Here is a 54,502-nt window from a genome sequence, read left to right as displayed (position 1 = left end):
CCCCATGGCCAAGGAGCTTGGCCGCCTCTTCGACCGCAAGGCCGCAGACGCGAAGCGACCGCGGGTAGGCCATCAGCGCGACGACGCGCGGCCGCTGCTCCGCGACGCAAAGGCGCGCCAACCGCCGCGCGGCTTCGATCTCCTCGCGGCGAAGGCGCAAGGCGAGCTCGGGCATCGCCTCCATGGCGTGGCGAAGGTCCAGCAGGCGCCCGTCGGGAACGGTGGAGGGAAGCGGCGCCCGCGCGAGCGCGCGCCGCGCCCGCCAGCGCAGGAGGAAGCCCGCGTCGTCGGCCGGGAGGAGCGGCACGAGCGGAACGTCCTTCTCGCGCGCGCGTTTGGCGCACGCGCGGTAGGCAAGGAGCGGATCCTCGCCCGGCGCACCCCGTTGCACCGCCTCGCAGGCGGCCTGCAGGAGCCACGGGACGGCGGGCCTGCGCGCGGCAAGCGCGCCGCAGGTCGCAAGGTCGAGATCCACGGCAAGCGCGCCGGGATCGAGGCGCGCGATCTCCGCCCCCACCCGGTCGGCCTCGCCGGCAAGGCCGGGCGCAAGGTCGAGCACGGTGGCGCGGCCGGGGCCGAGCTCGACGACGTGCGACTTCGCGCGCATGCAAGACGCATGCGCGGGACCCGGCAAGAAGCGTGCGGAACGGATCAGCGCGCGACGCGGCCCACCGCGCGGGGCGAGACGGCGATCGGCGGGGCGGCAAACGGCGCGCCGAGGATGGACTCGGAGAGGGCCTCGCAGAGGTCCTCGACGGCCTTCGCCTCCTCGCGCGTGACGTGCGCGGGCACGGCGCGGGCGCGAAGGCCCGTTTTTCGGCAGAGCACGACGCGGACGATGCCTCGCGGCGGCCCGTGCCCTTTGGCAAAAAGGAGTCGTGGCCGGCTCCCTGCGAGCTCGACCACGACGCCCAGGCGGGAGGCTTCCGGGTATTCGGTGTGGAAGCGGGCGAGGAGGCGTTCGGCGCGGCGGTGTGCAACCGCGATCCCGGAGGTTCCCCAGCGCATGCCTTGCCATCGCGCCCGTGAGCCATAGGCTCGGGTACGGGTGCGGCAACCCGACGGCGTGTCCGTTGCTCGCGTCGTGACAGCCGGTTCAGGCGCGGGTCGAACGGGTGCAGTGGAAGCGAGGGTCTAGCACTCCGAATACCCGCACGAGTGGCACTTCACGCAGCCTTCCTCGTAGGCGAGGATGGCCTCGCACTCGGGGCACTCGGGGTTCATGCCCAACCGCACGAGCTCGCGAAGGTCGTCGCCTTCCTTCTCGCGCTCGTCGTCGGCCACGACCTTGACGGCGCCCTTGGCGGGCGCGACGTCGGGGGCAAGCGGCGCGTAGTTGTCCACGCGCACCTGCACGCTCTTGTGGAGCTCCCCCGAGGCCCACTTCTTCAGGCCAAAGGCGATGGCGTCGGGCACGGAGTTGATCTTCGTGCCGCGGTGCCAGGCGATCTTCGGCGAGCGGATGCCCTCGAGCTGGTCGATGACCTCCTGCACCGGGACGCCGCTTCGCAGGAGAAGCGAGGCCAGGCGCGCGACGGCCTCCGTGAACGACGCCGTGTAGCCGCCGCCGTGGCCGATCTGCGCGAAGACCTCGAAGGGACGCCCCTCCACCTCGTTGATCGTGAGGTAGAGGGGGCCGTATCCGGTCTCGATGCGCTGGGTCGTGCCCGTGATGATGTCCGGGCGGGGCTTGGGCTTGAGGATCCCGTGCCCCACGGGCTCGACGGGGACGATCGTCTTGGGCTTGGCGGCGGGCGGCTCGGGGCTCACGAGCTTGCCGGCGGCCGGCTGCGCGGTGGAGTCGTCGCGGACGACCTCAACTTTCGTGGTCGTCGCGGCCTTCGCGGAAACGCCCACGTTCATGACCTGGTCGTCGCGCGAGCCGTCGCGGTACACCGTGATGCCCCGGCAGCCAAGCTCGTAGGCGAGCACGTACGCCTTCTTCACGTCCTCGACCGTCGCCTCGGGGGGCATGTTGATCGTCTTCGAGACCTGGGCCTCGACGTGCTCCTGGAAGGCGGCCTGCATGCGCACGTGCATCTCCGAGGTGACGTCGAAGGAAACGGCGAAGACCTTCTGCCACTTCTCCGGGATCTCCTTGATGCCGCGGGCCGAGCCTCGGTTGTCGAGGATTTTCTGCAGGAGGTCCTCGCGCCAGAAGCCCTCGCGCTTGGCCACCTCGATGAAGTAGTCGAGGACGTAGGGAAGGTGCGTTCCGTCCATGACGTTCTTGTACCAGATGAGCGAGAACTCCGGTTCGCACCCGCCCGAGGTGTCCGCGATCATCGAGAGCGTGCCCGTGGGCGCGATCGTCGTGACGTACGAGTTGCGGCGGCGGACACCCTGCTTCTCGTGCTTGCCGCCGTACCAGTTGCCGTAGACGCCGCGCGCCTTGGCGAGCTCGACCGACTCGTCGACGGACGTGTCGTTGATGAACTTCATCACCTTCTGCGCCATCGCGAGCCCCTCCTTGCCGTCGTAGGGGATCTCGAGCTTGAAGAGCATCCGCGCGAAGCCCATGATGCCAAGGCCGATGCGCCGGTTGCCGTGGCTCATCTTGTGGATCTCGGGGATCGGGAACGCGTTCATGTCGATGACGTCGTCGAGGAAGCGCGTGGCCAGGCGGACGCTTCGCTCGAGCTTGTCCCAGTCGATCTCGTAGGCGCCCCGCCCGACGGGCTTCACGTGCTTGTCGAGGTCGATCGATCCGAGGTTGCACGAGTCCATGGGCTGGAGGTCCTGCTCGCCGCACGGGTTCGTGGCCTCGATGGGCGCGACGTGCGTGGTGGGGCACTTCTCGTTGCTGCGGTCGACGAAGAAGAGGCCGGGCTCGCCGGCGACCCAGGCGTTGCCCGCGATCTTGTCGAGGACCTCGCGGGCGTCGAGCTGACGGACGACCTCGCCGGTCCTCGGGCTCACGACGTCGTACTTGTCGCCGCGCGCGACGGCCTCCATGAAGGCGTCCGTGAGGGCGACGCTGATGTTGAAGTTCTTGATCTGGTTCGACAGGAGCGAGCGGTGCAGCAGCTTGAGCTTCGCTTCCCGCTCGGCGGCCGGGACGCCGAAGCTCTCAAGCTCGGCGCGACGCTCGTCGTGGATCTTCTGGCTCTCGGGTTCGAGCTTCGCCTTGCAGTCGATGAACTCGAGGATGTCCGGGTGGTCCACGCGCAGGATGCCCATGTTGGCGCCGCGACGCTTGCCGCCCTGCTTCACCTGCTGGGTCGCCGCGTCGAAGATCTTCATGAACGACACGGGGCCCGAGGCCACGCCCATGGTGCTCTTGACGAAGTCCTCCTTCGGGCGCAGGCGCGAGAAGGAGAAGCCCGTGCCGCCTCCGCTCTTGTGGATGATGGCCTGCCACTTGAGCGCGTCGAAGATGCCGGGGATGCTGTCGGCGACGGGAAGCACGAAGCAGGCGGAGAGCTGCTGGAGCTCGTTGCCCGCGTTCATGAGCGTCGGGCTGTTGGGCAGGAAGTCGAGGTCGGCCATGAGGGCGTAGAACTTCTTGGCCCACTCGAGCGTGGCCTCGTCGTCGGCGCCGTAGTTGCGCTCGGCCTGCGCGATGTTCCACGCGACGCGCCAGAACAGCTCCTTGGGCGTCTCGACGGGCTTGCCGGACTCGTCCTTGTTGAGGTAGCGGCGCTCGAGCACCTTGCGGGCGTTGTCGCTGATCTTGGGCTCCGGCAGCTCGGCAAGGACGTTTGCGGCCTTCGTTTCCATCCGATTCACGATGCTCCCCTCCACGGTTGTCGTCGTCACGTTCCTGCGCGCGGGTTCGCCGGAACTTCCGGACGCCCCGCGCGCTCGCCGGTCTTTCGGGCCAGAAGCTCGGCCGCCTCCTTGCGGAAGGCGTCGGCGTCGCCAAACTCCCTGTAGACGCTTGCAAAGCGCAGGTAGGCGACCTCGTCGAGCTTCTTTAAGCCCTCGAGGACGAGCTCGCCGATCCGGCTTGTTGCAAGCGGGCCTCCGTCGCCGGCCTCGCGCGCGGTCTCCTCGATACCCTCGATGAGGGCCTCGAGCGCCGCGCGCGGGATCGGCCGTTTCTGGCAGGCCTTGAGGAGGCCGGCCTCGAGCTTGTCGCGGTCGAAGTCCTCCACGCGCCCGTCGCGCTTTGTCACGAGGACCGAGGGGGCTTCCGCCCGCTCGTACGTCGTGAAGCGCTTGCCGCAGGCGATGCACTGGCGCCTCCGGCGGATGGCGTCCATCGTGCCCGTCTCGCGGGAGTCGATGACGCGCGTGTCCTGGCAGTCGCAATAGAGGCACTTCATGTTGACAGGTTCCAATTGCCAAGAAGGCTTAAGACGTTGTGCTATGGATTGCGTGGTCCAAGCAAGCGCACCCCAAGCCCTAGCGCACAAGGGCTTGAGCATATTTAGGGAGCGCGAAGCGTGCCAAGCCAGCAAGCGGGCGCTTGATGGAGCCGCCCGCACGCCGCCTGCCCGCGGACGCGCCTGGCGGCACAAAACGCTTGCCAAATCGTTTCGCGTGCGTCCGGTGCAACCGGCCCGCCGCGCGTCGGAGACGCGAGCCCCCGCCGGACAGCGTCCGGACAACTGACCGCGCCGCCTCGAAAAACCCGGTCATTTGCCCACGAATTCGATCGACAATTCTAACTCCCGCGAGGACGGTCGCGCATCGGGGCTCCCGATGACCGTCGCCACGACCACGCTGGACGCCTGCATGTTTTGCGGAGGACACATCGCCGATCCGGGCCTGGGCTTCCTCGTCCACCTCGACGGCAAACCCTCCTGCCGCGCGCAGCACGAGGAGTGGAAGGAGCGGTTGCAGGAAGATTGGGGCGGGGGAGACTAACCGCGGGGCGGATCTTCGGCCTGCGGCTGCTCCTCGTAGAAGTGAAAGATCACGTTGCCCGCCAGCGGCACGCTCCAAGGCGAGGATGGCCAAGCGAGCGCGTTCACCCGCACGCTTGCCGTCCCCGTCGGAAGCATGACGAACGTCCCCGCCGCAAATTCGACGCGGGCGAGCTCGTGGCCCTCCGCGTCGTGCGCCGATGCCAGGCCTCGGCGCACCGGCGCTCCTCGGAGGTCCTCGAACAGGATGCGCGCAAGATCGACCCCCGGCGGGACGCGCGCGCAGGCGACGGGCGGCTCGAGACACCCGCGAAACGGCGAGGCGGGGCCGGCAACGTAGCCGTCCGCCGCCGAGCCGCGGAAGTGCGGTGCGGCCGATCCGTTGCCTGCCGAAAACACGCAGGCCGCGACGAGGATCGCAAGTGCCAGAGATCGACGCAAGCTTCGCACGCGCCTAGAGGCAGACGACGGAGCCCTCGCCGCACCACGTGTGAAGCTTGTGCCAGAGGCTGAGCGGGTAGACCACCCTCGCCTGGACCGCGTCGTGCGCAGAGAGCCCGTCGCTCGACACGGCGACCACGTCGACGCGCGTGTAGGCCATCCGATAGCCGGGAAGCATCACGAGGTAGCAGTAGTCGTCGGGATCGGCGCCCAGCGGCGATACGCGGCGGTCCCCGCACCGTTCCCGCGTGATGTCGTGCTCCTGATATCCGGGGCCGCCCGCGTCCACGCGCAGGTCCAAGCGCGCGATCGTGCCCGAGTCGTGGCCCGCGCGCACCACGACCCACATCGCGCCGGCGACCTGCTCGTTTGCGGTCGGCTGCAGGATTTTCACGAACGGGGGCACGGGTGCGCCCGTACCCTCGGCCGGAGCGAGCGTTCCCAGGAACAAGCCCACGAACATCAGCGTCACGAGATTCCGTTGCATGCTTCCCCGGTTCGGGCAAGCCAACCCGACGGGATGGAGGTTTTCCGAACGCCGTTGGACCCGGTCGAGCTCAGGCAAATCCGCTTGCGACCGTCACGGTCATGCGAAGGCCCCTGTACGCGACGACCAGGACCTGCCGGGCGTCCACGGGTACCGTGCACACCTCGTCGGGGGCGTTGGTGGCGCATCCGCCCAGGTACGGACCGGACTGCCCGTTGGGCTGGCGCTCGCCGAAGAAATGGATGTCGAGGTCGTGGGAGACTCCGCCGTTGTCCGTGACCGTCGTCACCCGCGAGCCCCACAGCGTGGACGCAAGGTCGCAGTAGAAGCCGTCGATGCCCTCCGGAATGGCGTTTCGGATCGTCGGTGACCAGGGGCCTTGTCGCTGCTCCGTCACGCTTGTGACGGCCGTCGCCGGATGCCCCACGACGATCGTGCGCGTGCAAACGAACACGGGCTCGGACGGACTCGCAAGCGCCGCTCCCGCAAGCGGCCCGAGGAGGCAAAACAGGGCGGCGGCTTGAAGCAAGGCCGGGCGTGCAAGCGTGGTTCGCATGGGGATCGGCGGCGCGAACGCGCGAGTGCGGCATTACGGTTGTCCGAATCTCATGCGACGGCAAGCGTGAGCACGAGGCGGCCGCTTGCGCCATGGGGGCCGGCGACCTGCACGAAATAGGTTGTCCCCGCCTCCACGGGGAAGTCGAGCCTCGACTGCGCGATCTTCGGGGCAAGGTCGTTGTTGCAGGCGACAAGCGAAAGGGCCGCGAGGTCGTCGCCGCGGTAGGCCGCAAGCATCGTGTCGTACGAGGATCCAAGCGTGGTTGCCGCGGCGCGCCCGCTGCGAGCGGGTTCCCATCGGTACCAGAGGCTCGCTCCGATCGAGCTCGCGCAGCCGGCGGGCTCGCCGGGTTCGTTCGTCGCGCCTCCCGTGTCGCGCACGTCGACGTACGGCGTTGACGTCACCGCCTCCGCCTGGGCAAAGCAGTCGCCCCGAACGCCCGGGCAGCCTCCGAAACGGATCGCAAGATCGCCCTGGCGGCCCAGGGACCCGCCCGCTTGGACGAAGTACGCGTTGCCCGCTTGCACGTCGAGCCGCACGCGAGACTGCAAGACGCCGGGGGCGGCATCGTCGTTGCAGGCCAAGGGCTCAAGCGCGCCCCATCGCCCGGCGTACACGGCAAGGACCGTATCGAATCCCGACTCGCGCGTGTCGATCTCCACGAAGCCGTCGGATTCGGCGGTCCACCGGTACCAGACGGTCGCGCCCATGCCGCCGCAGGGTCGCGGCTCCTCGGGTTCAAGCGTCGCCCCGCGCGTGTCCCGCCGGTGGGTCGCGGGCACGCCGCGAAGCTCGGTCGCGGCCGCAAAGCAGTCCGCCGGGACGCTCGCCTCCGGGCAAGGCGCCGGCGGCGCGATCGGTCGAACCCGGAAGGCAAGATCGCCAAAGTCCTCGCCCACCCCCGACGCCTGGACGTAGTATCGTTCGCCCGCGCGCGCCGGGAACCACGCGCGGGAGGAAAGCGCGCCGGGAGCGTCGTCGTTGCAGGCCAGAAGCGCAAGATCCGACAAGGCGCTGCCGCGATACACGGCGAGGACCGTGTCGAAGTCGGAGCCGGTCGTGTCCGCCACGAGGTCGACGTCCTCGTCGACCGCAAGCGCGTACCAGACGGTCGAGCCAACGGGCCCGCCGCCCTTTGCGCACGCGCGCGGCTCCCCCGGCTCTGCGCCGGCGCCCGCCGTGCCGCGCCGATCGGAGAACGGCACGCCGTCCACCAGGCGGGCGTCGGCGAAGCAATCGTTGGGTGCCCAGCCGCACGCCGCTTCGGGCGGCCGGGGGCACGGCTGCGCTCCGGAAAGGAGGCAGCCCACGTCGAGCTCGCCGTGCCCGAATCCGTCGTCGCGTCCCGGCGCTCCAAGGTCGTGCGCGGTGGCGGCAAGGCGCGCGCGAAGCTGCGGTCCCGTGAGGTGCGGAAGGTGCCCCCACGCAAGCGCAAGGGCGCCGGCCACGTGGGGCGCGCTCATGCTCGTTCCGCTCATGCGCCCGTAGGCGAGATCGCTCACATGCAGCGTGCTCAGGACGGAGAAGCCCGGCGCGGACACCTCGACCTGCGGGCCGCGGGCGGAGAACGGGCAGAGGCCTCGCGCGCGCGTGGTGCATCCGACCGCGATCGCATCGGGGTGGCGCGCGGGGTGCAGCACGCAGTCTTGGCAGCCGTCGTTGCCCGCCCCGGCCACCACGATGCGGCCCTTCGTCTGCACGGCGTACTCGATCGCGTCCGAGATCGCGCGGTCGTCGCACGACTGGCAGCCAAAGCTCAGGTTGATCACGGTCCGCTCGACGGGCGCGTTGGCGCACCATGCGATGCCGCTTGCGGCGGCCGTGGTGAGGATGTACCGGTCACTGCCGGCCTTGACCGCGTAGAGGCCGACGTTGCCCATGCCCGCGATCCCAAGCCCGTTGCCCACGGTCGCCGCGGCGATGCCGGCGACGTGCGTTCCATGGCCCATGCCATCGGAGACGTCCGTGTTGTAGCCCACGTAGTTGTATCCGCCCAGGAAGCGGCCCGCGAACTCCTCGTGCGTGGCGCGAAGGCCCGTGTCCACGACGCACACGGCCGACGAGCCGTCGCCGGGGAACAGGGCCCAGGCCGCCGGCGCGCCCACGTTCATGGGAGCGTACTGCGCGCCGAACCGGGGATCGTCCGGCCACGCGTCCAGCAGCGGGATCCGGCGCTCGGGCTCCACGTACCGGACGCGCGGGTCGGCTTGCGCCTGCGCGCGGAACGCGCGGGGGTCCAGGGGCGACACGACGAGGAAATGGAGGCGCTCGTCGACGGTCTCCACGGATAGCCCCAGGTAGCGGTCGCCCACCCCCAAGCCGTGCGGACCGGAAAGACCGACGACAAGACGGCCCGTCTCCGAGACGGCCCCGTGCGCAGGAGGCTCGGCGCCCGCCGACGCTGCGGCGGGCACCGGCGGAACCAAGCCTGTCGAGAGCAGGAGCACGATCGTGATCGCGCGCTTGGCGTGCATGCGCTCCTAGAGCCGTGCCGGGGGATGATCCCTCTCCGAAACGCGCTGGACCGGCCCGTTTTGGGCCGCGGCCGCCGTGGCGTCGTAGCGGAGCAGGAACGCGTCCTGTCGCGCCGGCGACATCAGGCAGTCGCCCGGCCCGGCGCAGAGGCGCTGGGGCCCGGCACACACCCTCTCTTCGCGACCCTGCAGGGTGTACGAGATCGAGGCAAGACAGCCGGCGCCGGTTCCGGAAAGGTGTCCTCCCACGTAGACGGCCGAGCCTGAAAGCGCGACGGCGAGCCCGACGTCGTCCCCGCGACCCGCCCCGTCGAGCGCCGCCTTCCACAGCACGGCGCCGTCGGAGGCGCGATACGCGACCGTGAATACGTCGCTCGTTGGCGCGCAGGCCTCCTCGGGCAGGGAGATGGGCGAGCAGGACAGAAGGCCCGACCGCAGCGCGGCCGACTGGCTTTCCCCGGTCACCACGACGAAGGAACCGTCCGCGGAGGCGGCGATGCCGTGCGCGGCGTCGAGGGCCGCGCCGCTGCCGTGGCTTTGCATCCACCGCACGGAGCCGTCCTCGACGGAGTACGCGATCGTCCGGTGGACGGAGCCGTTCCCGTTTGCGGACAGGGCCTCGCCCGCAAGCACGAAGCTTCCGCCTGCGACGGCCGCGTCGTTCATGCGCCCGGAGGCGGCGTGGCGCTCCAGCCACTGGACCTGACCCGTCGCGGCGTCGAGCGCGGCGGCCACGAAGTCGTGGTGCCCCAGCGCGTCTGCCGCGTTGCCCGCCACGAGCACGCGCTCGCCGGCGAGCGCCACGCGCGACGCAAAGGCCCGTCCCGAGACGGCCAGCGAGGCGGACCAGGAGGGCAAGAGCTGCGGATCCAGGGCCTGCACGAAGGGCGCAAGGCTCTGCCCGGCCGACGGGGCGCGCCCGCCCACGACGACGACCTGCTCGTCGGACCGCACGACGTCCCACAGCAGCGTGCGCGGAAAGTCCGCATGGCCAAGCCGGGTTCCGGTGGCGCCATCGTAGACGGCAAGCCGGGCCGACTCGCCCGTGCCAAAGGCGCTGCTTGCTGCAAACACGCGTCCGTCGGGCGCGACCGCAAGGGCGTTCACGAGCTCCAGATCCCCTTCGGGGAATCGCGATTCCACGCGCGACCAGGCCGGGGCTCCCGTCGCGGCGTCGTAGGCGAGGAGCGCCTCGTCGTATCCCGTGCCGGCGGAGTACACGAACCCTCCCACGTACACGCGCGTGCCCGAAGGATCGAAGGCGACGGCCATTCCGACGTCCACGAAGTCGCCGCTTCCGCCGTACGTCGCCGACCACCGCCGGGCGCCGGTCTTCGCGTCGTAGGCGACCGTGAGCATGTCCATGCCGGAGATTCCGACGAAGCATTGCGACCCGCACGCGCTCGTCTGTCCCTTGCCCGTGGCCACGACAAGCGTGCCGTCGGGGCTCACGGCGATCGCGCCGTGCGTGCTGAGCTCGCCCGCATTCGCTCGCGAGATCCAGCGCGCGCAGGGCTGCGCTTCCAAGACCGTTCGCGGGTCCGCGCAGACGTTCTTCACGGGTCCGGCTTCCGTCCCGACGAGGCTTGGGGCGGCGGCCCCCCAGGGCACGATCAACAGCGCAAACGCCAAGGGCAGGATTCGCAACATGGCTCTTCCCGAGGCCGGCTACGACCGCGGCGCTCTTAGCGACGTTCCAAAAAGCGTTGATCGCCTAGCACGATCCTTGTCCAACGGCGATTCGTCCGAATTCCGTTGGACGCGCCCGTCGCCGGTACAGAAAGCGTTAAGGACCGTGATTCGAAAGGGGGGTGGGAGAGCGGAAGGACATGCGAGCGTGGGCGGTCGCGTTGCTGCTGCTGATCCTCCCGCAGGCGGCGGGCGGGACCGCGGAGGTTTCGCACGACGGCACGCGGGTTCTGGCCGTCGATTCGCCCTTGCCGCTTCCCGCCATCGAGTTCGATGCGCGCGCCGCCGCCGGGCAGGCCCTCGCCCCCCTGCCGCCCCTGGCCCGAAGCTACGACGAGGCCTTGGCCGGCTGGCGCCTCGACGAGCGCGGCGCGACGGTCTCGGCCTCTCCTTCGCGCGCCCGCGCGCACGTGGCGGATGAGGACCTCGATCTTTCGCTTCCAGAGCCGCCGGTGGAGTCGTCTTCGGTGCGCCTCGACACCGCCGAGACGTATCGCGCCCTCTCGCTTCTCCTGGACGTCGTCGTCGAAGAACTGTTTGGCCGCTCGGGAACGGCGATGGAAGGGGCCTGGCGGGAGGTCCAGCCCCACGCCGACGAAGTCGTGCGGAAGGTGACCCGCGAGCTGAACCGGTTGAGGATCACTCCTCCTTGGTGCGGCGAAGGTTCGCCCTGCTACTCGCCGAGCCTGGGGGACGAGCTTCGGGAGAACTACGCCGTGGCGGCCTCGTTTGCCCGGGCGTACCTGAGGGCGACGCTCCACGACGGAGGTCGCCTGGTTCCGCACGAACGCGTGCAGACGGGGCTTCCAAGGCCCGTCGTCGAGGTTGCGGTCGAAACGGGCCCCGTCCGCTCCGCCGGCGAGGCTGCCTCGGCGGCGACGCGGGCGGCCGCAAACGCGGCGCTGGAAGCGTTCGACGAGGTTCCCGACGCTCGCGTGCGCCTCGACGTTCCTGACCTTCGCGTGTACACGAGCGCCTCTCCCAAGACGGGAGACTCGGAAACGGCGTACTCCGCCGGAGGAAGGGACGAGCTGACGTCGGAAGCCGAGAAGGCCGCCGCCGACGAGGGGCGGGCCGCGTTCGAAGCGCTCGATCCCTCACCGAAGCTGCGACCCTCCGGGACCTTGCCGCTGGGCGGGCCGTCGGCCGGGTCGATGGCCGTGCCCGCCCGTGCAGCCCCTGCGCCCGACGCGCCGCCCCTTGCACTGGGGCTTCTCATTCTGGCAATGCTCGCTGTGCCCGCGTGGCTCCTGTCGCGGCGCATCGGGGCCGCCGACGCGCTGGAAAACGCCAACCGCGCGCGCGTCTTTGCCCTGGTCGCGCAAAAGCCCGCCGTCACGCCCGCCGAGGTCCGAGACGCGCTTGGGATCCACTACACGAGCGTCGTGCACCACCTCCGCATGCTCGAAGAGGCCGGCCACATTCGAACCGAGCGCGCGCAAGGACGCATCCGCTGCTTCGAGAACGGAGGCCGGTACGATCCGGTCGAGCGCGCGACGCTGGCCGCCCTGCGACACCCGACGGTCGAGCGCCTGCTCCGCGTGCTCGCCTGGAACGCCGGCATCCAGCAGGCCCACGCGGCGCGCAAGGCGGGCATCCGTCGCACGCTTGCCAAGCACCACGTGGACCGGCTGAACGCCGTCGGCGTGGTCGAGCGGGAGCGCCTTGGGCCGCGCGTGCGGCTGCGCCTTGCGCCGGCGGCCCTCGACACGGTGCTCTCGCGCGCGGCCCTGCCGCAGCCAAGCGACGAGCCCGCGCCCGTCCTGCCGGGAAGCGCCGGGCTCTAAAAGACCGGAAAACGCCCCGGGGCCAAGCAGGATCGCTTTGGGCGCATTTCGAAAGCCTTACCCCACGTGGGCGAGTAACGGTCTGCGTGCTTTCCCCCGGCGTCCACCACGCCATCCACGACCGCAACTTCGCCGATCTGATGAAGGCGGAGAAGGCGGTGCTCGTCGTGGGGCGGACCGATTGCGCAAACTGCGGGCCGTACAACGAGGAGATCGAGCAGCTCGTCCGAAAGCCCCACTTCAAGAGCATCGTCTTTGGCAAGCTCACGCTCGACAAGCCCGGCGGGCTCGAGTTGAAGAAGTCGCAGCCGTGGCTGGCCGACCTCGCGCTGCTTCCGCACACCGTGCTCTACCGCAAGGGCAAGAAGGTGGACGAGTTTGCCGCGGCCAACGCGGCCACGCTCGTCGAGCACATCGAGGACTTCCTGCTCAATTGAGAGCAAGGCTCAAGCCGCTACGCGTCCGCCGGTCGACTCGACCGCAGGTTTGCGACAAGCCTTTTTCGAAGCCTTTCGACGTCGGACGGACGGTGATTCGTTGGTCCGCTGCCAGATGTGCAACCAGGACTTCCCGAACGAGCAGGAGCTGCGCACGCACAACCAGATCTCCCACCCCGAAGCCGGCGTGGGCAAGACCGTCGGCGGGGGCCAGCGCGGAACGACGGGGACGACCGGCGGGACAGGCGGCGGCCAGACCGGCGGCGGCTCCCGGACCGGCCAGAACCGGTGAGGGCTTCCGGGCGGCCACAAGCTTCTAGTCTTGAAGCACCATGGCCGCCCCGAGGCTTCGAACGCATGCTCAACCGCACGGCAAACGCGACGTGGACGGGCAAGCTCAAGGACGGCAAGGGTCAAGTCAGCACGGGCAGCAAGGCGATCCAGAACCTGCCCCTCTCCTTCACGACGCGCTTTGAGGGGACGCCCGGCACCAATCCCGAGGAGCTCATCGCCGCGGCGCACGCGGGCTGCTTCTCGATGGCCCTCTCCAACGAGATCGACAAGGCCGGGCTCACGCCCGAGCGCGTGGACGTCACGGCCACCGTGAAGTTCGAGAAGACCGACGCGGGCTTCTCGGTCACGAACATCCACCTCGACGCAAAGGCGAAGATCGCCGGCGGCGACGCCAAGGCCTTCGAGCAAGCGGCGGAAAAAGCCAAGAACGGCTGCCCCATCTCGCGCCTTCTGGCGCCAGGCACCAAGATCACGATGACGGCTCGGACCGCCTGAACCGCCCCGCTTGCGCAAAGAGTCCGGCTAGATTCCCTGCGACGCTTGCGTCCTTGGGCCGGAGCGCTCGAACGGGAATCCGGCGTTGGCCCACGCCTCGAGGCCGCCCTCGAACTCGAGCACGTTTTCGTAGCCCATGGCCTCGAGCCTGCGCGCGGCCCTCTTGCTCGTTTCGCACGTCGGCCCGGAGCAATACGTGATCACCGGAGCGCGGACGTCGAGGATCTCGTCCCTCGCGCGCCGCTCGAAGTCGGGCGCTTCGGCGGGGAGGTTGACCGCCGTGGGAAGGTGCCGCTTGGCGAAGCTCTCCGGCCCCAGCGCGTCCACCACGATCACGTTGGGATCCGTCTCGATGAGCCGCTTGGCTTCCTGCGCGTCGATGTAGCGCATGGACAACGGCGCGCGGGCCCGAAGACATCACGTTTGGGGGACGGTCGTCGCTTGTTTACTGCGCATCTGCGCAGTAACGGGCGGGCGCGCCGCCCGCAAGCGTCCCCCAACCGGGATGAGCGCGCCGGGAAACGTCCCCGCATGCGCGCCGTCGTCTGGAGCCCCGGACGCCGCGAGCCGCGTCTTGCCGAGCTGCCGGAGCCTTCCCCCGCGCCGGGCCAAGCGCTCGTCCGCACGCTGTGGACGGGCATCGACGGCACGGACGAGGAGGTCGTCGCGGGCGAGGGCAGGCTTCCGCCGGGCGAAGGGGAGCTCGTGCTCGGCCACGAGGCGCTCGGCGAAGTGGTCGCGGCGCCGGCCGGGTCGGGCCTGGCTCCCGGCGATCTCGTCGTCCCGCTCGTTCGACGAGGCTGCGACCGGTGCCTTGCTTGCGCCCACGGCGCGCCGGATCACTGCGAGACCGACGCGTACGTCGAGCGCGGCATCAAGCAGGCGCACGGCTTCATGCAGGATCTCTTCGTCGAGGCGCCCGAGCGCCTCGTCCGCGCGCCGCCGGAGCTCGGGCGGGCGGCCGTGCTCGCCGAGCCCCTGTCCATCGTGGAGAAGGCCCTCGACCAGGCGCGCCGCGTGCAGGCTCGCCTGCCGTGGTTTGCCGGCTCGTTCGAAGGCGCCCGCGTGCTTGTCGTCGGCATCGGCAGCCTCGGGGGGCTTGCCGCGATGCGGATGGCGCTCGAAGGCGCAAAGGTGGTGGGCGCGGATCGCAGCGGCCCCGAGGAGCCCGGCGGTAGGCTCCTTGCCCGCGTGGGCGCCGCGCACGTGGACGTCCGCGAAACTTCGCTTGGCGAGGCCGCCCGCGCGGGAGGCGGTTTCGACGTTGCGTTCGAGACGACCGGGAATCCGGACGTCACCGTCCAAACGGCGGCGGCGCTTGCGGCAAACGGTCTCCTCGTGCAGCTGGGCCTTCCCTCGCCCCAGGCGCATGCACGCCTGCCGGCGGCGGTCCTGCGCGATCTTGTCTTGGGCAACCGAGCGATCATGGGCTCCGTCAACAGCCGCCGGGAGCACTTCGAGCGGGCGCTTGCGGCCTTGAGCATGATGCGGGCGCGTTGGGGGGATCTTCCGCGGGCCGCCATCACGCGGACGTTTGCCCCGTGGCAGGCCGAGGAGGCCTTCGGCGAGGAGCGCGTCGTCAAGAAGGCGCTCGCGTGGGGCGCCATGGACTAGAGTCGCGCCGCGTCGGGCTCCTCGGGCGTCTCCGAGGGCTCGACCGGATGGCCCGCGCCGGCCCACTGCGAGAACCCGCCGTCGAACAGCAGGACGTCGCGGTACCCCATGGCGTCCATCGTGCGCGCGACCTGGCGGCTTTCCGGGGACCGTGAGTTCTCGGCGTACACGAGGATGGTCGCTTGCGTGTCGAGGACGAGATCCCGCGCCCGCCGCGCGAGGTCGGGCGCGTCGGCGGGCAGGTTGATGGCGCCGGGCACGCGGCCCTGCCCGTACCGCTCGGAGGCCCGCGCGTCCAGCACGACGACCCGCCCGTCGGCCTCGATGCGGCGCTTTGCTTCGTCCACCGTGACGTACCGCATGGTCACCGACGATTGTCCGCGCGCCGGCGGGTAAGGTTTCGGGGACGCTTGACGCCGCCGGGGGACGTCCCAAAGGGATTCCCTGGGCGGCCGGCGTCATGGTGAGGCCATGACGCTTCGTTGCGCCGCTTGCCTGGCGGAGTTCGCATCGGCCCACGCGCTCGTGCTGCACCGGCGGCTCGTGCACGAGGGTCCGGCCCACCATCTCCACCGGCAGGGAGGACGCCATTGAGCGCAGTCGATGTGCATCGCGGGGTGTTCGTCCACAACGGCCGGCCCCGGTTCCTCCTCTCGGGCGACTACCCTTACTACCGGGACGAGGCGGACAATTGGGGACCGCGCCTGGACGAGTTCCTCCGCGCCGGCGTGCCCGTGGTCACGTGCTACATTCCGTGGCGCCATCATGCGCCCGAGGATCCGCTGCGGGGTCACGGCGCGTACGACTTCGACGGTCGCACGCAGCCCAACCGGAACGTGAAGGGCTTCCTCCGGCTGTGCCAGGAGCGGGGACTCGCCGTGATCGCAAAGCCGGGCCCCTTCGTGCACGCGGAGCTTCGCTTCGGCGGGCTTCCGACGTACGTCGACCCGGACCGCAACCCGAGCATCGAGCCCGAGCTCATGGGCGACGGCGAGCCGTACCGGTGGATCCAGAACCCGCGCGTGCCGGAATCCCACCGCAAGCTTCCGGCGCCCTTGGACGCCGCGTTCAACGAGTACGTGCGGGACTGGCTCTCCATGGTGGCGCGCGAGGTGATCGGGCCCTTTGCAAGCCCGAAGGGCCCCATCGTGGCGATCCAGCTCCTGAACGAGGGCCTCTACAGCGACGCGGCAAGCGGCATCATCCCGAACTACGGGTACAGCCGAAGCAGCACCGCGCTCTGGCACGAGTTTTTGGCCGCGGCGTACGAGTCGCTTGCGCGCTACAATGCGCTCCACGGGACCCGCCACGAGCGCTGGGCGGAGGTTCCAAGCCCGCGCCAGCTTCGCGCGGCCGATTCGCCCGCCGGCATGCTGACGTACCTCGACCGAAGCCGCTACACGCACGTCCTGTACGAGAAGGTGATCCGCCGCTACCGGGCCTACCTGTTCGAGGGGGGCATGCCGACGGACCTGCCCGTGTTCATGAACTACGCGCCCAACGGCAACGCCTACCAGACGCATGCCGGCTCGAACGACGGCTGGTACTCGAAGGTGGCCTGGCATTCCGGGCACGGCGTTCGCTGGGGGTACACGAACTGGGGCGGCGTGGCAAGCCACCAGCCCAAGGCGTTCCTGCAGTACGTGCTCGCGGCCACGCGCGAGCGCGGCGTCAACCTGGAGGAGAACTGGGGCTTCAGCGACTATTACGACCCCGCCTACGAATGGGTGCAGCCAAGCTACTTCCAAAGCGCGCTCTTTGTGGCCGGCGGAGCCACGGGGCTCAACGTCTACACCATGGTCGGCACGCGCGCGTGGCGACGGGACGACAATCTCCACGGACAGGTGTTGCCGACGCACTACGGCGGGCTTCCCGCCTGGACGCGTGCCGACCTCGATTATCCGCCGCACGCGCCCATCCACGCCGACGGCTCGCTCGACGCGAAGTTCTGGACCGTCCGGCAGCTTGCCGATTACCTGGAGGCCGAGGGCGACAGCTTCGTGGGCCCCTCGCGCGCCGACCTCGCCTGGGCCGTCTACCCGCCCTACGCCTGGGCCGGTGCGTGGGCGCCGCACGGGGCCGTCGACGAGCATCCGTGGCGCGCGTCGGGATTCCGCGCCTGCCCGCGCGTCGCCTACCGCGGCCTGGAGGCGTTCCTGGAGAGCGCGCTTGACGCGCAGCTTGGCGCGGGTCAGGTGAACGTCTACGACGAGCCCGTCTCCCGGATCGCCGAGTACAAGATGCTCTGCGTGGGCGGATACGAGTACATGGACGCCGGCACGCAGGCAAAGCTCGTCGAGTTCGTCGCGCGCGGCGGCACGCTTCTTTGGACCGGCCTCCTGCCCCGTTTGGACGAGCACCTCGTGCCCACGGAAGACCACCCGCTGCGGCGCCTCTTTGGCCACCGCGAGCGGCGGTTCCACGAACTTCCAGACGGTAAAAACCTCGAGGTCACGCTCGACGGCTGCGGAACGATCGGACGCGCGTGGGACTGGATCGTGGCCGTGGACCGTCCCGACGACGCGCTCGCCGTCGCGCGCGCGGAGGTCGAGACGATCGGGTACGTTCGCGCCTACGGCAAGGGAACCGGGATCTACCTCGGATTCCACCCGTGGTACGCCTCCTTGAGCGGCGACCCGCTGGACCGCGTCGGCGCCAACCGCGAGCTCGTCCGCAAGGTGGCGCAACGCTACTCCGACGCCCGGTTGGCGTGGGCGCGCGCGGTCCCTTCCGCCCCATCCGTCTACGCGTGGCAATACGGTGGGCTTGGCAACGCGGACGTGGAGCACCTCTTCGTCGTGGGCCGCAACCCGTCTCCCCGCGTGGTCGAGGTCGAGTTCACGGGCGCCTCGGGCCGCCACGACCGCTTCCGGGTGGGGCTCGTGCCGGAGACGGTCTGCGCGGTTTCCTTCGAGCGAGGCCGCGCGCGAAGCCTCCTGCTCAAGTGCGTGAACGACAACGACTCCGTGGCGGTGCCGCCGCTTCTGGAGGAACCCGGCGGCGCGTGGTCGGCGGACGCGCCGTGCGACCTCTGCGTGGCCAAGGTCGGGCCCGACCGGTGGCGCGTCTCGATCGCCCACGCGCCCGCGCGTCCCGTGCGCGTCCGGTTGCCGCTCGAAGCCTCGTCCGTGGGTTCGCCGCGCGGCAACGTGCCCTGGCGGCGCGTCGACGCGGGCGTGGAGATCGAAATGCAGGATCTCTCGCGCGGGGGCGCCGTGACCGTGCGCGGGAACGGCAAGGCGTAACGGGCGACGCGTGCGGTTCCCCCGGTCGACCGTGAATTTATACCCGGATGGTGACCTACGCCGACACGGCGCCCACGCATGATCACGATGCTCGCCGGCAACTCGCGCATCCTACTCACGGTCGACGAGCTTGGCAACTGGGCCCAGCTGTACTACCCGTACGCGGGTCAGTACCAACATCTCCGCGAGGTCCGCCTTGGGATCTTCGACGCCGAGACGCGCCGCTTCTCGTGGCTCTCCGAGCCGGGCCCCACGGGCTGGCGGATCGAGCAGTCGCTCGTGGCGCAATCGAACGCGGCCGAGACGGCCTACCACGGCACGGAGCTTGAGGTGCGCGTGACCGACATGGTCCACTCCAACCACGACCTCGTCATCCGGCGCATTCGCGTCCGGAACCACGGGCCGCGCGTGCGCAAGCTTCGTGTCTTCCACTATCAATCGCTTACCATCCAGGAATCGATGTACCAGGACACCTGCTACTGGGACAGCGAGCGAAAGACGGTGAACCACTACAAGCGCAACTTCTACTTCCAGCTCTGGGGCCGCCCCGACTTCACCGGGTTCACCTGCGGCGAGCACACCCTGAAGGGCCTGCGCGGCTCGCACGTCGACGCCGAGGACGGCAAGCTCGAGGGCGGCCTCATCAGCCACGGCGCGGCCGACTCGGTCGTGCAGTGGGACGTCGAGGTGCAACCCGACGGCGAGGCGATCGTCTACCTGCTCGTGATGGTGGGCCAAAGCCGCCACGCGGTGAACGCGTTCTACGCCATGCTTTCGCGCCGCGACCCGGCGGGCCTCTCGCGCGAGGCGATCGACTTCTGGCGCCACTGGCTCTCGAACAAGAGCCTGCGGATCCCCGCCGACCTCTCCCGCACGGCCCAGGACGTGTACGAGCGCACGGTCTTCCTGCTGCGCGACTGCGCCTCCGTGAACGGGGCCGTCGTCGCCTCGCCCGACCCGCGCACGCTCAAGGGCAGCGGAGACACGTACACGTACAATTGGTGGCGCGACGGCGGCTACATCAGCAAGGCCATGGACGAGGTGGGCTTGTACGAGTACGCGCACCGGTTCCTCCAGTTCGCGGCCAAGTGCCAGGAGGACGAGGGTTACTTCCTGCACCGCCACTTCCCGGACGGCACCGTGGGCAGCACGTGGCATCCTCCTCCCTTCATCCAGGCCGACCAGACGGCCACGGTGCTCGCCGCCGCCTGGCACCACTTCAAGCGCCACGGCGACCTCGACCAGCTCCTCGAGCTTTGGCCCATGGTGAAGAAGGGCGCCAACTGGCTCGAGAGCTTCGTCGACGAGCGGGGGCTGCCCAAGCCGAGCTTCGACCTGTGGGAGGAGCGCAAGACGGTCAACGCCTACACGTGCGCGGCCGTGTCGCACGGCCTCGAGCGCGCGGCCCGCATCGGCGAGCAGCTCGGCAAGGAGACGACCCGGTGGCACCAGGTCGCGCGCCGCATGCGCGAGGCCACCCTCGAGCACCTCTGGGACGACGCGCGCGGCTGCTTCCGGAAGTCCATCGATCCCCTGGACGAGACGATCGACGCCTCGACGCTCCTTGCCGTGAAGCTCGGGGTGCTCGAGCCCTCCGACAAGCGGGCCGAGCGCCTCGTGCAGGCCATCGAGGCGCGGCTGTGGAACGCGGAGGTGGGCGGGCTTGCGCGGTACGAGAACGACACGTACTACGGCAAGGAGAACCCGTGGATCATCTGCACGCTGTGGCTGGCCGAGGCGCACCTGCTGCTGGGCCGAGAGAAGCGATGCCTTGAGCTCATCGAGTGGGCGGCGGACACCGCCTCGCAGACGTTCCTCCTGCCCGAGCAGCTGGACGGCCGCACGGGCGAGCACACGTCCGTGACGCCGCTCACCTGGAGCCATTCGACGTTCGCCGACGTCGTGAACAAGTACCGCCGCCATCGCGAGGGCGTGGCGGACGACCGCACCGAATGAAGGAGGCTGTCCCATGAAGGTGGCGATGATCGGTTGGGAGTTCCCGCCGTTCCTGGCGGGAGGCCTTGGCGTCCATTGCCTCGAGCTCACGCTCCAGCTTGCCAAGCTTGGCGTCGAGATCGACTTCTACATGCCCCGCGTCGCCGCCGAGGGGGACCTTCGGGTGGCCGACGCGCACAGGCACCTCAACATCATCGAGGTCGAGGCCGAACCGATCGCTTCCCCGTACGGAGGCACCCGCAAGCGCGGCTACGATGCGGCGTTCAACGACGCCGTCGCGCAGTACAACGCGCGCCTGGCCCGCGAATTCCGATCCCACGACGCCGACCTCATCCACGCCCACGACTGGATCACGGCGCCGGCCGCCCTGCACCTGCGCGGCGTCACGGGCAAGCCGCTCGTCTGGACCTGCCACTCGACGGAGTGGGACCGAAGCGCCGGCTTCTACCCTCAGTCGTGGATCATGGACGTCGAGCGCCGCGTCTCGCGGGAGGCCGACGCCGTCATCAGCGTCTCGCGCTACACGGGCCACGAGCTCGCCCGCCTCTACGGCGCCGATCGCTCGCGCCTCGTGCCCGTCCACAACGGGGTCGACTTCGCAAAGTTCTCCACCGCGGCGGAGCGGGACTACGGCGCCGTGCGCCGGCGCGTGCTGTTCCTCTCGCGCGTCTCGCGCCAGAAGGGGCCCATGCACTTCATGGAGATGGCCCGTCGCGTTCTCCGCTCGCGGCGGGACGTCGAGTTCGTGGTGGCCGGCAAGGGCGAGATGCTCGGGGAGATGGTGCGCTTCGCCGCGCACGAGGGCATCGCGCGCAACGTCACGTTCGCCGGGTACGTGCCCGAGGACCGCCTTCCCGAGGTCTACCGCCAGTCCGACGTCTACGTGCTGCCGTCGGTCTCCGAGCCCTTTGGCATCAGCGTGCTCGAGGCCATGACCTCGGGCTTGCCGACGATCGTGAGCAAGACGACGGGCGTGGGCGAGAACCTCGCGCACGTGCTCAAGACCGACTATTGGGACGCCGACGAGATGGCCGACCTCGTCCTCTCGCTTCTGGACCACCGCGTCCTGCGGGAGACCCTCGGGCGCAACGGCGCGCTCGAGGTCCGCAAGTTCACCTGGGCGGCCTGCGGACGCAAGACGAAGGACGTGTACGAGGGCGTGCTGGGACGGGGACGGCCGGCGCGGGGGTACGCCAGTTGACGGCGGTGTGCTTCTATTTTCAGGTCCACCAGCCCATGCGCTTGGCGCGGCTTCGCGTGTTCGACTCGATCCCCGTCGAGCGATACTGGGACCACGCGAAGAACAAAGCCATCTTCGACCGCGTGGCCGACAAGTGCTACCTCCCGACCAACCGGCTGCTCCTCGATCTCATCCGCGAGCACGGCGGGCGGTTCAAGGTGGCGTTCTCGCTCTCGGGCACGTTCGTCGAGCAGGCCAACCGGTTCCGCCCGGAGGTCATGGACAGCTTCCGTGAGCTCGCGCGGACCGGCTGCGTCGAGTTCCTGGAGGAGACGTACTACCACTCCCTCGCGGGTCTCTGGGAGGACCAGAGCGAGTACCGGGAGCAGATTCGCGAGCACCGGGAGCTCATGAAACGCGAGCTCTCCGCCGAGCCGCGGATCTTCCGGAACACCGAGCTCATCTACGACAACCGCATCGCGGGCACGATCGAGTCGCTCGGCTACGACGCCATGATGACCGAGGGGACCGAGAAGATCCTCGGCTGGCGATCGCCCAACTACGTGTATCGCCCCGCGCGCGCCGGAAGCAAGCTCAAGGTCCTTCTGAAGAACTACCGGCTCTCGGACGACGTTGCCTTCCGCTTCTCGACGGGCCCCTCGTGGCCCGAGTGGCCGCTCACCGCCGACAAGTACGCGAGCTGGCTTTCCCAGGCCGAAGGCGCAAGCGTCAACCTGTTCATGGACTACGAGACCTTCGGCGAGCACAACTGGCCCGAATCGGGCATCTTCGACTTCCTGCGCCACCTGCCACGCTTTGCGCTCGCCCATCCGCACGTTTCCTTCGTGACGCCATCGGAGGTCGTGCAACACAACGAGCCCGTAGGCGAGATCGAGGTGCCCTTTGCCATCTCGTGGGCCGACACCGAGCGGGACGTCTCGGCGTGGCTTCACAACGAGATGCAGCACCTCTGCTTCAACGAGCTGCGCGAGATGGCGCCGCTCGTGCGCGAGGCCAACGACCCGGCCCTCACGCACGCCTGGCGCCTGCTGCAGACGAGCGACCATCTGTACTACTGCACGACCAAGCACATGGGCGACCAGGACATCCACACGTACTTCTCGCCGTACGACTCGCCCTACCAAGCTTTCGTGAACTACCAGAACGCGATCCGCGACCTGCGGGCAAAGCTCCTCGCCCGGACGGGGGGGAAGGCGCTCCATTGACCGCCCGTGACGCGCCCACCGTCGGCGTGGACGTCGGGGCGACCAACGTGCGCGCCGCACTCGTCGCTCCGGACGGCCGCATCCTTGCCGCCGAACGGCAAGCGCTGGGCGACGAGCGTCCGCCCGAGCGCGTCGCCGCCGTTGTGTCGGAATGCGTCGACCGCGTCCGCTCGAAATCCGACGTCCCACCGGCGGGCCTTGGCGTGGGCGTGGCCGGGCAGGTCGACGCGGACAAGGGCGTCGTCCGCTTCGCCCCCAACCTCGGCTGGCGGGACGTTCCGTTCGGCGAGAAGCTTCGCGCGCGGACGGGGCTTCCCGTCGTGCTCGCAAACGACGTGCGTGCGGCCACGCTTGGCGAGTGGAACCACGGCGCCGGACGCGGCGCCGAGGACCTCGTCTGCGTGTACGTGGGGACCGGAATCGGCGGCGGCGTCGTCTCCGGCGGACGGCTGCTGCAGGGCGTCTCCGGGCTTGCAGGCGAGCTTGGCCACGTGCCTGTGGCCGTGGGCGGGGCCGCGTGCAGCTGCGGGGGACGCGGGTGCGTCGAAGCCTACGCGGGCGGATGGGCGATCGCACGCCGCGCCATGCAGATGGCCGCGGCCGACTCCCGGGCCGGGAAGCTCCTGCTCGACCTTGCCGGCGGCGACCCGGCGGCCGTGACGAGCGCTCTTGTCGCGCGCGCCGACCACGACGGCGACCCTTTGGCCCGGCGCGTCGTCGACGACGCCGCCGAGGCCCTGTCGGCCGCCTGCGTGGGCCTTGTCAACGCGTTCAATCCGCAGATCCTCATCGTGGGCGGCGGCGTCGTCGTGGGCTTGCCGCGCCTCGTGGGCGCCGTCGCGCGCGCGGTGGAGGAGCGGGCGCTCCCCGCCTCGCGCGAGTCGGTGCGCGTGGTCCCGGCGGAGCTTGGCGACGACGCCGGCGCGGTGGGCGCGGCGGTCCTCGCGCGGAAGTTCCGCTGAGCGGAAACTCACAGGCGCGCGCTTTCGGGCAGCGGCCGGTAGAGGTCGCCGTCGGCCACCGGAAGCTCGAGCGCCGTGCCGTCGGCGTGCAGGACGATGACGCCCGGCTCTCCCGGCTGCACCAGGAACCAATCGTCGTGGTGGGCCGCGCGCACGACAAGCCGCAGGGCGTTCCCCCGGGCGAACACGTATTCCGTCGGGAGCATCGGCAGGCTCACCTCGACGGTCTGCCCGGGCGACAGGGGCTCGTAGCGGTCGTGCCCGCGGTGATGCGCGAGGTTGAACATGCCGAAGGTGACAAGCGTGGCCCGCCCTTGGGGCTCGACCTCGTAGAGGTAGGCGGCCACGTGGGCGTTGCGCGCGCCTTCGAGCGAGACCTTCAGGCGAAGGTGCGGCGTGCCGGAGAGGGCAAGCCCGTCGACCGCCGAGCCTTCGAGCGCAAGCGAAGGCAAAGCGGGCTGCAGCGCCGGAAGCGACAGGGGCGTGGGCGTCGACAGGACGCGCGCGGACCCCGACGCGGGGCGGGGCGAGAGCGCGCCCGCCGCGAAGTCGGCGTGCAGACGATCGGTGCGCACGCCTTCGTCGCCGGGGCGGGGCGGCCACGCGTCGGCGAACCGGTGCGTGCCCGCGTTCGTGAGAAGGTCGGCGTTCGGGAGACGGTCCACCCCGACCGCTTTGCCCTTGAGATGCTGCTCCATCCACGCGAGGAAGAGGACCTCCTGGTCCGGCCGCGCGGGGTGCTGGTGGGCCCAGTGGCCAAACAGCCCGAGCTTGGGACCGGGCAGCGCGTGGAACCAGTGCACGGCCATCGTGCTCTTGACGTTCGTGTCCTCGAAGCCTTGCGTGTAGAGGACGGCCGCGCGAACGTCCTTGGCGCGAGCGGAGAAGTTCCGCTCCGCGTAGAAGGCGTCGTAGATCGCGCGCGGATCGTTGGCGCGCGCGGTGAGCGCGGGGTCGCAGAACCCGGAGACCGCGTTTGTTGCGAGGTATTGCGGCCTGGCGGGCTCGACGTTCTCGAGAAAACCGGTGCCCGACTGGTAGCCGATCGGGCTTCCGACGTTCTCGCCGTTGGGGACGCCGCCGAAGTGCCAGTCGTCGTAGGCGTTGATGACGGGCGCGACGGCGATGATCGCCTTCAGCGCGGGGGGCGCCAGGACGGCCGCCTGCGTGGGCGTGGTTCCGACGTAGGACTGGCCGTAGAAGCCGACGTTGCCGTCGCTCCAGGACTGCGCGGCGGCCCACTCGACAAGCATGGCCTGGTCCCGCTGCTCGTTGGGCCCCCATACCTCCATGCATCCAGTGGACCTGCCGGTCCCGCGCACGTCGGCCGACAGCACGGCGTAGCCGCGCTTGGCCCAATCCTTCACGAAGTACGCCCACATGCTGGGATTCCCGGCCGCGTGCTGGGGCCCGTTGTACGGGCTCGAGCTGACGATGACGGGCACGGGACCGTCGACGGCGGGCCGCGTGAGCTGCGCGTACAGCCTCGCGCCGTCGTGCGCCTCGATCCACACCTCCTCGGTCGGCAGGAGATCGTGCACGGGCTTCGCGAGGGCGTCGAGGTCGAGAAGCGCCGCAAGCCCGTCGACCGGCGCCGTGACGAGCTCGATCGTGAGCCAATGGGCGCTCGGTGCCCGCGCGCTCCAGGCCCGCAGGACCCACTCGGCGGGCAGATCGTCCACCGCCGTGAGCGCCGAGCACGAATGGACGGAGAGACGCGGGGCCCAGCCGTCCTCGACGGGGTTCGCATTGCAGCGTCGACGGTCCGTGTCCGCGTTCCGCATGTGGGTGAGGATCGGCAGTCCCTCGGGCACCGCGGCCGTCAGGCGAACGAGCGTGACGCCCTCCGGGATCGTGAAGCGCTGCTCGAAGGGAAGCGGCACGTCGCGCAGCGTGACGAGCGCGCCGCGCGCGGTCGCCTCGACGAAGGCGCCCGCCGGAAGCGTAAGGCTTGCAAGGTCGAGCGGGGTCGCACCCGGCGCCTCCGCCGGCTCGACGGGCTCGGGCCCAAGGCAGCCGGCAAGCAAGGGCGCCGCAAGAAGCGCGACGAGCACGCCGGCCGACCTTCGTCGAGAGGCCATGGTCGCCTCAATAGCCGCCCAGAAGCGGCATCGTGTAGTACCACGTGAGGTACACGCCGACGACGATGAGCACGATCGCGCTCACCTTCTTGATGAGCGGCATCGCGTTGCGCAGGCGCTTCACGAAGGCGCCCTGCGTGTAGCCGAGCGCGACCGTCACGCCCACCATGAAGACGGCCATGCCAAGCCCGTAGAGCGCAAAGGCGGTGAGCGCCGCGACGAAGCCGCCCACGAGGAGCGCCCCCAGGACGACGGCGATGAACAGCGGCGCGTGGCACCCCAGGCTCGCCGAGCCGTAGCCCACGCCGTAGGCGAACAGGCCGAGGTTGCTGCCCTCCTGGCCCTCGATCGACTTCGAGCGAACGGCGCGCGAGAGCGGTCCCAGCGCCTGGCCGATCCGGTACGTCGGAAGCGTCCAGCTCGTCAGCATCACAAAGCCAAGCACGACTAGCGAGACGGCCACGATGGGGCCAAGGTAGGCCACGTACTCCTTGACGACGTTGCCCGTGAGCGCGATCACACCGCCCACGATGAGGTACACGAGCACGATGCCCACCGCCGCAAGCGTGCCGCCCACGGCGGCCTTGCGCACGGCGCGCCTGCGGGCGTTGGCGTCGAGCGCCGCGTCGGGCCTCTGCTTTCCGAGGTAGTAGCTCATGTAGCCGGGAAGGAGCGGGAACGCGCACGGGCTGAAGAAGCCCGAGACGCCCGCGAGGAACGCAAGCACGAGGAAGCCCGAGCCGCCGCCGGCCGAGGAGACGGTGACGACGCCGGCCGCCGACGCCTTGTAGGTCGCGTCGAACTCGTTGAACGAGGGCGCGCCCGTCATCACGTGGCTCACCTCGCCCTTCTTGTTGATCCACACGACCTTGGGCATCTCCGACACGCCGTACTTGTCCGCGAGCTTGTCCGTGTCCATGGCGTAGCGCCACGTCGTGCCGTACTTCACGCGGTACTCGTTGAGCATCGCGTCGTCCTCGGTGAGGTCGATGTCGATGCCCAGGATGACGATCTCGTCGTCGCCGTACTTGGCGTCCATCTGCTTGAGCGGCGGGATGAGCTTCTTGCACGCCACGCACCACGTGGCCATGAAGTCGAGCACGACGACCTTGCCGCGAAGGTCCGAGAGCCGGATCACCTCGCCGTCGCTCGTGCGGACCGTGAAGTCGGGCGCGGGGCTCGGCTTCACGATGAGCCCGAGCGCCTCGGCGATTCCTCCGAAGACGTCGGCGAGCGCGTTGGTCTCGCGGATCTGGACGACGCCGATGGCGTGCACCCACGCGCCCGTCACGTCCTTGGCCATGAGCATGACCTGGTAGTGCCCGGGCCTCACGCCGCGGGCGTCCCACTCCCACTCGAGCGCGCGGCCGCCCTCGGCGTCGAGCAGCCGAAGCGGCGCGTCCATGCCCAGCATGGGAACGCTGCCGTCCATCTCCGCCGCGCGCGCGGACTCCTCGCTTCCGAAGGGTCCCATCGCGTGCACGACGGCGCGGTCCACCGTGGCACCGCCAAAAGGCGCGTCCACCACGCCGCGGGCGTGCACGATCCCGCCGCGCACGTCCACCCCTTCCAGGCGCGCGGACAGGAGCGAGCCGGGAAGGAGCAACCGCGTGCCTTCCTTGCCAAGCAGGATCTCGCCGCCTCCGCCCAGCGTCTTCACGCGCAGCGTGACGGAAAGCGACCCCTCGGCGGGGACGACGAAGTCCGCCGGCGCCTGGCCGAGCCACTCCATCGGGTGGTTCATGAGCGCCATGGTCTGCGTGACGACCGTCGCGAGCGTCTGGCCGCCGGAGACGAACTCGAGTTGGAATTGGGTCTCGCGCTGGATGGGGTTGCGGCTCTGCGCGACGACGGCCGCGTGCAGGGGGCCGTTCACGGAAAGGGGCGCCGCAAGGGGCGCGGTCGCAAACGTGGCGATCTCCTGCCAGGTTGCGCCGCCGCCAAGCGGCGAGAGGCCGGAGACTCCGTCGAAGGCAAGGGCGGAATCGGCAGGCGGGGCGACGGCAAGCGAGCCGCCGGAGCCGGCGTAGAGGGGGACGCCCCCGTCCATGGCAAGCGTCTCACTGTGGTGGCCGCCCGCCGGAATGGCACCGACGAGGAGAACCGAGACGAGGAGCGTGACGGCGAGGCGACTGAGCGGCATGCAAGCCTCCGGGCGGGCAGTGGAAAGGTCGCTTTAAATAGATTGTCGTGACGATCTTGCCAAGGCGTGCGATGAATGATCATCGCAGTTGCGATGAATGATCATCGCGAGGTCTTTCGCAGCCTTTTTCGAGACGCCGCGCATCCTTGGCTCATGCCAGGCGATGCGGAGTACCCGGGCGCTCCCGTTTGGGTGAAGGCGCTCGCGCTCGTCGCGCTGGCCGCCGGGCTTGTCGTCGCCGCCCTCCTTCTCACCGGCCACGGCCCCGCGATGCACGGGCCGCCGTCCGGCGGGCACTCGCCATGATCCTACCGCCGGCGCTGCGCAAGCTCCTCCTTTCCGCGCACCTGACCGTCTCGGTGGGCTGGATCGGCGCCGTGCTCGCGTACCTCGCGCTCGACGTCGCGGTGGCCACGAGCGGCGAGGAATCGACGCTTCGGGCGGCATACGCTTCCATGGAACTCGTCGCGTCGAACGTGATCCTCCCGCTTTCGCTGGCGGCGCTTGCGACCGGCGTCCTGCTTGCGCTCGGGACGCGATGGGGGCTGTTCCGTCACTACTGGGTCGTCGTCTCGCTCCTCTTGACCGTCGCGGCCGTGGCCGTGCTTTGGGTGGAGCTGGGAACCATCCGCGCGCTCGCGGCGACCGCCGCCGACCCCGCGACGACCTTCGACGAGCTTCGCGCGCTTCCCGGGACGCTGCCGCACTCGGCGGGAGGGCTTGCGATCCTCCTCCTCGTCCAGCTGCTGAACGTGTACAAGCCGGCCGGGCTCACGCGGTACGGCTGGCGCAAGCAGCGCGAGGAGACCGGCGCGGCGCGCGCGTAGGCGGCGCCACGTCAGCCGGCCATGGAGCGGCACGAGGCGGCGCACTTGCGGCACACGTCGGCGCATTCCTTGAGCACGGGGTCGTCGGCCAGCCGCTCGCAGCTCTCGGCGCAACGCTCGCACGCCTCCGCGCACGCGCCGCAGACCGCGCCGTGGAGCGGCGAGTCGCGGGCGAGGAAGCCCGCGGAGGTCTCGCAGATGCGCGCGCAGTCGATGAGCAGGGCGATGTGCTCGGGCCGGGCGTGGTCGCCGCCCTTCGAGAGGCAATAGGCGAGCGTGCGCTCGCACGTCTCGAAACAGTCGGTGCACGCGTCCAGGCAGTTCTGCATCTCGCGGTCAAGCGTCTGAGTTTGCGGGGTGGGCATGGCGATCGGGCGGGCAGCGGCGCCGCGCACGTAAGGTTCGACGGTGCGGCTCGCGCGTTGGTCGACGCCTTGCGTAGCGTGCCGGACATCCATCCGAAAGCGATGGGTCCCGTCGTCAGCGCGTCGGGCCGGATCGTTCCTTCAGCCTGGCGTTGGCCAATGGATACCTTTGCGCAAGCATGGCGTAGAACTCGTCGCCGCACATCCACGGCTGGTCGAGCCGCCCTTCGACCTTGATCGCCGCGTCGACGACAAGCGTGGGGACGACGCGGACGCCGTAGGCTTCCATGCGGGGCTTGGCGGAGGGGTCGCGCACGTCGATCACCTCGAGCTCGCACGGGCCGCACTTGCCGACCTCGACCTCGCGCTGGAACGAGACGCAAAGCGGGCAGCCGCTGCTGAAGAGCTCGAGCCGATGGGGCATCGAGGCTCCACGCGCGCGGACGGGTTTAAGCGTTCCGACGCCGGCGATTCCGCCCGCGCGCCGGATGAGGATTCTGGGCTCGTCAGGGGTCGCCCCGCCGCAGGACGTGCCAGCTCGCGCCGCCATCCGCGCTTTGCCAGATCGTCGTGATGGCGCTCGCATAGAGGCTGTCCGGATTGGACGGGTCGATCGCAAGCGCGGTGACGACGGCATCCGCCGGGAGGCCGGTTCCGGCGGGAATCCAGGTCTCTCCAGCGTCTTCGCTTCGCTGGAGTCCGCCGGCCCGCAGGAAGTAGGCGAAGAGCACGGAGGCGTCCTCCGGGTGGGCGGCAAGCGCCGTCACCGCATGCCCTTCTCCGGCGACGGTGGTCCACGTCGTGCCTCGGTCCGTGCTGCGCTGCAAGCCGTGGAGGCCGCCCGCGTACACCGTATTCTCCGCGGCGGCGGGCGTGGCAAGGACGAGCGCCGGTTCGGCGAGCCCGTTCGTGGCCACGCGTTCGAAGTCCTGCCGGTTGGCGGTCCGGTAAAAGCCGGTTCCGCTGTGCGCGCAGTAGACGATGTCCGGGTTCGCGCGCGCGACCGCCATGCCGTGGCAGTCCACCTGCCCGCCCAGCGCGACGACCCTCCAAGTCCGGCCGCCGTCGGTGGTTTGCCGCACGCCCTGGCTGCCGCCGCCGGCCGGATGCCCGCTCGACCACGCCGTTTGATTGTCGTCTGGGTGCAGCGTGAAACCCATGAAATCGGAGCGGTCCGCGCCAACGTAGGCCCACCGGTCTCCGCTGGTGCCGCGGATGAGGCCCGCGTGCGTCGCGACGAAGAGGACGGTCGGGTCGCCGGGATCGACGGCCACGCCGTGGATGTGGACGAAGCGGCTTGCGGGTTCGCCGGGGCTCGAGTCTGCGGAAGGCCCGCCCGGACGTTCCTGGTTGCCAAGGCAGCCCGCCAGAAGGACAACGAGCGAAACGCCGAGGGCCTCAAAGGCGCGCAACGCGCGAGTGGGTGGCATGGACGCTCTTGCGGGGACCGGCCCGCCGGACCTTGAATGTGGCGACGTCGGCACGGCCCCTACGCCCTTGGCGCCCGCGTCGCAAGCGTGAGCGCGCCCAGAACGGCGACCGCGAAAAGCGAAAGCTCGAATCCCGGCTGCCGCCGCTCGCCGCCCGAAGCTCCCTCGACCACGATCACGCCGTTCATGCCCACGGCGCGGTGCGGGTCGCAGTAGAAGTCGAACGCGCCGGCGACGGGCAGGCGGAACTCGACGCTTGCGGGCGGATCGCCGGGACGGGCGAGCGCGTGGTGCGCCGGCGCGCAGTGGTGGTCGAGGCCGACGTCGGCGCACCAATTGTGCACGTCCGCGTTTGCGGCGGGGTTCTCGAACACGACGCGCAGGCGGTCGCCGGCGGCGAGGCGGATCTCGGCGACGTCGAAGCAGTAGCCGGTCGCGTTCCCGCACGCCTCGCCTTCGAGCGCGCGGACGGTCCGCTCGACGGTGGCGGCCTCCGCGCTCGGCGCGAGGACGCAGGCGGCAAGGAGCACGGCGGCCGGGAGGAAGCGCACGGCGCGGCATACGGCGCGGGGAACAAAGCCCTTGGGTCGTCTCATCGCCCTGCCGCCAAGCGCCGGTAGCGGTCGCGGAAGACGCCGCGGCAGGTCGTGCAGCAGAAGTAGCCCCGCTTGCCGCCGATCCGAGCGCTGACGGGCTCCTCGGGGAGGGGGCCCCCGCAGAGGAAGCAGCGGATCTCGAGCGTCGCGCGGCCCGTCCCGAAGCCGCGCCCGGCTCGCCGGCTGCCGGAGCGCACGCGGCGTGCGTCCGCCTCGCGCACGAACGGAAGCTTCGCGATGCGGCGGCGGACCTCGGCCGCCTCCTCCTCGCTTCCGGTGAGGAGGCGCGCGAGCACCGTGCCGTCGTCGAGCTCGAGGGATTCGGCGACGGCGGGCTCCGCCCCAAGCGCGGCAAGCAGGCGCTCCGTCGCGCCGGACGAAGGGGAGAGCAGCAGCAGCGATTCGACGCCGCCGATGCGCACGAACTCGACGCGCGCTCCGTACCCCTGGATGACGCCAAGCTCCTCCAGGGCGCGGACGCGGCGCGCGACCGTGGGCGTCGTGGAGCCGGTGCGGCGGGCGATCTCCCGGTACGACGCGCGGGCGTCCTGCCGGAGGATCTCGAGGATGCGGGAGTCGAGCGCGTCGAGCTTCACGCCCGCGGAAGGCCGACGGGGGGGCTTAACGTTTGTCAAGCCGAAGGCACATAGCCCCCCGGCCCCTACCCTGTCTCCATGAAGCAGTCTCCCGACCCGGCCGCCGCAGACCCCTCGGCAGACCGCCGGTCGGACGGGGTCTCCCACGTCACCCTCTCGATCGGCGGCATGACGTGCGCAAGCTGCGTGCGCAACGTCGGCAACGCCCTCCAGAAGGTCCCCGGCGTGCGCGAGGCGCGCGTGAATTTGGCGTTGGAGCAGGCGACCGTGCTCGCCGAGCCGGACGTGCGGGTCGAGGCGCTGGCGACGGCCGTCGAGGGCGCCGGCTACACGGTCCTCGACGCGCAGGACGAGCACCAAGGCGAGCGCGAGGTGAACGCGCGATGGCGGAGGTTCGTCGTCGCGGCGGCGCTTGCGGCCCCGGTCGTCGTGCTCGCCATGGCGCACATGTTCGCGGGCCTCGATTTCCCCGGCTTCGATCTCCTGCAGCTTGCGCTCACGACGCCCGTGCAGTTTGGCGTGGGGTACGTCTTCTACGTCGGGACGTGGAAGGCCCTTCGCAACCGGCGCGCGAACATGGACACGCTCATCGCCGTCGGAACGACGGCCGCGTTCGGGTACTCGGCGACCGAGGTTCTCGCTCCCGAGGCCTTGCCGGGCCACGCGATCTACTTCGAGGTCGCAGCCGCCGTCATCGCCCTCATTCTCCTTGGCAAGTACCTCGAGGCCTTGGGCAAGAGCCGCGCGAGCGCGGCCGTGCGCCGGCTCCTGGAGCTTCGCCCGCTCACGGCGCGCGTCCTGCGCGAAGGCGCGGAAGCGCAAGTGGCCGCGGCCGAGGTCGCCGTGGGCGATCGCGTGGTCGTCCGGCCGGGCGAGAAGATCCCCGTGGACGGCGTCGTGCTCGAAGGGCGCACGAGCGTGGACGAGTCCATGGTCACCGGCGAGAGCGTGCCGATCGAGAAGGGCCCCGGTTCGGAGGTCGTCGCCGGCACCGTGAACCAGAACGGAAGCGTCGTGTTCGAGGCGCGCCGCGTGGGCGAGGACACGGTGCTTGCCGCCATCGTCCGGCTCGTGTCGGAGGCGCAGTCGCGCCGGGCGCCCATCGAGCGCTACGTGGACACCGTGAGCGCGTGGTTCGTCCCGGTCGTCATGGTCCTTGCGGCCGCGACCTTCGCGTATTGGAATGGGCCGGGTGCCGACACGGCGCTCGCAATTGGTGTCGAGCCGCTGGCCTTCGCGCTCTTGGCGTCGGTGGCGGTCCTCATCATCGCCTGCCCCTGCGCGCTTGGGCTTGCCACGCCGCTTGCGATCATGGTGGGAACCGGGCGCGCCGCGCAGTTCGGCGTCCTGTTCAAGGGCGGCGAGTCCATCGAGCGCGCCTCGCGCGTGGACACGGTCGTCTTCGACAAGACGGGCACGCTCACGCAGGGAACCCCCCGCGTGACGGACCTCGCGACGAGCCCGGGGGTCGACGAAACCGCGCTCCTTGCGGCCGCCGCGTCGGCCGAGTCGGCAAGCGAGCACCCCCTGGCCGCCGCGGTCGTGCGGGAGGCGACGCGGCGGAACCTTTCCGTCGTGCGCCCGTCCGACTTTTCGGCCGTTCCCGGACAGGGCGTGCGCGCGGTCGTCGCCGGCCGCAGCGTCGCCGTGGGAACGGCGGAGCTCGTCGGCGCGCCGCCGCCCGAGCTTGCAGCCTCGGCCGCACAACTCGAGGCGGCGGGCAAGACCGTCGTTTTCGTCGCCCTCGACGACCGCGTGGCGGGCGTCGTGGCCCTCGCGGACACGCTCCGGCCCGGCGCGCGGGAAGCCGTCGCCGCCCTTGCGCCAGCCGACCTCTGGATGATCACGGGCGACAACGAGCGCACGGCGCGGGCCATCGCGGCGCAAGCCGGCGTGCGAAACGTGCTTTGGCGCGTGCGGCCGGACGGCAAAGCGGAGGAGATCGCCAAGCTGCGGGAGAAGGGCCGCGTGGTGGCCATGGTGGGCGACGGCATCAACGACGCTCCCGCGCTCGCCCGGGCGGACGTGGGCATCGCCATGGGCGCGGGCACCGACGTGGCCAAGGAGACCGGCGAGATCATCCTCCTGCGGGACGACCCCGCCGACGTGCCCGCCTCGCTGGCGCTTGCCCGCGCGACCATGCGCAAGATTCGCCAGAACCTGCTATGGGCCTTCGGCTACAACGCGGTTCTCATCCCCGTGGCGGCGGGCCTTTTCACGGCCTGGCCCGTCTTCGGCTCGCCCGTCACGCTGCACCCGGCGTTTGCGGCCGGCGCGATGGCGCTCTCGAGCGTGAGCGTCGTGGCCAACAGCCGCCTCTTGGGCCGTTACGTTCCCCACATCCGGCGCCGCGCGGCGAGGCGCCCGCGAACGGCCGCGCCCGCAACGGCGCCGACGGAGGTCCCCCTATGAGCTGGTTCTCGTTCGGAAAGAAAGAGGAAACCGCACCCGCGGCCCCCAAGGGAAAGCTGGTGACCTTGAAGGTGGACGGCATGACGTGCGCCAACTGCGTGCGGCACGTGGGCGACGCGCTGCGGGGCGTTCCGGGCGTGCACCGAGCCGACGTGGACCTCAAGAAGGGCGAGGCGCGCGTGGACGCGGACCCCAACACGCCCGTGGATGCGCTCGTGAAAGCCGTGGCCGACACCGGGTACGAAGCCCGGCCCGCGTGACGAGATCATGGCCAACGCCGTTCTTCGGGAGACGGGAAAGGATAGCCAAGCCGAGCTCTCCCGCCGCGGCCTGCGCCTGGCCTACCTCACCGTGGGATGGAACGTCGTCGAGGGCGCCGTCGCGATCTTCGCCGCGCTTGCCGCCGGAAGCGTGGTCCTCCTCGGCTTTGGCGTGGACAGCTTCGTCGAGAGCGCCTCGGGCGCGGTGATCGTGTGGCGATTCCTCGCCCATCGGCGCGCGGCCGACCCCGAGACCGCCGAGCGCATCGAGCGGCGGGCGCAGAAGCTCGTGGCGATCTCGCTTCTGGCCCTTGCGGCCTACGTCGGGGTGGAGGCATCAACCGCGCTGTGGGAAGGCCGCGAACCGGAGCCGAGCTTCGTCGGGATCGCGCTTGCGGCCGTCTCGCTCGTCGTCATGGGCTACCTTGCCCGCGCCAAGCGCGCCCTGGGACGTTCCCTCCACAGCCGCGCCGTGGTCGCCGACGCGGCCCAGACGCAGGCGTGCTTCTACCTCTCGGCCATCGTGCTTGCGGGCGTCGGATTGAACGCCGCCTTCGGGTGGTGGTGGGCCGACCCGGTGGCCGCGCTCCTCATCACGGTTCCGCTTGCCAAGGAAGCGAAGGACGCGTGGCAGGGGAAGGACTGCTGCTGATCGGGGGCCGCAGCGCGCGAATGCGAAGGGCCTCTAGGCTTTCAGAAGGTGGGCTGCGAGCCGGTCTTTGGAGTCCTTCGCCGTGGCGACGGTCAAGGCCTCTTCGTACCCGGCCTCGGCAAGTCCGATCCACTGCGGCATTTGTTTCTCCGCGAATTCGGCGAAAAAGTACTCCCGCATGAGCCCCGTCCGGCCGCTCGCCTCCGCCAACGCGACGATCTCGGGGTCCGAGGGCATGACCACGGTGGCGTACATCGCCATGATGGTCTTCGCCGCGTCCTTGACGACGATGTCGCGCCTCGACGCGATTTGGCCAAGGGCGTGTTCCGCGAGGCCCGTTGGCCCCGCCTGCTTTGCGGTTTCTGGAGCCTCGCGACAAAGCACCTTGACGCTCTTTGCGATCGCGGCGCCAAGCGCACGCGAGACGAAAGGCTCCTCGAACCTCCTCTCGAGATCCTTCACGAGCATCTCACGCCAGGCGTCGATGGCATTCTCCCGCGCCTCCTCGGGATTCCTCGCGGATGGCTCTTGCTTGCGTCCGCCAAACAAGCCCATGTCAACGGCTCCTTCCGTGCCCCAGCGCCGCGTCGATCGCCTTGCGAAGGTCGTCGGGCGACAGGTCCTCGCCGGCCAGCCGGTACATCCATTGGCCCGCGGGATCGATCACGGCGAGGAACGGTCGGCTCGTGCCCTTCTGCGCGTAGGCCCACACCACCTGCTCTCGGTCCAATCCGGCGTACCACGTCGCTCCGTGATCGCGCATGAACGAGGCAAGCGTCTGCTCCGACTCTTTCAGATCGTGGTCGAGCGTCACGAACTCGACCCGGTCGCGCGGGTACGCTTCGTACACGTCGACGAGCATCGGCATGCTTTCGATGCACGGCGAGCACCATGTCGTCATGATGTCGATGACGACGACGCGGCCGCCCTGTTCGGAGAGCCGGAACGTTCCCTTCCCCAGCACGTCCTGCGTCGAGAAGTCGGCCGCGGCGCCGGCGAAGCCTTGGAGCGTCACGCGCGGGGCGATCTCGCGGGACGCCTCCACCTCCAGGCGGTACTCGCCGCGCGGCGGCGCGATGACCGAGTCCCGGATGAACCACGTGGCTTCGTTGCGGTCCAGGGGATTCCAGCCGTAGACGAGCTCGGGGCGGTCGTTGGGCCAGCGCACGTCGGATACGACCGTGCCGTCGGGGCCGATGATCCGAACGTTGAACGTCGTCTGCGTCGTGGCCGTGCCTTCCTTGCCGAGGCCCACCTCGACGAAGTTGTAGTCTTTCGAAAGCGTGAAACGGTCCGAGTAACGGAGCACCGTCTCGGCCGACAGGATGGGGGGCTCGAAGGTCCGGTGGAACACCTTGTCGGCGGTCGCGAGGGGTAGCTCGGCGACGGTCGGTTCGCGTTCGCTCGTGGCCTGCAGGTCCCCGGCAGGCGGAGGCGGCGCCAGCAACGCGAAGGCGCCAAGGCCCACCACCACGGCGACGAGACCGGCGACGACGATTCTCCTTGTCGCCATCGCTCAACGCCCGTCCAGCGCAGCGTCGATCGCCGCGCGCAGCTCCTCGATCGGAACCTCGCCCGCGTTGGCGTAGATCCAGTTTCCAGCGGGGTCGACGACGGCCCAACGGGGCCATCCGGTCTGGCCGCCCGCGTAGGCTTTGATCACGGTGCCGTCGTCCATGCCTGCGTACGAGGTCGCGCCGTGGGACTCCATGAAGTGGCGCAGGCCTTCCTTCGTATCTTTGACATCCGTGTCCACGCCCACCAGCTCAAAGCGCGCTCGGTCGTAGGACTCGTACATCGTCTGGAGTTTCGGGGCCATTCGCTGGCAGATCGAGCACCAGGTGGACATGAGCTCGACGAGCACGACCTTGCCCGCCTGCTCGGACAGCCGGAAGGTGCCCTTCCCGAGGACGTCGTCGATCGTGAAGTCGGCGGCCTTGCCGGCGACGCCTCGGACCGCAACGATGGCGGTCATCCCGCCCGAGACTTCAAGCTCGACCGCGTACGAGCCTTGGAGAGGCACGAGAACGGACGCCGCCGGCGAGGTGTCGCTCGTCACTCCCATCGATGGGAGGCCGTACCAGGGGAAGGGGCCGATGTCGTATTCCAGGTCCGCCACGACGTTCCCCTCTGGATCGAGGATGCGGACCTCGTAGGTCCACCCGGCGCCCATGAGGCCGTCGGCACCCAGCCGGATCTCGAGGAAGTTGTACTCGCGCTCGACCGTGAAGGAGGACTCGAACGAGTGCTTGCCGCCCGCGCCCGAGCCCTCAAACCGCTGATCGAACAGCAGGTCGTCGGCCGGCGGCAACGGTCGTCCGCCGATCGCGGGCGGATCCTCGCGCGTGTGGGAGACAGCGGCCTGCTCCAGCGGAACCGGAGGCGGGGTGGCGACGATCGCCGCGCCGACAACGAACAGGGCGACTGCGAGCGCTGCTGCGGGCTTGGCGCGAAACATCCTAGGCCTCCTCGACCCGGTTTCGAGGGAGCGAGTGGCTATTTAAGAATTCTGATCCCCCAGCTCCCGGCGGCTCCGCTGGAAGATGGGAAGTTGCCCGCCGGCGCCGCCGCCTGCGCGACGGCGCCGATGCGGGGCGTCAGGCGCTCGCGAGCGCGCCGTCGATGATGGCCCGCAGCTCGTCTGCGGTGATGTCGCTTCCGACGTGGCGGAAGATCCAGTTGCCGGCCGGGTCGATGATGGCGATCGTGGGGATCGCTCCGGTGCCGTAGCCCTTCGAGACGGTGCCGCCAAACCGCGGGCCGTCGTCGAAGCCGGCGTACCAGACGCCGCCGTACGTCTGCATGAAGTTGCGGAGGTCCTCCTCCGTCTCGTCCGTGTCCACGTCGACGCTCACGATCTCGAACTGGGACCGATCGTACGACTCGTAGACCTCGGCGAGCGTGGCCATGGCGCGCTTGCACGGGCCGCACCAGGTGGCCATGAGGTCGATGAGCACGACCTTGCCGCGGTGCTCCGAGAGCGTGAACGTTCCCTTGCCCAGGATGTCCTCGGTGGAGAAGTCGGCGCCGGGGCCCGCGATGCCGCTGGCCGAAACGATGGCCGTCAAGCCCGCGGAGAGCTCGACCTCGATCGCGTAGGTGCCGTGCGCGGGGGCCACGACCGAGGCGCTCGGCCACGTGCGGTCGTTGGGGAGCGAAACCCAGGGGAACAGGCCGCCGGACCAGTCGGTGTCGGCCACGAGCGTTCCCTCGGGGTCGTACACGCGAATCTTGTACACGTTCACGGCGGGCGCCCAGACGCCCTCGTCGCCCGTTCCGATTTCAAGGAAATTGTAGTCGCGGTCCACGGTGAAGCTGTCGGTGAACTTCGTGGTCCCCGCCAAGGCCGTCGGCGGCGCGGCAAACTTCGCCTTGAAGAGGAGGTCGTTGGCCGGATCCAGCGGACGCGCGGCCGTCGAGGTCTCCTCGCCCAGCGCTGCGGTCGACAACGGTTCTTCACCCGTTTCGCTCGCCGGCGGCGGCGACACCGCGACAAGCGCGGCGGCTCCAACCACGAAGGCGGCCACGACACCCACGATCAGTAGATTCCCGTTCATGCGTTGACCTCCCGATGCCCTATTGCTTTCCGAGCGCCCGGTTGATGAGATCCCGGAGCTCGTCTGCGTTCATCTTCATGCCAATCTCGTAATAGATGAGCACGCCGTTGGGATCGACGATCGCCATGGTCGGGATGAAGCCCGATCCGTACTCGGCGTTCACCGTGCCATCGTCCATCGTGGCGTACCACTGCGCCCAACCCTCCTTCTCGAAGAGGGTGCGCAGGTCGTCCTCGCTCTCGCGGGCGTCGACGTCGACGCTCACGATCTCGAACTCGTCGCGGCTGTACTCGCCGTACACCTCGTTGAAGACGTCCATGGCGGCCTTGCAGGGCCCGCACCAGGTCGCCATGAGGTCGATGATGACCACGCGCCCGCGCAGGTCCGACAGCGTGCCGGCCTCCTTGCCAAAGGCGTCGGCGATCGCGAATTCGAACGCGGGGACGCCCGCGATGCCCCACACCGTGAGCTTGAAGGCCGACGAGACGCCCTGAAGCTGCAGCTTGTACGCGCCCGGCTCCGGGTTGAGCGCAAAGCCGAGGATCGTGGGCTTCGCGTTCGTCGGGTCGCGCTTGTTGGGGATGAGGAGATCGCTGCCCGAATAGTGGATCACGGCGTCGCCCGAGGGCCCGATCACCTTCACGTCGGCGTTGTTGAGCAGGCCGGCGCCGCCGGGCCCAAGGACCTCCACGCGAAGGATGCCGTATTCCTTGTCAACCTTGAAATTGTACACGAGGTCCAGCGGCACGGCCACCGGCGCAAGCGCGGCGGGAAGCTCCAAGAGCACGTCCTCGACGGGCGTCAGAAGCTTCGATTCCGCAACCGGCGGCTCCGCCGGCGACGTTTGCGATTGCGGGTTCACGGGCTCCTCGCTTGCCGCCGGCGGCTGCAGCGCGACGAGCGCGGCGGCCGAGGTGGCGACGAGGACGGCGGCGATTCCGATGGCGACGGTTCGTTTCAGCATGTTTACGGCCTCCGGAGGACAAGGGCAGCGGCGCCCAGGAGCGAAAGGGCGAGCAGGGGCTCAAGCCCGGGGACGGCGGCGGCCGAGGACGCGCCGACGGTGAAGCGGTAGGCGTCGTTCTCGGGGTACTCGTGCCGCTTGCCGGTGGCGTCCCGCACGAACAGGTGGAGCTCCATGTCCCAGCCGTTCTCGAGCTTGGGGACTTCCGCGTTGCCCGCGGTCGTTCCGACAAGCGTCGTTCCCTGGAGCGTCATGGGGACCTTGGCAAAGCACGTGTACGGCGGCGGGTCGGCGCGGCAGACGGTGAAGTACGATTCCGTGACAAGGCCAGCGTCGTTCACGTCGGCGCGGAACTCGAGGTCGTCGCCGGGCTGCACGGCGGGCTTGGCAAGGCGCAGGTTCGTGACGACAAGCGCGGAGACGGCCGAGCTGGCGGTCGCAACCGGCGATCCGGCGATCGCGTGGTCGATGATCGCCTTGAGCTCCTCTGCGGTGATGCCGCTTCCGATGTGGCGGTAGACGAGCAGGCCCTGCGCGTTGACGACGGCCATCGTCGGGATGTAGCCCGATCCGTAGTTTGCATCCACCGTACCGTCGTCCATGCCGGCGTACCAGGCCCAGCCATTGCTCTCGAACAGCGAGCGAATGTCCGCATCGCTCTCGGCGGGGTCGACGTCGACGCTCACGATCTCCAGCTGCTCGCGCGCGTACTGCGGGTAGATCTCGGCGAACGTCTTCATGAGCGCCTTGCAGGGGCCGCACCACGTGGCGAAGAGGTCCACGATGACGGCCTTGCCGCGAAGCTCGGAAAGTTGGATCGTGCCCTTGCCGAGGGCGTCGGCAAGCGTGAAGTCGGGCGCGGCTCCGCGAAGGCCCAAGATGCTGAGCGTGATGGGCGTCGAGACGCCGCTTACCTCGACCGTGTACTCTCCCGGCGCGAACTTCCACAGGGAAGCGATCGTAAAGGGACGCGCCTCGTAGGGGCCCGTGACGGGGTTGGCTGGGATCGACGGGTAGCCGAAGCGGGCTTGCCGGCTGTAGTCGACGACGACGCTTCCGCTCGGGTCCTTGATCTTGATCGAGGGCAACGCGGTCGCATACGCGCCCTGGAGGTCGCCTGCGATGTCCACTTGGACCATGTTGTAGCCCTTGGCCGCGTCCACGGTGAACACGGTCTTGGCCAGGGGCTGGATGGAAAGCGGGTTGAAGACGAAGCTTTGCGCAAGAAGCACGTCGCGGATCGGCGAAAGGTCGACCGGACGTTGCGCCGGGGGCGTGGTCGTCGATGCCGGCTCCACAGGCGCGTCGCCCCCGCTCCCGTTGAGCGCAAAGAGCGCCACGCCGGATCCGGCCACGACCGCTGCCGCAATGGCCAATGCTGCCAGCTTCCCGAATGCCAAGTCCTCAAGCCTCCTGAGGCCGGCAACGAGTCCTGTTCTAACTATATAGGTTTTGTGAGCCTGTTCTTCCAGATTGTAGCTCTTCGTTGGACGCCCCGGCGCGGACTGGGTTCCGGACAGGAATGTACATAAGTGCGTCTTTTTCGAATGTTGACATGTACGGAAATGTTCGCGAGTCGGATCGCGGAATTTATGGTGGGGTCCGGATGTTAAGCGGCCGGCTCTTCGGGCTGTTTGAAAATGTCCGAAGGTCGGAGGTATGTCAACATGACGGAGACGCAAAGCTGGAAGAAGTACGTGGCCGAGATGCTCGGGACGTTCACCCTGGTGTTCCTCGGCTGCGCCGCGATCTTGAGCGGCGCGGGCTACGTCGGCATCGCCCTCGCCTTCGGGCTGGCGTTGACGATCGGCATCGTGGCTTTTGGCCCCCTCTCGGGCGGCCACTTCAACCCCGCCGTGACGATCGCGATGTGGTTGAACAAGAAGACTTCGACGCAAGACGTCGTGCCCTACGTCGTCTGCCAGATCATCGGCGCAACGATCGCCGCGGGCGTTCTGTACGCGATGTGGGCCGTCGGCGGAACGGCGAGCACCACCGCCATGACGGCAATCGGCGGCACGGCGACCAACTGGACCGGCATCACGGCCACGGGCGCGCTCCTTGGTGAGATCTTCCTCACGGCGCTCTTCGTGGTCGCCATCTTCGCGGCCGTCTCGCGCCCCAACCTGCAGGCCTACGCCCCGCTCGTGATCGGCCTCGCCTTGGCCGGCATCCACTTTGCCGCCATGGGCCTCACGGGGGCAAGCGTGAACCCCGCTCGCAGCCTCGGGCCGGCGCTGTTCAACGCGAACAACGTCCTCACGGCCGAGTTCGCCATGGCGTACGTGGTGGGCCCCGTTGTCGGCGGCCTCCTGGGGGCCTTCGTGTGGCGCTTTGCCTCCGAAGAGCAGCCCACCGCCTGGGTCGCGCCCAAGCGCGCCATGGAAGTCCGAGCGTAGATTCGTCGAACGACCTGCGCGGTGGCCACGCGGCCACCGCGCATCCTTTTCTTTTCGCCTCTACAGGAAATCCGCCAACGTCGTCGTCTTGACCTTGTCGTTTGTGAACAGCGACTTCATCGCCTCCTCGACGAGATCGATGCGCTGCTTCGTGTACTGCTTCACGCCGTAGCGCTCGGCGATGCGCTTGGAGACCTCGAGGTACTTCTTGACGGAGGCCTCGTAGACGGTCATCGTGAGGTTGTTCTTGCACTTGAGGCAGACCCCCTTGAGCGGGATGCGCCGGAACTTCGCGTTGCACTTCGTGCACCGGACGCGCTGACGCGAGAACGCCTTGAGGTTGCCAACGAGATCGGGCAGCAGGTGGTACTCGATGACGCGCGCGCCCACGTCGGCGACGTCCACGGCGCGGATCTTGGCGCCAAGCGACAGCTGCGCGTCCACCTTGTCGGTCATCTTGCCCAGCGACTTGTACGCCGACACGGTGGGGCCCTCGCCCAGATCCGAGGTCTCGTGCGTGTAGCCGAATCCCTCGTACTGCCGCTCGGTCCCAAGGCGCGACTCGACCGTGTCCATGGCCTTGCGAACCTCTTTGGGGTCCGCGTGACGCATGGTCGCCTCGTAGAAGGCCGCCGGGTAGCGCGTGCCCACGTCGAGGTTGTGCGCCTCCTTGTCGATCTCGGAGGGATCGATCCGCGTCGTGAGCACAAGCGGCGCGTCCATGAGCCCGCCCCGCTTCTCCGGCAGGTACACGCGGCTGAAGTTGAGGAGGCCGTCGAGGAGGAGCATGACGCAGTCCTCGTCGCCGTCGCAGTTGCGGCGCTTGGCCGCGTGGTAGAACGGGTGCGCGAGCATCGCCTGGCCCGACGTGTAGCCGATGAGCCGACAGGCGACCGCGCCGGAGGTGTGGGGCGCAAGCCCCGCCAAGAGGTGCCCGACGAGGTCGTGGGGCGTCTGCGCCCGGTAGAACGCCGGCAGGCCGTAGAAGCGCTCGAGGAGCTCGTCGAGAAACTGCGCCGCGCGCAGCAGGTACTCCCCGCAATCGCGGCTCACAATGAGGTCCTGCACGCGAAGCTCGAGGATCTGCTCCTCGTTCGACAAAGGCTCGCCGCCGACGTCGTGCGTGTAGCCAAGCTCGCGGAGGCGCTCGACCGGCGTGCCGATCTCGCGGGGACGGAAATGCGTGAGCGGCACGTCCGTCATATCGTAGCGGATCGTGCCGTCCTTGAACGTGTAGACCTCGTGCTTGGCGCGGAGGATACCCTTCTCCAAGGGCTCGGGGGTCTTCGTCGGGCTCACGAGCCCCACCACGCCCTTGATCGTCTCCGGGAGCCGGGCGAGGTCGAGTCGACGCTGGGCCGCTTCGATGCGGGCTGCGAGGTTCACCCAGGCCTTCTCCGGACGCCCCCGCTCGGGCTGCGTGTGCCCGCCGCATTCGCAAAGGTTCGTGAAGTCTCGCTTCCCGCAGGAGGGGCACCGGCGCATTCCGATCTCGACCTCGAAGCCCGCGCGCTCGGTGCCGTCGCGGCTCTTCTGGTGGGCCTTCGCCGCGTCGCGCACGAGCCGCTGGAGCCCGCCTTCGTTGCCGATGGGGAACAGCGAGTGCACAGGCGGGCTCATCTTGCGCTCGGCGGCCTTCTCCGGGCGACCCATGCGCGCGCCCACGCGAAACGGCGAGCGGGCGCGAACCTCGACCCCGGCGAGGTGCGACGCGAGCGCGAGCGCATGGTTGGGGCCAAGGTAGCCGTCCCACGAGCGGCGCCTCGGGATGGGGGTATCCGGCGCCGCGGCCATGGGCGCGACCGGATCGAGGCCAAGCCCGAGCAGGAGCGCAGGCGCGGTCCGGTCCGGGTCGAGGAGCAGACGATCCCCGCGCTGGTGGTGGAGCGCCAGAAGCTCCACGAGGAGCTCCTTCATGGTGGGATCGGCGGGAAGCGAAAGCGTGACGACGTCCTCGTGCGAGACCCATCGGCCGTCCGCCTCCACCCACGCGGAGAGCTTCCGCACGTCGTCGGCGCGAACGTCGTGCCAGCACAGGAGCCAGTCGGGATGCAGAGGAAGTCCAAGCTCTCCCGCGAGGCGGAGGGCCTCTTCGATGGACGCGGGTCGGGCGGGCGCGCCCGGCTGCCCGCGCTCCGAGGCTTTGGCCGCCTCCAACGCCCACCATTCGTGCACGTACGGGCTCTGCGGCATGGGCTTGTTGTTCTCGGCGAACTCGCCGTAGGGGACGAGGATGTCGCCAAGATCGACGATACGGCGAACGCGCGCGCGAAGCCGCCGCGCATCCGCCGTGTTGGAAACGTAGGCAAGGTCGCCATTGTCGAGCACGACGGTCGGGCCTTGGATGCCGTCGCACGGCGTGACGACGGTCGCCTTGCCGGGGCGCTCGATCTTCATCTGCGTGCCAAGCGCGAGGAAATCGTCGCAGAGCACCATGGTCGCTGGGTGGATCGCCGTGGAGGCGATGCCACCCGTGCGCGCCCGGCCGTACCGGAGGCGGAAGCCTCCCTTGCGCGACGGGTGCGCGAGGATGGGTCGACCCGCCGTGATCTCCGACACGAACTTCCAGTCCGCCTGGATGATCGTGCGGCCCTGCGCGTCGGTCATCTGGCCTTGGGCGTCGGCGCCCTTGTCCTTGTTGGCAAACGAGTCGATGAATTCCCAGCCGTCCATCCGCAGGTTCTTGACGTGCTTTTGGATCTTGCTCGCCTTGAGGATCATGCCGTCGGAGAGGACAAGCGCCATGCCGCCGCGGATCTTGTTCGTCTGGAAGCGCGGCAGGTTGCGGTAGCCGGAGACCTCTTCCTCCTCCGTTCCTTCGCCGTCGATGCACACCGGGCAGCCCTTGACGATGAGCTCGACCTGCTGCGGCGTGGGATTGCTCTGCAGGTGCATGACCGTCTTGTACGCCGCCACCTCCTCCTTGTAGCGCTCGATCTCCTGCGCCGTGGGGACGTAGCGGCCAAGGCCGAGCTCGCGGCGGACGACGTCGGCGATGAGAAGCGAGAGCGCCTGCGCCGTGCCGCCGGCCGCGCGGATGGGCCCCGCGTAGGAGACGGCCACGCAATCGGTGCCGTCGTCGTTTCGGAGGATGCGCACTCCCGCCACGCCCTCAAGCGGCGCGACGAGGACGCCCTCGGTGAGGATCGCAAGGCCGGTTCGGACCGCCTGGTCGACCGCCTTCTCCTTGTTCTGCGTCGCGGCGAAGGTCGAGGCGGCCACGTCCTTTGCGACGATGAGGGAGAGCTCCTCGCGGTTCTTGCCGGCGGCGGCAAGCTCTCGGACCTGGGCTGCCACGCCGGGCGGGCCCACGAGCTCCTCGACGCGCTGGGCCAGGTCCTCTGCCATGGGGATCTCAGGCTCCAGCGCGGGGTCGAGGCCCCTGGCCCGCGCCTTGCGGGCCACGTCGTACGAGCGGTCGAGCTCGCGCTTGAGGGCGTCGAAGTAGGCCCGCATGGCCGCGGACATCGCGACGCTCGAAGCGGACGCGAGGGCGACCTCGGGGACCTCGAAGTCCTTCTCGACCTCCGCCTCGTCGCGCTCGGCGATGTCCTCGGCGGGGTCCTCGACGCGCGCTCCCATCCCGAAAAGACCCCTGTGCCGGACCCGATGCCCGCGGGGACCCAAAGCGGTTTCGGAACGGCTTCCACTCCGCAAGGTTGAAATCGCATCCTCGAAATCTTGCGCGCGGAGGACGACCGTGACCGACGCCGTCGCCGTGGTGCTCCGCTTCGCGCACATTCTTCTGGGCGTGATGTGGCTGGGCGCCATCCTGTTTGCCAATTTCGTGCTGTTCCCCCGTCTGGAGAAGATGCAGCCGCCGTCCCGCCGCGACTTTTTCCTGACCTACACCCTGCCGATCTACAAGTACGGCGAGATGGCGGCCGCGGGCACGATCGTCTTTGGCGTGCTGCTGTACAGCTACATGTTCGGGATCGGAGCCTGGGTGCGCGGCTCGACGCACTCGTACCTCTTCGTCGCCGCGCTCGTCCTTGCGCTTGTGGTCTGGCTCCTGGGCCTCGTGGTCTTCTTCCCGAAGATGAAGCGGGCCCGGGCGCTCCTCGAGGCGCAAACCGCGCCGGGCCCCCCGCCGCCGGAGTTCCAAAGGATCATGGCGTCGCTTCCACCCATCAGCATGCTCGGAATGATCCTGCTGCTGACGGCCTTTGGCATCATGATCGTGGCCGTGACCGGCTTCTACTGATCGAAGTTCAGCAGCTGCGCCTTGCCCGTCTGCAGGTCGACGACCGGCACGCGCGCGGGCTCGGGCTGGAGGCCCAGCATCTTCTGCCGGTTCGTCTGGCCCTGCCAGCAGCTCGACGAGACGAGCGTGATGCCGCGATACGATCCGATGCCCGCTCGATGGACGTGGCCGGTCACGAAGATGTCCGGGATGGGATCGATCACGAGATGGTCCCGGTGCTCGGGCGCGATGGGCGTGTCGTGCGCATACATGGGGCAAAGGTGGCGTCGCCGGAGCATCTCCGCCATGACCGTCAACGGCTGGCTTGCCGACAAGCCCTTCACCGTCGTCACGTAGTCGTCGATTCCCTTTCCGTTGTACGCGAGGATGGAGACGCCCTCGATCGACAGGAACGACGGGTTGCCGACGAAGACGACGTTCGAGGGGAACGTCTTGCGAAGCGTCTCGCCCAAGGCGGGCTGCGGCTCGGCCGGACGCACCGCGTCGTGCGCGCCCGGGAGGACGAAGATCTTCACGCGCGAGGGCAGACGCGCGAGCTGCTCGCCGGCGAATCGGTACTGCTCGAAGACGTCGGGGATCGCAAGGTCACCCTCCTGACCAGGGTAGATGCCGATCCCGTCGCAGACGTCGCCGTTCACGACGAGGTACCGGACGCGGGCCGCAAGCGCCTGCTGCTGCGCGTCGCCGAGCGTCCCGTTCATCCACGCCACGAAGCGATCCCAGCGGTCCGCGAGGAAGGCGCGGCTCCCGAAATGAAAATCGCCGACGAAGGCGACCGAAGCCGGGCGCTGCGCGCGCGGCGACTCGTGCGTGACGGGAACGTCCGGGCGGACGAGGTCCTGCAGGATGAGGAGGTCGCCCTTGCTGCGGGGATCGTTCGAGGGCTTGGCCGTCTTGGCCACGACGCCGATCACCTCGTCCTGGGCCACGGTCTCGGCCAGTTCCAGGAGATCGGGGTCGCTCGCGGGGGCGAGCACGAACACGACGCCCGTGTCGTCCTCGACCTCGAGGATGCGGTGACCGTTCTTGCTCGTGCGGACCTCGTTCACGATGCCGATCACGCGGACCGAGTCGCCGCCGCCCCGCGGGACGCGGTCGATGGGCATGGCGCCCACCATCTCGCGCCGCTGGCGGAGGATGCGACGAAGCGTCTTGTACCGGTCGTTGAAGAGCTTCGTGAAGTCGCTGATCTCGCCCGTGCACGTGCTCGCGCCCGTCACGTCCCGAAGGATCTCGAAGCGGTGGTCGACGGGAATGGACGCAGGCGGCAAGGGGATGCCGGGCCCCGCCACGGGCGAGGGCGCCGCGATCGGGGACACGGAGGGAGCGGGGACCGCGCCGAGCGAGAGCGCCGTGGCCGCGACCAGGCGGCTGGGCCCCTGGGCAAGCGAGGGATCCAGAAGCGGGCGCGCCAGGAGATCCGCGCCGCGCGCCGCGGGGGTCCCGGCGTTAGCGTCGGCGCGCCCCGCGGCGCTTCGGGGCTGCACGCGGTCGACGGAAAGCGGCGCGGGATAGCGCGGAATCGTGAGGAGAAGCGACGACGTAGTAGGCTCGGCCTTGGGCACGGGAGACGACGGGCTCCGGGGGACGTCGGACGTCGGTCCCGCGGTCGGGCCGGCTCCCGCGCCGCCGCCGGGCCCGTGGCTCGGGCCGACGGCCGTGCCGGCGATCACGCCGGGGCTCGGGACGGCACCCCGACCGCCCGCGACGCTTTCGGTCGCCCGTTCCAGGACGTCGAGCGTCACGAGAAAGTGGCCGTTTTGCGAGAGCGCCCCACGCAGGAGCTCAAGCGGTCGCGCGGACGCGGCAAGGTATCGCGCCGCTTCGGGATGGAGCAGCGCGCCGCGCTCTTCGAGGAGGGCATACACCGAGGCAGGAATCGCCCGCGGCGCCGTCCCGACGGGAGCATCGGCGCTTGCGACGGCTCCCGCGCTTGCCCCCTCGTTCACCGCATCCGTCCCCAGTGGCCGTCGCGATGGCGCGGACGCGGCATGAACGTTTCAAAAGCGAAGGCTGTTTCAGCAATTTCCAGTGGAACTTGCGCTGCGATTGGAATTCTCGCCAAAATATTTTGTTTCTTTTTATGAAAACGCCCATACGGAACCTTTATCGATTTGCCCGCTCTCCAATGTTTCCGCTGTTTCCCATGTATCGATGAGCGCTTCGCGCGCTCATCCTCGCACGGTGGGAACCTGGGGTGGAGGCGGGCGGCAACTTCGTTGCCTTGCTAGCGAACGCTCCGTGGTTTCTCGCCAGGGAAGGTCCGGAAGGGATCGGTCGGGTCGAGGACCATCGCCCATGGCGTAGTGTCCACCAGATCGCAGTCGAACCAAAGGCAGCAGGGGAGGAGTCCAGGATGCTTCGTCACGGCCTTTTCGAGGCCTTGCTACGTACCGAGCCCATCTTCCGGAACAAGGAGGTCCTTCGGCCGACCTACACGCCCGAGGACCTGCCGCACCGGTCCGACCAGATCAACCAGCTCGCCTCGACGCTTGTCCCGGCGCTGCGCGGCGAGACCCCAAGCAACGTGTTCATCTACGGCAAGACGGGCACGGGCAAGACGGCCGTCGCAAAGTACGTCGGCAAGGAGCTCATCGAGGCCGGCAAGGCAAACGGCGCCCGCGTGAACTTCATCTACATCAACTGCGAGGTCGTCGACACCCAGTACCGCGTTCTCACGCAGATCGCAAACGCCCTCACGGACAACTGGAACGAGCGCATCCCGTTCACCGGCTGGCCCACGGACGAGGTCTACGCCAAGCTCCGCGAGAAGATCGACGCCTCGGGCGGAGCCACGATCATCATCCTCGACGAGATCGACAAGCTCGTCTTCAAGGCCGGCGACGACGTCCTCTACAACCTCACCCGCATCAACGCCGATCTGTCCAAGGCGCGCGTGAGCCTCATCGGCATCTCGAACGACCTCAAGTTCACGGAGTTCCTGGACGCGCGCGTGACGTCGTCGCTGGGCGAGGAGGAGATCATCTTCCCCCCGTACGACGCGGCCCAGCTCCAGGACATCCTCAAGCAGCGCGCGGGCGTCGCCTTCAAGGAGGGCATGCTCGAGAACGCCGTGATCCCGCTGTGCGCGGCGCTTGCGGCGCAGGAGCACGGCGACGCCAGGCGGGCGCTCGATCTCCTGCGCGTCTCGGGCGAGATCGCCGAGCGCGAGAGCGCGCGCCGCGTGAGCGAGCAGCACGTCCGCCGCGCGCAGAACAAGATCGAGATCGACCGCGTGACCGAGGTCGTGCGCACCCTTCCCATGCAAAGCAAGCTCGTGCTCCTGTCCGTCATCCTGGGCGAGGAGCACACGCAGCGCAAGGGGCTTACGACCGGCGAGTCGTACGACACCTACCGCGAGCTTTGCAAGGCGACGGGTTCCGACGTGCTCACCCAACGGCGCGTGACGGACCTCCTCTCCGAGCTTGACATCATGGGGATCCTCACTGCGCGCGTGATCTCGAAGGGTCGCTACGGGCGGACGAAGGAGATCCAGCTCTCCGTTCCCGCGGGCGAGACGCGCGCGGTCCTCTGCGAGGAGCCGCAGCTTGAGCTTGCTTGCAACGCGCGGCTGCCGCAGCAGAAGCTTTCCGCGGTCCTCTGACCGCAGACGACGACGGCGCTTTTGCGCGCGCGAGGCCGGCCGGCTGCAACCCGGATCGTCAACGGCCCGGTGGACGGTCTTCCGAGTCGAACTCGGGCGGCGGCTCGCGAGGTTCGCGGGGCCAGAATCGCCGCCAGAACGGCTCGGGCGGTTCGCCGGCCTCGGACGGAGGACTGCCGATCCCCGGGCCGTGGTCCACGTGCGTGCGTTCGAGCGCCTCGTCGCCGTCCTTTGCCGCGGGTCGCTCTCCCTCGCGCCGCTGCCGGATGCGGTTCATGGCCATGTCAAAGCCCACGGGCACGGCGACGAGAAGACCCAACGAGACGCCCAGCATGACCCACAGGTCGCCCGGCGCGTACGCGTTGCCCACCGCGACCGCGTTCACGCACGCCGGATCGCCAAGCTGCCCGGGGCAGCGGTAGTTGGGCGACCCGCTGAGCGCAAGCTTGATGAGTCCAAACCACGGAACCTCGCCCACGGCCTTGCCCTCGATCCACGCGAGCCGGATCGGTTGGCAGGAGGGCGTGATGCACGATGGCATCTGGTCCGGAGGCCGGTTTGTCACCGGATTGTCGCCCTTGGTGATGTAGCCGGACCAGCACGGCTTGTAGGGGGCCGACGGGCTGCCAAGGCCGATCTCCGGGATGACGACGCCCTGCAGGCCCGTCGTGCTGAACTGCTGTCCACGCCACTTCCACGCATAGCGCGCGTTGGCCACGTGCGAGTCGCGGCAGCTGAAACCGACCGGTGGATTGTCGGCGACGTCGTCCGGCACGTCGGCCCCCGTGACCTCGATGTACGCGACGGCCCGGTGGATGATCGGCGTGGCGAACCGGCCGCTTCGCGCGTTGTCCCTGTAATAGATGAGCACGTCGCCGGCCAGCCCGTAGCGGACGTCCCGACCGTCCGCCAGCGTTTCCACCTCGGAATTCGAGGACACCCGCTTGACGAAAACCATGTCGCCCGGATCGATCGTCCCGAACTTGCCGAACCCCGCGCACGCGGAGCCGCGCGTCTCCCCGCAAGGCGGGTGCATCATGCTGCCCGACTCGACGACGACCATGGGGGGCCAGACGCCGGTGTAGGCGAACAGGATCAGCAGAACCCCGCCCACGACGGCGACGGCGATGGCCACGTCCTTCACGCCGGCGCCCACCATCAGGGCGGCTACGGGCACGATGATATATAAGCTGCGAGGAATGTCCGCGCGTGCGCCCTCGCGCTGTTCTCGTCACCATGCGTTCGCAAACGGACGAAATCGAAGCGCTCGTCGCCTCGCTGGGCTACGACGTGGCGTCGATCGTCCGGCAACGGCGCGACCGTCCCGACCCTGCGACGTACATTGGCTCCGGAAAGCTCGACGAAGTCGCCGGGGTCGCGCGCGAGGCGGAATCCGATCTCGTCGTGTTCGACGCGGACCTCCGCGCCGGGCAAGTCGCCACGATCGAGCGGGCGCTCGGAGCCGTGTCCGTCGCCGGCGAGCGGCGACGGGACGAGCCCGACGGGGGCCGCGGCGGCGACCGAACGCCGCGCAGCGCAGCCGACGCCCGAGGCGCAGCACCGCACCCCGAAGACTCCCGAGCGGCAGCACCGCGCACCGCGGCGGACTCCGGGGCCGCAGCACGGCGCACTGCGACCGGCTCCGGAGCCGCGGCACCTCTCCGCGGGGCGGCCCGCCGCCGCGCCGCGCGGCAGGAGGCCCCGCCCGTGCGCGTCTTCGACCGCGTCCGCCTCATCCTCGAGATCTTCGCCCGGCGCGCCACGACCCAAGAGGGGCGGCTCCAGGTCGAGCTCGCCCGGCTGCGGTACGAGATGCCGCTTGTCCGCGAGTACATCGCGCGGTCCAAGAAAGGCGAGCACCCCGGCTTCCTGGGCGGTGGCGAATACGGTGTGGACCAGTACTACGACCAGATCCGCCGTCGCAAGACGAGGATCGAGCGCGAGCTCGTCCGGCTGGCCGGCGAGCGCGAGGGCCGACGCCGGGCGCGGCGCAAGGGGGGCTTCCGGCTCGTCGCCCTGGCAGGCTACACGAACGCGGGCAAGAGCTCGCTGCTCTCCGCCCTCACGAGCCGCGAGGTGCTCGTCGAGAACCGGCTCTTCTCCACGCTTGAGACGCGAACGGCGCGCGTGCGCGGAAGCAAGCGCGACGAGGAGCCCCGCGTCTTATTGACGGACACGGTGGGTTTCATCGAGGATTTGCCGCCGTTTCTCGTGGAGGCCTTCCACGCAACGCTCGAGGAGATCGCGCTTGCCGACGAGACCTGGCTCGTCCTCGACGCGTCGGACCCTCCCGCCGAGATCGAGCGGAAGATGCGGACGAGCCTCGCGATTCTTCGCCGGTCCAAGGAGCGCGCGCCCATCCGCGTCGTCTTGACGAAGGCCGACCTTCTATCGCCAATCCAAAGTCGGGAGATCCAACCGCTCGTCGACGCCGTCGCCTCGCGGTTGGACGCGCGCGAGCTCCTCGGCGTTCACCTTGTTTCGGCTCGGACGCGCGACGGCCTGGACGAGCTTATAGGCGCGGCTGCGTAAGAAGCGGCTGGAAGTTTCCGATACTTTCCGCCCACCCCTCCGCTTCGGCTGAAGGGAGTGGAGAGCGATCTTGGGCCGCCCGTTGTGTCCACGTTGCGATGAATGATCATCGTACTGCAGTTTGAAGACTATCTGTTCACGCCGACGCGTTGGGGAGTTCGATTATGTGGACGCGATTATGAAAGTTTGATGTACGTGAAGTCGCTAAACGCACGGGCTCTCGATCGATTTCACGTTTTCACACGTCACCGATCGATCCGTCCTTCCACTCGAAGCCAAGGGGGGTCCCTAGCCGGTCATGCGGGTTGCGCTTCTCTCCGACATCCATTCGAATCTCGCAGCTTTGCAAGCCGTCCTCGCGGCGATCGACCGTGATCGCTTGCGCCCGGATGTCGTACTCTCGCTTGGCGACACCGTGGGTTACAACGCGCAGCCCAACGAATGTCTCGCTCTTCTCTTCTCACGCGGCGTCCGATGCATCCTTGGCAACCACGACTGGGCCGCCACGGGCGGGACCCCAAAAGGGTTTAACCAGAGCGCCGTCGCCGGCGTGGACCACACGCGAAAGCTTCTCACGCCCGAGAACCGCAAACGGATCGCCGAGTTTCCGGCGACGCTCCGCTTCCAGGTCGGATTGGGCGAGCTTGCCGTCTACCACGGATCGCCGCGCGATCCGCTCATGGAGTACGTGTTCCCCGATGCGGGCATCGACGAGTTCTCCGCGCTTGCGAAGTCCGCAGGCGAGCCCACGTTCGTCGCGCTTGGCCACACGCACATCCCGATGCGCCGCAAGGCGGACGACACGTGGTTCCTCAATCCCGGAAGCGTGGGGCAGCCGCGCGACGGGGACCCGCGGGCGAGCTTTGGCCTTCTGGACGGCGAGACGGCCGAGTTCACGATCGTCCGCGTGCCCTACGACGTCGACGCGACCGAGGCCGCCAACCGCGCGGCCGGGCTGCCCGAGGCGATCTCGCGCCGGCTCCGCAAGGGGCTATGACGGGGGCGTCGGCCCGCCTCCGCGCTCGCGCGAAAGCGACCGCGCCAGGAACGCGCGCGTGCGCTCGTGCTGCGGATTCTCGAGCACCTCGCGCGCCGGGCCCTCCTCCACGATGCGACCCGCGTCCATGAAGGCCGCGCGGTTGGCCACCTCCTTGGCAAAGGCCATTTCGTGCGTGACGATGATCATGGTCATGCCTTCGTCGGCGAGGGTGAGCAGGACGCGCAGGACCTCCCCCGTGAGCTCGGGGTCAAGCGCGCTCGTGGGCTCGTCGAAGAAGATGGCCTTCGGCCGCATCGCAAGCGCCCGGGCGATGGCGACGCGCTGCTGCTGGCCGCCGGAGAGCTCGCCCGGGTAGGCGCCGGCCTTGTCGGAGAGCCCGACCTTCGAGAGCGTCTCGGTCGCGCGCGCCTTGGCCTTGTCGCGCGGGAGCCCGAGCACCCGCAGGAGGGGAAGCGTGACGTTCTCCCGGGCGCGCAGGTGGGGGAAGAGGTTGAACGCCTGGAACACGATGACGAAGCGCTCGCGCACGAGACGCAGGTCGGCCGCTTTGGACCGCACGTCGACGCCGTCGAGTCGCACCGTGCCCTCGTCGGGCTCCACAAGGCGCGTGAGGCAGCGGAGGAGCGTGCTCTTCCCGCATCCGGAGGGCCCGACGATCGCGAGGACCTCGCCCTCGCGCACGTCGAGGTCGACGCCTTGGAGCACGCGCGTCGGGCCGAATCGCTTGACGAGGCCCCGCACGTGGATCAGCGGCTCGACGTTCACGCGCGCGAACCCCCCACGCCAAGGCCCGGGATCGCCACGCGCACCTCGAGCCTGCGAAGGACGAGGGCAAGCGTGTAGGTGAGGACGAGGTAGATCGCCGCGACGCCAAGCCAGGTTTCGAGCACGAGGAACGTGCGCGCGGAGAAGATGCGGCCGACCTGCGTGAGCTCGACCACCCCGATCACGCTCACGAGCGAGGTGTCCTTGAGGAGGATCACGATCTCGTTTCCCAGCGCCGGAAGCGAGGTGCGGAAGGCCTGAGGCAGGACGACGTGCCGCATCGCCTGCGGGTGCGTGAAGCCCAACGAGAGGGCCGCCTCCATCTGCCCCGTCTGCACGCCCTGGATGCCTGCGCGAATGGCCTCGGCCTGGTACGCGGCGGTGTTGGCAAGGAGCGCCACGGCGCCGGCCCAGAAGATCGGCAGCCGGATGCCCACGACGGGCAGCACGAGCCACAC

At 69.3% G+C, this 54,502-nt stretch carries 51 protein-coding genes; 22 read left to right on the top strand and 29 right to left on the bottom strand.

The window, feature by feature from the left end; translation table 11 throughout:
- From VM681_01925 to nrdR, 4 genes are all read right to left on the bottom strand, one after another.
- Positions 1 to 607: hypothetical protein (locus VM681_01925; GenBank protein ID HVL86758.1), on the bottom strand; the 607-nt coding region annotated here is incomplete at its 3' end.
- A 44-nt stretch (positions 608 to 651) separates the two neighbouring features.
- Positions 652 to 1,008: a hypothetical protein gene (locus tag VM681_01920; protein HVL86757.1), complete on the bottom strand. Its 357-nt coding sequence runs from the start codon at positions 1,006 to 1,008 to the stop codon at positions 652 to 654.
- A gap of 126 nt (positions 1,009 to 1,134) precedes the next feature.
- A complete protein-coding gene (locus tag VM681_01915; protein HVL86756.1) occupies positions 1,135 to 3,720 on the bottom strand; it encodes an adenosylcobalamin-dependent ribonucleoside-diphosphate reductase in 2,586 nt (861 codons plus the stop codon).
- Positions 3,721 to 3,755: 35 nt separating this feature from the next.
- Positions 3,756 to 4,268: a transcriptional regulator NrdR gene (nrdR, locus tag VM681_01910; GenBank protein HVL86755.1), complete on the bottom strand. Its 513-nt coding sequence runs from the start codon at positions 4,266 to 4,268 to the stop codon at positions 3,756 to 3,758.
- A gap of 379 nt (positions 4,269 to 4,647) precedes the next feature.
- On the opposite strand from nrdR, the gene VM681_01905 reads away from it, so the two are divergent.
- Entirely contained in the window at positions 4,648 to 4,812 is a 165-nt protein-coding gene (locus VM681_01905; protein HVL86754.1) for a hypothetical protein, read from the top strand.
- On the opposite strand, the gene VM681_01900 is transcribed toward VM681_01905, so the two are convergent.
- The 5 genes from VM681_01900 to VM681_01880 all read right to left on the bottom strand — a co-directional run bounded on the left by VM681_01900 (position 4,809) and on the right by VM681_01880 (position 10,422).
- Positions 4,809 to 5,261, bottom strand: a complete 453-nt coding sequence (locus tag VM681_01900; protein ID HVL86753.1) for a hypothetical protein — start codon at positions 5,259 to 5,261, stop codon at positions 4,809 to 4,811. The two genes, VM681_01905 and VM681_01900, sit on opposite strands and share 4 nt — an antisense overlap.
- Before the next feature lie 4 nt (positions 5,262 to 5,265).
- Positions 5,266 to 5,739 (bottom strand): hypothetical protein, encoded by a 474-nt coding sequence (locus VM681_01895; protein ID HVL86752.1) that lies wholly within the window; start codon positions 5,737 to 5,739, stop codon positions 5,266 to 5,268.
- A gap of 70 nt (positions 5,740 to 5,809) precedes the next feature.
- Entirely contained in the window at positions 5,810 to 6,268 is a 459-nt protein-coding gene (locus VM681_01890; protein ID HVL86751.1) for a hypothetical protein, read from the bottom strand.
- A 77-nt stretch (positions 6,269 to 6,345) separates the two neighbouring features.
- Entirely contained in the window at positions 6,346 to 8,772 is a 2,427-nt protein-coding gene (locus tag VM681_01885; protein HVL86750.1) for a S8 family serine peptidase, read from the bottom strand.
- 6 nt (positions 8,773 to 8,778) lie between these two features.
- The gene (locus VM681_01880; GenBank protein ID HVL86749.1) at positions 8,779 to 10,422 is read right to left on the bottom strand and encodes a PQQ-binding-like beta-propeller repeat protein; all 1,644 of its coding nucleotides are present in this window, start codon (positions 10,420 to 10,422) and stop codon (positions 8,779 to 8,781) included.
- A 161-nt stretch (positions 10,423 to 10,583) separates the two neighbouring features.
- Here VM681_01880 and VM681_01875 point away from each other — a divergent pair, with 161 nt between their 5' ends.
- The 4 genes from VM681_01875 to VM681_01860 all read left to right on the top strand — a co-directional run bounded on the left by VM681_01875 (position 10,584) and on the right by VM681_01860 (position 13,474).
- Positions 10,584 to 12,248, top strand: coding sequence for a helix-turn-helix domain-containing protein (locus VM681_01875; protein ID HVL86748.1), 1,665 nt, complete (start codon positions 10,584 to 10,586; stop codon positions 12,246 to 12,248).
- 86 nt (positions 12,249 to 12,334) lie between these two features.
- Entirely contained in the window at positions 12,335 to 12,685 is a 351-nt protein-coding gene (locus VM681_01870; GenBank protein HVL86747.1) for a hypothetical protein, read from the top strand.
- A 100-nt stretch (positions 12,686 to 12,785) separates the two neighbouring features.
- Complete coding sequence (locus VM681_01865; protein HVL86746.1) at positions 12,786 to 12,977, top strand: hypothetical protein; 192 nt, start codon at positions 12,786 to 12,788, stop codon at positions 12,975 to 12,977.
- A 65-nt stretch (positions 12,978 to 13,042) separates the two neighbouring features.
- Positions 13,043 to 13,474, top strand: coding sequence for an OsmC family protein (locus VM681_01860; protein ID HVL86745.1), 432 nt, complete (start codon positions 13,043 to 13,045; stop codon positions 13,472 to 13,474).
- A 27-nt stretch (positions 13,475 to 13,501) separates the two neighbouring features.
- On the opposite strand, the gene VM681_01855 is transcribed toward VM681_01860, so the two are convergent.
- On the bottom strand, positions 13,502 to 13,864 hold the full coding sequence (locus VM681_01855; GenBank protein ID HVL86744.1) for a rhodanese-like domain-containing protein: 363 nt from the start codon (positions 13,862 to 13,864) through the stop codon (positions 13,502 to 13,504).
- A gap of 141 nt (positions 13,865 to 14,005) precedes the next feature.
- Here VM681_01855 and VM681_01850 point away from each other — a divergent pair, with 141 nt between their 5' ends.
- The gene (locus VM681_01850) at positions 14,006 to 15,088 is read left to right on the top strand and encodes an alcohol dehydrogenase catalytic domain-containing protein (GenBank protein ID HVL86743.1); all 1,083 of its coding nucleotides are present in this window, start codon (positions 14,006 to 14,008) and stop codon (positions 15,086 to 15,088) included.
- Here VM681_01850 and VM681_01845 read toward each other — a convergent pair.
- A complete protein-coding gene (locus VM681_01845) occupies positions 15,085 to 15,450 on the bottom strand; it encodes a rhodanese-like domain-containing protein (protein ID HVL86742.1) in 366 nt (121 codons plus the stop codon). The genes VM681_01850 and VM681_01845 overlap by 4 nt on opposite strands.
- A gap of 109 nt (positions 15,451 to 15,559) precedes the next feature.
- Between VM681_01845 and VM681_01840 the strand changes: the two genes are divergently transcribed.
- The 6 genes from VM681_01840 to VM681_01815 all read left to right on the top strand — a co-directional run bounded on the left by VM681_01840 (position 15,560) and on the right by VM681_01815 (position 23,657).
- A complete protein-coding gene (locus tag VM681_01840) occupies positions 15,560 to 15,682 on the top strand; it encodes a hypothetical protein (protein HVL86741.1) in 123 nt (40 codons plus the stop codon).
- Positions 15,679 to 18,333: a beta-galactosidase gene (locus VM681_01835; protein HVL86740.1), complete on the top strand. Its 2,655-nt coding sequence runs from the start codon at positions 15,679 to 15,681 to the stop codon at positions 18,331 to 18,333. Before VM681_01840 ends, VM681_01835 begins: the two co-directional genes overlap by 4 nt.
- A gap of 78 nt (positions 18,334 to 18,411) precedes the next feature.
- Positions 18,412 to 20,289, top strand: a complete 1,878-nt coding sequence (locus VM681_01830; GenBank protein HVL86739.1) for a glycoside hydrolase family 15 protein — start codon at positions 18,412 to 18,414, stop codon at positions 20,287 to 20,289.
- A 13-nt stretch (positions 20,290 to 20,302) separates the two neighbouring features.
- Complete coding sequence (locus VM681_01825; GenBank protein HVL86738.1) at positions 20,303 to 21,490, top strand: glycosyltransferase family 4 protein; 1,188 nt, start codon at positions 20,303 to 20,305, stop codon at positions 21,488 to 21,490.
- A 5-nt stretch (positions 21,491 to 21,495) separates the two neighbouring features.
- Positions 21,496 to 22,695 carry a glycoside hydrolase family 57 protein gene (locus VM681_01820; protein HVL86737.1) on the top strand — a complete coding sequence of 400 codons (1,200 nt, stop codon included), beginning with the start codon at positions 21,496 to 21,498 and terminating at the stop codon, positions 22,693 to 22,695.
- Positions 22,692 to 23,657, top strand: coding sequence for an ROK family protein (locus VM681_01815; GenBank protein ID HVL86736.1), 966 nt, complete (start codon positions 22,692 to 22,694; stop codon positions 23,655 to 23,657). The genes VM681_01820 and VM681_01815 overlap by 4 nt, the downstream gene beginning before the upstream one ends.
- A gap of 8 nt (positions 23,658 to 23,665) precedes the next feature.
- Here VM681_01815 and VM681_01810 read toward each other — a convergent pair whose 3' ends face one another.
- Together VM681_01810 and VM681_01805 are read right to left on the bottom strand one after the other, a co-directional pair.
- Positions 23,666 to 25,711 carry a CocE/NonD family hydrolase gene (locus tag VM681_01810; protein HVL86735.1) on the bottom strand — a complete coding sequence of 682 codons (2,046 nt, stop codon included), beginning with the start codon at positions 25,709 to 25,711 and terminating at the stop codon, positions 23,666 to 23,668.
- 34 nt (positions 25,712 to 25,745) lie between these two features.
- Positions 25,746 to 27,881 (bottom strand): cytochrome c biogenesis protein CcdA, encoded by a 2,136-nt coding sequence (locus tag VM681_01805; GenBank protein ID HVL86734.1) that lies wholly within the window; start codon positions 27,879 to 27,881, stop codon positions 25,746 to 25,748.
- Positions 27,882 to 28,034: 153 nt separating this feature from the next.
- On the opposite strand from VM681_01805, the gene VM681_01800 reads away from it, so the two are divergent.
- A complete protein-coding gene (locus VM681_01800) occupies positions 28,035 to 28,187 on the top strand; it encodes a hypothetical protein (protein HVL86733.1) in 153 nt (50 codons plus the stop codon).
- Entirely contained in the window at positions 28,184 to 28,708 is a 525-nt protein-coding gene (locus VM681_01795) for a DUF2269 domain-containing protein (protein HVL86732.1), read from the top strand. The genes VM681_01800 and VM681_01795 overlap by 4 nt, the downstream gene beginning before the upstream one ends.
- Positions 28,709 to 28,719: 11 nt before the next feature.
- On the opposite strand, the gene VM681_01790 is transcribed toward VM681_01795, so the two are convergent.
- The 5 genes from VM681_01790 to VM681_01770 all read right to left on the bottom strand — a co-directional run bounded on the left by VM681_01790 (position 28,720) and on the right by VM681_01770 (position 31,695).
- A complete protein-coding gene (locus VM681_01790) occupies positions 28,720 to 29,073 on the bottom strand; it encodes a four-helix bundle copper-binding protein (GenBank protein ID HVL86731.1) in 354 nt (117 codons plus the stop codon).
- Between the two features lie 115 nt (positions 29,074 to 29,188).
- Positions 29,189 to 29,497: a thioredoxin family protein gene (locus VM681_01785; GenBank protein ID HVL86730.1), complete on the bottom strand. Its 309-nt coding sequence runs from the start codon at positions 29,495 to 29,497 to the stop codon at positions 29,189 to 29,191.
- Between the two features lie 82 nt (positions 29,498 to 29,579).
- Positions 29,580 to 30,503 carry a hypothetical protein gene (locus VM681_01780; GenBank protein HVL86729.1) on the bottom strand — a complete coding sequence of 308 codons (924 nt, stop codon included), beginning with the start codon at positions 30,501 to 30,503 and terminating at the stop codon, positions 29,580 to 29,582.
- Between the two features lie 59 nt (positions 30,504 to 30,562).
- Complete coding sequence (locus VM681_01775; GenBank protein ID HVL86728.1) at positions 30,563 to 31,054, bottom strand: plastocyanin/azurin family copper-binding protein; 492 nt, start codon at positions 31,052 to 31,054, stop codon at positions 30,563 to 30,565.
- Between the two features lie 41 nt (positions 31,055 to 31,095).
- Positions 31,096 to 31,695, bottom strand: coding sequence for a winged helix-turn-helix transcriptional regulator (locus VM681_01770; GenBank protein HVL86727.1), 600 nt, complete (start codon positions 31,693 to 31,695; stop codon positions 31,096 to 31,098).
- A gap of 78 nt (positions 31,696 to 31,773) precedes the next feature.
- Here VM681_01770 and VM681_01765 point away from each other — a divergent pair, with 78 nt between their 5' ends.
- Genes VM681_01765 through VM681_01755 form a run of 3 tightly spaced genes read left to right on the top strand, consistent with a single transcriptional unit; the run spans position 31,774 to position 35,019 of the window.
- Positions 31,774 to 34,107, top strand: a complete 2,334-nt coding sequence (locus VM681_01765) for a heavy metal translocating P-type ATPase (protein ID HVL86726.1) — start codon at positions 31,774 to 31,776, stop codon at positions 34,105 to 34,107.
- Positions 34,104 to 34,367, top strand: coding sequence for a heavy metal-associated domain-containing protein (locus tag VM681_01760; GenBank protein ID HVL86725.1), 264 nt, complete (start codon positions 34,104 to 34,106; stop codon positions 34,365 to 34,367). The genes VM681_01765 and VM681_01760 overlap by 4 nt, the downstream gene beginning before the upstream one ends.
- A 7-nt stretch (positions 34,368 to 34,374) precedes the next feature.
- Positions 34,375 to 35,019, top strand: a complete 645-nt coding sequence (locus tag VM681_01755; protein ID HVL86724.1) for a cation transporter — start codon at positions 34,375 to 34,377, stop codon at positions 35,017 to 35,019.
- Positions 35,020 to 35,052: 33 nt separating this feature from the next.
- Here the strand turns inward: VM681_01755 and VM681_01750 are convergent, their stop codons facing one another.
- From VM681_01750 to VM681_01725, 6 genes are all read right to left on the bottom strand, one after another.
- The gene (locus VM681_01750; GenBank protein ID HVL86723.1) at positions 35,053 to 35,574 is read right to left on the bottom strand and encodes a hypothetical protein; all 522 of its coding nucleotides are present in this window, start codon (positions 35,572 to 35,574) and stop codon (positions 35,053 to 35,055) included.
- Between the two features lies 1 nt (position 35,575).
- On the bottom strand, positions 35,576 to 36,532 hold the full coding sequence (locus tag VM681_01745; protein ID HVL86722.1) for a TlpA disulfide reductase family protein: 957 nt from the start codon (positions 36,530 to 36,532) through the stop codon (positions 35,576 to 35,578).
- Between the two features lie 3 nt (positions 36,533 to 36,535).
- On the bottom strand, positions 36,536 to 37,477 hold the full coding sequence (locus VM681_01740; GenBank protein HVL86721.1) for a TlpA disulfide reductase family protein: 942 nt from the start codon (positions 37,475 to 37,477) through the stop codon (positions 36,536 to 36,538).
- 139 nt (positions 37,478 to 37,616) lie between these two features.
- The gene (locus VM681_01735; GenBank protein ID HVL86720.1) at positions 37,617 to 38,576 is read right to left on the bottom strand and encodes a TlpA disulfide reductase family protein; all 960 of its coding nucleotides are present in this window, start codon (positions 38,574 to 38,576) and stop codon (positions 37,617 to 37,619) included.
- A gap of 19 nt (positions 38,577 to 38,595) precedes the next feature.
- Complete coding sequence (locus tag VM681_01730; GenBank protein ID HVL86719.1) at positions 38,596 to 39,540, bottom strand: TlpA disulfide reductase family protein; 945 nt, start codon at positions 39,538 to 39,540, stop codon at positions 38,596 to 38,598.
- A gap of 2 nt (positions 39,541 to 39,542) precedes the next feature.
- Positions 39,543 to 40,940 (bottom strand): TlpA disulfide reductase family protein, encoded by a 1,398-nt coding sequence (locus tag VM681_01725; protein HVL86718.1) that lies wholly within the window; start codon positions 40,938 to 40,940, stop codon positions 39,543 to 39,545.
- Positions 40,941 to 41,207: 267 nt separating this feature from the next.
- Between VM681_01725 and VM681_01720 the strand changes: the two genes are divergently transcribed.
- The gene (locus VM681_01720; protein ID HVL86717.1) at positions 41,208 to 41,939 is read left to right on the top strand and encodes an aquaporin; all 732 of its coding nucleotides are present in this window, start codon (positions 41,208 to 41,210) and stop codon (positions 41,937 to 41,939) included.
- A gap of 60 nt (positions 41,940 to 41,999) precedes the next feature.
- On the opposite strand, the gene VM681_01715 is transcribed toward VM681_01720, so the two are convergent.
- A complete protein-coding gene (locus VM681_01715) occupies positions 42,000 to 45,521 on the bottom strand; it encodes a DNA polymerase II large subunit (protein ID HVL86716.1) in 3,522 nt (1,173 codons plus the stop codon).
- 118 nt (positions 45,522 to 45,639) lie between these two features.
- On the opposite strand from VM681_01715, the gene VM681_01710 reads away from it, so the two are divergent.
- Positions 45,640 to 46,143, top strand: a complete 504-nt coding sequence (locus VM681_01710; protein HVL86715.1) for a hypothetical protein — start codon at positions 45,640 to 45,642, stop codon at positions 46,141 to 46,143.
- Here VM681_01710 and VM681_01705 read toward each other — a convergent pair.
- Positions 46,137 to 48,092: a DNA-directed DNA polymerase II small subunit gene (locus VM681_01705; GenBank protein ID HVL86714.1), complete on the bottom strand. Its 1,956-nt coding sequence runs from the start codon at positions 48,090 to 48,092 to the stop codon at positions 46,137 to 46,139. The genes VM681_01710 and VM681_01705 overlap by 7 nt on opposite strands.
- 407 nt (positions 48,093 to 48,499) lie before the next feature.
- On the opposite strand from VM681_01705, the gene VM681_01700 reads away from it, so the two are divergent.
- Positions 48,500 to 49,747 (top strand): ORC1-type DNA replication protein, encoded by a 1,248-nt coding sequence (locus VM681_01700; protein HVL86713.1) that lies wholly within the window; start codon positions 48,500 to 48,502, stop codon positions 49,745 to 49,747.
- A 58-nt stretch (positions 49,748 to 49,805) separates the two neighbouring features.
- On the opposite strand, the gene VM681_01695 is transcribed toward VM681_01700, so the two are convergent.
- The gene (locus VM681_01695; GenBank protein HVL86712.1) at positions 49,806 to 50,924 is read right to left on the bottom strand and encodes a S26 family signal peptidase; all 1,119 of its coding nucleotides are present in this window, start codon (positions 50,922 to 50,924) and stop codon (positions 49,806 to 49,808) included.
- A gap of 32 nt (positions 50,925 to 50,956) precedes the next feature.
- Between VM681_01695 and VM681_01690 the strand changes: the two genes are divergently transcribed.
- Positions 50,957 to 52,279 carry a GTPase gene (locus VM681_01690; protein HVL86711.1) on the top strand — a complete coding sequence of 441 codons (1,323 nt, stop codon included), beginning with the start codon at positions 50,957 to 50,959 and terminating at the stop codon, positions 52,277 to 52,279.
- Between the two features lie 298 nt (positions 52,280 to 52,577).
- Positions 52,578 to 53,276: a metallophosphoesterase family protein gene (locus tag VM681_01685; protein ID HVL86710.1), complete on the top strand. Its 699-nt coding sequence runs from the start codon at positions 52,578 to 52,580 to the stop codon at positions 53,274 to 53,276.
- Here VM681_01685 and VM681_01680 read toward each other — a convergent pair.
- Both VM681_01680 and VM681_01675 read right to left on the bottom strand, forming a co-directional pair.
- Complete coding sequence (locus VM681_01680) at positions 53,271 to 54,044, bottom strand: amino acid ABC transporter ATP-binding protein (GenBank protein ID HVL86709.1); 774 nt, start codon at positions 54,042 to 54,044, stop codon at positions 53,271 to 53,273. The genes VM681_01685 and VM681_01680 overlap by 6 nt on opposite strands.
- Positions 54,041 to 54,502 (bottom strand): amino acid ABC transporter permease (locus tag VM681_01675; protein ID HVL86708.1); only part of this gene is annotated, 462 nt, incomplete at its 5' end. The genes VM681_01675 and VM681_01680, both read right to left, overlap by 4 nt.

It is taken from the genome of Candidatus Thermoplasmatota archaeon (assembly GCA_035541015.1).
Taxonomy (GTDB): Archaea; Thermoplasmatota; SW-10-69-26; order JACQPN01; family JAIVGT01; genus DATLFM01.
Note: the sequence above shows the minus strand (reverse complement) of the source record. Positions and strands in the feature narration are given on the sequence as shown.

What these genes read in the sequence shown, in the direction of transcription:
- VM681_01920 (HVL86757.1), bottom strand. Translation starts at nt 1,008, where the DNA reads ATGCGCTGGGGAACCTCCGGGATCGCGGTTGCACACCGCCGCGCCGAA.
- VM681_01915 (HVL86756.1), bottom strand. Translation starts at nt 3,720, where the DNA reads ATGGAAACGAAGGCCGCAAACGTCCTTGCCGAGCTGCCGGAGCCCAAG.
- nrdR (HVL86755.1), bottom strand. Translation starts at nt 4,268, where the DNA reads ATGAAGTGCCTCTATTGCGACTGCCAGGACACGCGCGTCATCGACTCC.
- VM681_01905 (HVL86754.1), top strand. Translation starts at nt 4,648, where the DNA reads ATGACCGTCGCCACGACCACGCTGGACGCCTGCATGTTTTGCGGAGGA.
- VM681_01895 (HVL86752.1), bottom strand. Translation starts at nt 5,739, where the DNA reads ATGCAACGGAATCTCGTGACGCTGATGTTCGTGGGCTTGTTCCTGGGA.
- VM681_01885 (HVL86750.1), bottom strand. Translation starts at nt 8,772, where the DNA reads ATGCACGCCAAGCGCGCGATCACGATCGTGCTCCTGCTCTCGACAGGC.
- VM681_01880 (HVL86749.1), bottom strand. Translation starts at nt 10,422, where the DNA reads ATGTTGCGAATCCTGCCCTTGGCGTTTGCGCTGTTGATCGTGCCCTGG.
- VM681_01860 (HVL86745.1), top strand. Translation starts at nt 13,043, where the DNA reads ATGCTCAACCGCACGGCAAACGCGACGTGGACGGGCAAGCTCAAGGAC.
- VM681_01855 (HVL86744.1), bottom strand. Translation starts at nt 13,864, where the DNA reads ATGCGCTACATCGACGCGCAGGAAGCCAAGCGGCTCATCGAGACGGAT.
- VM681_01850 (HVL86743.1), top strand. Translation starts at nt 14,006, where the DNA reads ATGCGCGCCGTCGTCTGGAGCCCCGGACGCCGCGAGCCGCGTCTTGCC.
- VM681_01845 (HVL86742.1), bottom strand. Translation starts at nt 15,450, where the DNA reads ATGCGGTACGTCACGGTGGACGAAGCAAAGCGCCGCATCGAGGCCGAC.
- VM681_01840 (HVL86741.1), top strand. Translation starts at nt 15,560, where the DNA reads ATGACGCTTCGTTGCGCCGCTTGCCTGGCGGAGTTCGCATCGGCCCAC.
- VM681_01830 (HVL86739.1), top strand. Translation starts at nt 18,412, where the DNA reads ATGATCACGATGCTCGCCGGCAACTCGCGCATCCTACTCACGGTCGAC.
- VM681_01825 (HVL86738.1), top strand. Translation starts at nt 20,303, where the DNA reads ATGAAGGTGGCGATGATCGGTTGGGAGTTCCCGCCGTTCCTGGCGGGA.
- VM681_01805 (HVL86734.1), bottom strand. Translation starts at nt 27,881, where the DNA reads ATGCCGCTCAGTCGCCTCGCCGTCACGCTCCTCGTCTCGGTTCTCCTC.
- VM681_01800 (HVL86733.1), top strand. Translation starts at nt 28,035, where the DNA reads ATGCCAGGCGATGCGGAGTACCCGGGCGCTCCCGTTTGGGTGAAGGCG.
- VM681_01795 (HVL86732.1), top strand. Translation starts at nt 28,184, where the DNA reads ATGATCCTACCGCCGGCGCTGCGCAAGCTCCTCCTTTCCGCGCACCTG.
- VM681_01790 (HVL86731.1), bottom strand. Translation starts at nt 29,073, where the DNA reads ATGCCCACCCCGCAAACTCAGACGCTTGACCGCGAGATGCAGAACTGC.
- VM681_01785 (HVL86730.1), bottom strand. Translation starts at nt 29,497, where the DNA reads ATGCCCCATCGGCTCGAGCTCTTCAGCAGCGGCTGCCCGCTTTGCGTC.
- VM681_01780 (HVL86729.1), bottom strand. Translation starts at nt 30,503, where the DNA reads ATGCCACCCACTCGCGCGTTGCGCGCCTTTGAGGCCCTCGGCGTTTCG.
- VM681_01765 (HVL86726.1), top strand. Translation starts at nt 31,774, where the DNA reads ATGAAGCAGTCTCCCGACCCGGCCGCCGCAGACCCCTCGGCAGACCGC.
- VM681_01760 (HVL86725.1), top strand. Translation starts at nt 34,104, where the DNA reads ATGAGCTGGTTCTCGTTCGGAAAGAAAGAGGAAACCGCACCCGCGGCC.
- VM681_01755 (HVL86724.1), top strand. Translation starts at nt 34,375, where the DNA reads ATGGCCAACGCCGTTCTTCGGGAGACGGGAAAGGATAGCCAAGCCGAG.
- VM681_01750 (HVL86723.1), bottom strand. Translation starts at nt 35,574, where the DNA reads ATGGGCTTGTTTGGCGGACGCAAGCAAGAGCCATCCGCGAGGAATCCC.
- VM681_01745 (HVL86722.1), bottom strand. Translation starts at nt 36,532, where the DNA reads ATGGCGACAAGGAGAATCGTCGTCGCCGGTCTCGTCGCCGTGGTGGTG.
- VM681_01740 (HVL86721.1), bottom strand. Translation starts at nt 37,477, where the DNA reads ATGTTTCGCGCCAAGCCCGCAGCAGCGCTCGCAGTCGCCCTGTTCGTT.
- VM681_01735 (HVL86720.1), bottom strand. Translation starts at nt 38,576, where the DNA reads ATGAACGGGAATCTACTGATCGTGGGTGTCGTGGCCGCCTTCGTGGTT.
- VM681_01730 (HVL86719.1), bottom strand. Translation starts at nt 39,540, where the DNA reads ATGCTGAAACGAACCGTCGCCATCGGAATCGCCGCCGTCCTCGTCGCC.
- VM681_01720 (HVL86717.1), top strand. Translation starts at nt 41,208, where the DNA reads ATGACGGAGACGCAAAGCTGGAAGAAGTACGTGGCCGAGATGCTCGGG.
- VM681_01715 (HVL86716.1), bottom strand. Translation starts at nt 45,521, where the DNA reads ATGGGAGCGCGCGTCGAGGACCCCGCCGAGGACATCGCCGAGCGCGAC.
- VM681_01700 (HVL86713.1), top strand. Translation starts at nt 48,500, where the DNA reads ATGCTTCGTCACGGCCTTTTCGAGGCCTTGCTACGTACCGAGCCCATC.
- VM681_01685 (HVL86710.1), top strand. Translation starts at nt 52,578, where the DNA reads ATGCGGGTTGCGCTTCTCTCCGACATCCATTCGAATCTCGCAGCTTTG.